The sequence below is a fragment of the Streptomyces sp. NPDC002156 genome (genome assembly GCF_053593675.1).
On sequence record NZ_JBSFDA010000003.1, the window covers coordinates 115,344 to 171,954 of the forward strand.

The 56,611-nt window shown below is 70.1% G+C and carries 47 protein-coding genes and 3 pseudogenes (2 of these 50 only partly in view); 25 read left to right on the top strand and 25 right to left on the bottom strand.

Annotated elements, in window-relative coordinates:
- The 4 genes and pseudogenes from ACWCRB_RS02815 to ACWCRB_RS02830 all read left to right on the top strand — a co-directional run.
- On the top strand, positions 1-898 hold the 3' portion of the coding sequence (locus ACWCRB_RS02815; RefSeq protein ID WP_450994336.1) for a PucR family transcriptional regulator. It extends 374 nt beyond the left edge of the window; 898 of the gene's 1,272 nt are visible here — the last part of the coding sequence; its start codon lies beyond the left edge, outside the window; the stop codon is at positions 896-898.
- Between the two features lie 154 nt (positions 899-1,052).
- Positions 1,053-1,850 (top strand): SGNH/GDSL hydrolase family protein, encoded by a 798-nt coding sequence (locus tag ACWCRB_RS02820; RefSeq protein ID WP_450994289.1) that lies wholly within the window; start codon positions 1,053-1,055, stop codon positions 1,848-1,850.
- Positions 1,851-1,918: 68 nt separating this feature from the next.
- Positions 1,919-2,173, top strand: coding sequence for a hypothetical protein (locus ACWCRB_RS02825; RefSeq protein ID WP_450994290.1), 255 nt, complete (start codon positions 1,919-1,921; stop codon positions 2,171-2,173).
- A gap of 49 nt (positions 2,174-2,222) precedes the next feature.
- Positions 2,223-2,321, top strand: a pseudogene (locus tag ACWCRB_RS02830) (VapC toxin family PIN domain ribonuclease); the annotation flags it as partial.
- A gap of 290 nt (positions 2,322-2,611) precedes the next feature.
- Here ACWCRB_RS02830 and ACWCRB_RS02835 read toward each other — a convergent pair.
- From ACWCRB_RS02835 to ACWCRB_RS02850, 4 genes and pseudogenes are all read right to left on the bottom strand, one after another.
- Positions 2,612-3,052, bottom strand: a pseudogene (locus tag ACWCRB_RS02835) (GtrA family protein); the annotation flags it as partial.
- 218 nt (positions 3,053-3,270) lie between these two features.
- Complete coding sequence (locus ACWCRB_RS02840) at positions 3,271-4,752, bottom strand: MFS transporter (RefSeq protein ID WP_450994291.1); 1,482 nt, start codon at positions 4,750-4,752, stop codon at positions 3,271-3,273.
- A gap of 145 nt (positions 4,753-4,897) precedes the next feature.
- Positions 4,898-6,238: a sensor histidine kinase gene (locus ACWCRB_RS02845; RefSeq protein WP_450994292.1), complete on the bottom strand. Its 1,341-nt coding sequence runs from the start codon at positions 6,236-6,238 to the stop codon at positions 4,898-4,900.
- A gap of 343 nt (positions 6,239-6,581) precedes the next feature.
- Positions 6,582-7,910 (bottom strand): helix-turn-helix domain-containing protein, encoded by a 1,329-nt coding sequence (locus ACWCRB_RS02850; RefSeq protein WP_450994293.1) that lies wholly within the window; start codon positions 7,908-7,910, stop codon positions 6,582-6,584.
- 221 nt (positions 7,911-8,131) lie between these two features.
- Here ACWCRB_RS02850 and ACWCRB_RS02855 point away from each other — a divergent pair, with 221 nt between their 5' ends.
- The gene (locus ACWCRB_RS02855) at positions 8,132-8,911 is read left to right on the top strand and encodes a DUF4232 domain-containing protein (protein WP_450994294.1); all 780 of its coding nucleotides are present in this window, start codon (positions 8,132-8,134) and stop codon (positions 8,909-8,911) included.
- Between the two features lie 8 nt (positions 8,912-8,919).
- Here the strand turns inward: ACWCRB_RS02855 and ACWCRB_RS02860 are convergent, their stop codons facing one another.
- The 3 genes from ACWCRB_RS02860 to ACWCRB_RS02870 form a co-directional block, all read right to left on the bottom strand.
- On the bottom strand, positions 8,920-11,949 hold the full coding sequence (locus ACWCRB_RS02860; protein WP_450994295.1) for an AfsR/SARP family transcriptional regulator: 3,030 nt from the start codon (positions 11,947-11,949) through the stop codon (positions 8,920-8,922).
- A gap of 71 nt (positions 11,950-12,020) precedes the next feature.
- Positions 12,021-12,857 carry an alpha/beta fold hydrolase gene (locus ACWCRB_RS02865; RefSeq protein ID WP_450994296.1) on the bottom strand — a complete coding sequence of 279 codons (837 nt, stop codon included), beginning with the start codon at positions 12,855-12,857 and terminating at the stop codon, positions 12,021-12,023.
- A gap of 168 nt (positions 12,858-13,025) precedes the next feature.
- Positions 13,026-15,776: an AfsR/SARP family transcriptional regulator gene (locus tag ACWCRB_RS02870; RefSeq protein ID WP_450994297.1), complete on the bottom strand. Its 2,751-nt coding sequence runs from the start codon at positions 15,774-15,776 to the stop codon at positions 13,026-13,028.
- A 380-nt stretch (positions 15,777-16,156) separates the two neighbouring features.
- On the opposite strand from ACWCRB_RS02870, the gene ACWCRB_RS02875 reads away from it, so the two are divergent.
- Positions 16,157-16,438 (top strand): hypothetical protein, encoded by a 282-nt coding sequence (locus ACWCRB_RS02875; protein ID WP_450994298.1) that lies wholly within the window; start codon positions 16,157-16,159, stop codon positions 16,436-16,438.
- 144 nt (positions 16,439-16,582) lie between these two features.
- Here the strand turns inward: ACWCRB_RS02875 and ACWCRB_RS02880 are convergent, their stop codons facing one another.
- The 4 genes from ACWCRB_RS02880 to ACWCRB_RS02895 all read right to left on the bottom strand — a co-directional run bounded on the left by ACWCRB_RS02880 (position 16,583) and on the right by ACWCRB_RS02895 (position 19,312).
- On the bottom strand, positions 16,583-17,062 hold the full coding sequence (locus tag ACWCRB_RS02880) for a VOC family protein (protein ID WP_450994299.1): 480 nt from the start codon (positions 17,060-17,062) through the stop codon (positions 16,583-16,585).
- 162 nt (positions 17,063-17,224) lie between these two features.
- Positions 17,225-17,581: an ASCH domain-containing protein gene (locus ACWCRB_RS02885; protein WP_450994300.1), complete on the bottom strand. Its 357-nt coding sequence runs from the start codon at positions 17,579-17,581 to the stop codon at positions 17,225-17,227.
- Positions 17,578-18,693 (bottom strand): hypothetical protein, encoded by a 1,116-nt coding sequence (locus tag ACWCRB_RS02890; protein WP_450994301.1) that lies wholly within the window; start codon positions 18,691-18,693, stop codon positions 17,578-17,580. The genes ACWCRB_RS02885 and ACWCRB_RS02890 overlap by 4 nt, the downstream gene beginning before the upstream one ends.
- 154 nt (positions 18,694-18,847) lie before the next feature.
- Positions 18,848-19,312 (bottom strand): ATP-binding protein, encoded by a 465-nt coding sequence (locus ACWCRB_RS02895; RefSeq protein ID WP_450994302.1) that lies wholly within the window; start codon positions 19,310-19,312, stop codon positions 18,848-18,850.
- Positions 19,313-19,415: 103 nt separating this feature from the next.
- On the opposite strand from ACWCRB_RS02895, the gene ACWCRB_RS02900 reads away from it, so the two are divergent.
- The 7 genes from ACWCRB_RS02900 to ACWCRB_RS02930 all read left to right on the top strand — a co-directional run bounded on the left by ACWCRB_RS02900 (position 19,416) and on the right by ACWCRB_RS02930 (position 29,161).
- Entirely contained in the window at positions 19,416-20,753 is a 1,338-nt protein-coding gene (locus ACWCRB_RS02900; RefSeq protein WP_450994303.1) for a helix-turn-helix domain-containing protein, read from the top strand.
- A complete protein-coding gene (locus ACWCRB_RS02905) occupies positions 20,750-21,574 on the top strand; it encodes a class I SAM-dependent methyltransferase (protein WP_450994304.1) in 825 nt (274 codons plus the stop codon). Before ACWCRB_RS02900 ends, ACWCRB_RS02905 begins: the two co-directional genes overlap by 4 nt.
- 458 nt (positions 21,575-22,032) lie before the next feature.
- Positions 22,033-24,720, top strand: a complete 2,688-nt coding sequence (locus ACWCRB_RS02910) for an NB-ARC domain-containing protein (RefSeq protein WP_450994305.1) — start codon at positions 22,033-22,035, stop codon at positions 24,718-24,720.
- A gap of 338 nt (positions 24,721-25,058) precedes the next feature.
- Positions 25,059-25,331, top strand: coding sequence for a hypothetical protein (locus tag ACWCRB_RS02915; protein WP_450994306.1), 273 nt, complete (start codon positions 25,059-25,061; stop codon positions 25,329-25,331).
- 728 nt (positions 25,332-26,059) lie between these two features.
- A complete protein-coding gene (locus ACWCRB_RS02920; protein ID WP_450994307.1) occupies positions 26,060-26,458 on the top strand; it encodes a hypothetical protein in 399 nt (132 codons plus the stop codon).
- Positions 26,455-28,278: a GMC family oxidoreductase gene (locus tag ACWCRB_RS02925; protein ID WP_450994308.1), complete on the top strand. Its 1,824-nt coding sequence runs from the start codon at positions 26,455-26,457 to the stop codon at positions 28,276-28,278. Before ACWCRB_RS02920 ends, ACWCRB_RS02925 begins: the two co-directional genes overlap by 4 nt.
- Before the next feature lie 28 nt (positions 28,279-28,306).
- Positions 28,307-29,161, top strand: a complete 855-nt coding sequence (locus ACWCRB_RS02930) for a hypothetical protein (protein ID WP_450994309.1) — start codon at positions 28,307-28,309, stop codon at positions 29,159-29,161.
- Positions 29,162-29,200: 39 nt separating this feature from the next.
- Here ACWCRB_RS02930 and ACWCRB_RS02935 read toward each other — a convergent pair whose 3' ends face one another.
- On the bottom strand, positions 29,201-30,529 hold the full coding sequence (locus ACWCRB_RS02935; RefSeq protein ID WP_450994310.1) for a nucleotide disphospho-sugar-binding domain-containing protein: 1,329 nt from the start codon (positions 30,527-30,529) through the stop codon (positions 29,201-29,203).
- Positions 30,530-30,755: 226 nt separating this feature from the next.
- Here ACWCRB_RS02935 and ACWCRB_RS02940 point away from each other — a divergent pair, with 226 nt between their 5' ends.
- From ACWCRB_RS02940 to ACWCRB_RS02950, 3 genes are read left to right on the top strand one after another with little or no spacing between them, the layout of a single operon-like run.
- Positions 30,756-31,358 carry a DUF4956 domain-containing protein gene (locus tag ACWCRB_RS02940; protein ID WP_450994311.1) on the top strand — a complete coding sequence of 201 codons (603 nt, stop codon included), beginning with the start codon at positions 30,756-30,758 and terminating at the stop codon, positions 31,356-31,358.
- Complete coding sequence (locus ACWCRB_RS02945) at positions 31,355-32,179, top strand: polyphosphate polymerase domain-containing protein (RefSeq protein WP_450994312.1); 825 nt, start codon at positions 31,355-31,357, stop codon at positions 32,177-32,179. Before ACWCRB_RS02940 ends, ACWCRB_RS02945 begins: the two co-directional genes overlap by 4 nt.
- A complete protein-coding gene (locus ACWCRB_RS02950; RefSeq protein WP_450994313.1) occupies positions 32,176-34,050 on the top strand; it encodes a carbohydrate-binding domain-containing protein in 1,875 nt (624 codons plus the stop codon). The genes ACWCRB_RS02945 and ACWCRB_RS02950 overlap by 4 nt, the downstream gene beginning before the upstream one ends.
- Before the next feature lie 53 nt (positions 34,051-34,103).
- Here ACWCRB_RS02950 and ACWCRB_RS02955 read toward each other — a convergent pair whose 3' ends face one another.
- Complete coding sequence (locus ACWCRB_RS02955) at positions 34,104-35,018, bottom strand: peptidoglycan-binding protein (protein WP_450994314.1); 915 nt, start codon at positions 35,016-35,018, stop codon at positions 34,104-34,106.
- A gap of 273 nt (positions 35,019-35,291) precedes the next feature.
- On the opposite strand from ACWCRB_RS02955, the gene ACWCRB_RS02960 reads away from it, so the two are divergent.
- A complete protein-coding gene (locus tag ACWCRB_RS02960) occupies positions 35,292-35,852 on the top strand; it encodes an SRPBCC family protein (protein WP_450994315.1) in 561 nt (186 codons plus the stop codon).
- A gap of 678 nt (positions 35,853-36,530) precedes the next feature.
- Here the strand turns inward: ACWCRB_RS02960 and ACWCRB_RS02965 are convergent.
- From ACWCRB_RS02965 to ACWCRB_RS02975, 3 genes are all read right to left on the bottom strand, one after another.
- Entirely contained in the window at positions 36,531-36,776 is a 246-nt protein-coding gene (locus ACWCRB_RS02965) for a CDGSH iron-sulfur domain-containing protein (RefSeq protein ID WP_450994316.1), read from the bottom strand.
- On the bottom strand, positions 36,760-37,437 hold the full coding sequence (locus ACWCRB_RS02970; RefSeq protein ID WP_450994317.1) for a HemK2/MTQ2 family protein methyltransferase: 678 nt from the start codon (positions 37,435-37,437) through the stop codon (positions 36,760-36,762). Before ACWCRB_RS02970 ends, ACWCRB_RS02965 begins: the two co-directional genes overlap by 17 nt.
- A gap of 259 nt (positions 37,438-37,696) precedes the next feature.
- Positions 37,697-38,359, bottom strand: coding sequence for a GAF and ANTAR domain-containing protein (locus tag ACWCRB_RS02975; protein ID WP_450994337.1), 663 nt, complete (start codon positions 38,357-38,359; stop codon positions 37,697-37,699).
- A 302-nt stretch (positions 38,360-38,661) separates the two neighbouring features.
- Here ACWCRB_RS02975 and ACWCRB_RS02980 point away from each other — a divergent pair, with 302 nt between their 5' ends.
- Entirely contained in the window at positions 38,662-39,030 is a 369-nt protein-coding gene (locus ACWCRB_RS02980; RefSeq protein ID WP_450994318.1) for a PRC-barrel domain-containing protein, read from the top strand.
- 127 nt (positions 39,031-39,157) lie between these two features.
- Here ACWCRB_RS02980 and ACWCRB_RS02985 read toward each other — a convergent pair whose 3' ends face one another.
- A complete protein-coding gene (locus tag ACWCRB_RS02985; protein WP_450994319.1) occupies positions 39,158-39,646 on the bottom strand; it encodes a flavin reductase family protein in 489 nt (162 codons plus the stop codon).
- A 94-nt stretch (positions 39,647-39,740) separates the two neighbouring features.
- Here ACWCRB_RS02985 and ACWCRB_RS02990 point away from each other — a divergent pair, with 94 nt between their 5' ends.
- The 3 genes from ACWCRB_RS02990 to ACWCRB_RS03000 all read left to right on the top strand — a co-directional run bounded on the left by ACWCRB_RS02990 (position 39,741) and on the right by ACWCRB_RS03000 (position 42,244).
- A complete protein-coding gene (locus tag ACWCRB_RS02990; RefSeq protein ID WP_450994320.1) occupies positions 39,741-40,742 on the top strand; it encodes an iron-containing redox enzyme family protein in 1,002 nt (333 codons plus the stop codon).
- Between the two features lie 63 nt (positions 40,743-40,805).
- Complete coding sequence (locus tag ACWCRB_RS02995) at positions 40,806-41,213, top strand: hypothetical protein (protein ID WP_450994321.1); 408 nt, start codon at positions 40,806-40,808, stop codon at positions 41,211-41,213.
- A 56-nt stretch (positions 41,214-41,269) separates the two neighbouring features.
- The gene (locus ACWCRB_RS03000) at positions 41,270-42,244 is read left to right on the top strand and encodes an LLM class F420-dependent oxidoreductase (RefSeq protein WP_450994338.1); all 975 of its coding nucleotides are present in this window, start codon (positions 41,270-41,272) and stop codon (positions 42,242-42,244) included.
- Positions 42,245-42,274: 30 nt separating this feature from the next.
- On the opposite strand, the gene ACWCRB_RS03005 is transcribed toward ACWCRB_RS03000, so the two are convergent.
- From ACWCRB_RS03005 to ACWCRB_RS03030, 6 genes are all read right to left on the bottom strand, one after another.
- Positions 42,275-43,252 carry an ABC transporter substrate-binding protein gene (locus ACWCRB_RS03005; protein WP_450994322.1) on the bottom strand — a complete coding sequence of 326 codons (978 nt, stop codon included), beginning with the start codon at positions 43,250-43,252 and terminating at the stop codon, positions 42,275-42,277.
- A 37-nt stretch (positions 43,253-43,289) separates the two neighbouring features.
- The gene (locus ACWCRB_RS03010) at positions 43,290-44,099 is read right to left on the bottom strand and encodes a formylglycine-generating enzyme family protein (RefSeq protein ID WP_450994339.1); all 810 of its coding nucleotides are present in this window, start codon (positions 44,097-44,099) and stop codon (positions 43,290-43,292) included.
- A gap of 89 nt (positions 44,100-44,188) precedes the next feature.
- Positions 44,189-46,558, bottom strand: a complete 2,370-nt coding sequence (locus tag ACWCRB_RS03015) for an arylsulfatase (RefSeq protein ID WP_450994323.1) — start codon at positions 46,556-46,558, stop codon at positions 44,189-44,191.
- Between the two features lie 155 nt (positions 46,559-46,713).
- Positions 46,714-47,586 carry a LysR family transcriptional regulator gene (locus ACWCRB_RS03020; protein WP_450994324.1) on the bottom strand — a complete coding sequence of 291 codons (873 nt, stop codon included), beginning with the start codon at positions 47,584-47,586 and terminating at the stop codon, positions 46,714-46,716.
- A 101-nt stretch (positions 47,587-47,687) separates the two neighbouring features.
- Positions 47,688-48,347, bottom strand: coding sequence for a response regulator transcription factor (locus tag ACWCRB_RS03025; RefSeq protein ID WP_450994340.1), 660 nt, complete (start codon positions 48,345-48,347; stop codon positions 47,688-47,690).
- A 16-nt stretch (positions 48,348-48,363) separates the two neighbouring features.
- The gene (locus ACWCRB_RS03030) at positions 48,364-49,653 is read right to left on the bottom strand and encodes a sensor histidine kinase (RefSeq protein WP_450994325.1); all 1,290 of its coding nucleotides are present in this window, start codon (positions 49,651-49,653) and stop codon (positions 48,364-48,366) included.
- 373 nt (positions 49,654-50,026) lie between these two features.
- On the opposite strand from ACWCRB_RS03030, the gene ACWCRB_RS03035 reads away from it, so the two are divergent.
- From ACWCRB_RS03035 to ACWCRB_RS03050, 4 genes are all read left to right on the top strand, one after another.
- Positions 50,027-50,251 (top strand): hypothetical protein, encoded by a 225-nt coding sequence (locus tag ACWCRB_RS03035; RefSeq protein WP_235476491.1) that lies wholly within the window; start codon positions 50,027-50,029, stop codon positions 50,249-50,251.
- Entirely contained in the window at positions 50,248-51,021 is a 774-nt protein-coding gene (locus ACWCRB_RS03040) for an ABC transporter ATP-binding protein (protein WP_450994326.1), read from the top strand. The genes ACWCRB_RS03035 and ACWCRB_RS03040 overlap by 4 nt, the downstream gene beginning before the upstream one ends.
- A 12-nt stretch (positions 51,022-51,033) precedes the next feature.
- A complete protein-coding gene (locus tag ACWCRB_RS03045) occupies positions 51,034-53,928 on the top strand; it encodes an FtsX-like permease family protein (RefSeq protein WP_450994327.1) in 2,895 nt (964 codons plus the stop codon).
- A 158-nt stretch (positions 53,929-54,086) separates the two neighbouring features.
- Complete coding sequence (locus ACWCRB_RS03050; protein ID WP_450994341.1) at positions 54,087-54,335, top strand: hypothetical protein; 249 nt, start codon at positions 54,087-54,089, stop codon at positions 54,333-54,335.
- 92 nt (positions 54,336-54,427) lie between these two features.
- On the opposite strand, the pseudogene ACWCRB_RS03055 reads toward ACWCRB_RS03050, so the two are convergent.
- A pseudogene (locus ACWCRB_RS03055) lies at positions 54,428-54,544 on the bottom strand (TetR family transcriptional regulator); the annotation flags it as partial.
- Between the two features lie 69 nt (positions 54,545-54,613).
- Positions 54,614-56,611: the 3' portion of an MMPL family transporter gene (locus ACWCRB_RS03060; protein WP_450994328.1), read on the bottom strand. It continues 225 nt past the right edge of the window; 1,998 of the gene's 2,223 nt are visible here — the last part of the coding sequence; its start codon lies off the right edge, out of view — the gene reads right to left on this strand; its stop codon occupies positions 54,614-54,616.

The following is a 56,611-nucleotide window of genomic DNA, read 5'->3' on the forward strand; positions in this document are numbered from 1 at the left end:
GTTCGCCCCCCAGGGCGAGCGCGGCATCGGCGCCTACCGCAGGGGCTTCGTGACGGTGATGCGCCGCCGTACGCCGTACGTCGAACAAGTCGCGCTGCTGGCACGGTCGTTGCTGTCCGAGAACGGGGCGGCCCAGGAGCTGGCCCAGGTCGCCGACATGGAACTGGCCGAGTCCTACACGGTGTTGGTGATCCGGGTGCCGGACCGCTCGCCCGGCGACCGCGAGTTGGACAACGATATCGAGGCGCTGGTGAAGACGTACCAGGTACCGATGACGTGGTACCCGGAGCGCGAAGGGGACGGCACCGTCATCAGTGGTGGTGCCGGCAGAGGCGGCGAACTGGTCGCCCTGGTCCCGGAACCAGCCCCCGACGCGCTGCCGGACCTCCCACCGGACCAGGTGCGACGCCTCGTGCCGGACCTCTTACCGGACGTCGTGCCCGACCTCTTACGGGACTTCGCCGACGCCCTCGGCCGCCCCTGCGCCGCCGGCACCGCCACCGCACCGCTGACCGGCCTCGCCGAGGCGTTCGACCGGGCCCGCCGGATCAGCAGGGCGGCCCCCCTGCGGCGGGCGTCCACCCGGCTGAGACCGCACACCCTGGCGGACGTCTTCGTCGAACTCGCCGTCGGCGAAGTGCCGTTCGTCGACGACTGGCTCCGCACGACCGCCCGGCGCCTGGAATCCGGCCCGGACCTGTTCGTCACCCTCGACGCGTACTACCGCCACGACATGAACCGCGGTCCCGCGGCGGCGGCCCTCAACATCCACCCCCGCACCCTCGACTACCGCCTGCGCCGGGTCCGTGAACTCACCGACACCGACCCCGGCTCGACCCACGGCGTACGGCTGTTCAGCGCGGTCGTCGCCCGTGACCTGTCGGGAGCGTGGCGCTGACCCGCAGTGCAGGAACGGGGGCAGTTCTCGCCGACGGGGGCGCCAATTGCCGGGCATTTTCCCTTACTTGCGACCGGGCGGCCCCGAATTGCCCGAATGGTGCACCACTTTACGATCCTCACGCCCTCCCCCTTCCAGTCTCCAGAAGGAACTCATGCGTAAATTGGCGTCAGTTGTCGTCAGCACTGTGGTGGCATTCGCCGGTATGGCGGCGGTGGCCGGCACCCCCGCCCAGGCGGCGGGCGAAAAGGAGTACGTCGCCCTCGGCGACTCGTACGCCTCCGGGGTCGGCGCGGGGTACTACGACACCGCCAGCGGCGACTGCAAGCGCAGCCAGCTCAACTACCCGGCCCAGTCGGCCGCGGCGCACTCGGAGTACACGCTCAAGGACGTCACCTGCAGCGGCGCCACCATCGCGGACGTGCGCGCCAACCAGCTGTCCGCCGTGACCAGCGGCACCGACCTCGTCACGCTCACGGTGGGCGGCAACGACGCCCAGTTCTCCACCGTCGTCCAGAACTGCCTGCTGGAGTCGGACAGTTACTGCAAGACGGCCACGGACTGGATGTCGTACTACGCCAAGAACCAGCTGGTGACGGAGCTGGCCACGCTGTACAAGGACATCAAGGCCAAGGCGCCGGGCGCCGAGATCGTCGTCGTCGGCTACCCGCAGGCACTGTCCCTCACCGGGACCTGCCCGGTGATCGACCTCAGCACCGCCAAGCGCACCTACATGAACGCCTTCGCCGACGCGCTCGCCGAGGGCGCCAAGGCCGCGACGGCCCAGGAGTCGGTCACGTTCGTCGACGTCCGCGACACGTTCAAGGGCCACGGGGCCTGCGGCACCGACCCGTGGATCAACAACCTGAGCAGCGGCTCCGAGGTCTTCCACCCCAACCTGACGGGCTACATCTACTACGCCGACCAGCTCAACAAGGCCCTGGACTCCTGACTGGCGCCTGCTGGCTCTGACCCGCCCCTGCCTGGGCGGCCCGGGGGCGAGATCGCTCCTGGGCCGCCATGCCGGACGGTTCACGCATCATTGGACCCTTGGAGGCTGCCGAGCGCCCGGGGACGAACGAGACCGGGATCATCCGCCAAGGGATTCGTCTCGCGGCCCTGGCGAACCGTGTCTGGGACGAGCCGCTTTTCTCACGCACCTTCGAGGGGCCGGGCCGTACGCCGTCCAGGGCCGAGGTCCGTGACACGGTTGCCGACGCCGTCCGCCACGAGGCCGGCCCCGACCCTGAGTGCGGGGCCGGGGCCGAGAAGTGATCGTCGTCGTCGCCCGTACGTGCGTCTCCTGGCCGCCGACTAGGCTGCCGACGCGATCCTCACCCTCGATCGACGCGGCTTCCGGGCCGTACGTCCGTTGAGCCGGCACAAGGCGTTCCGGGTGCTGCCCGACGCCCTGCCGATCTGACGCCGGGGGCGAGGCCGTACGGCCGGGACGGCCGGCGGGCACAGCCGGGGCGCCGTGAGTACCGCGGCAGTGCGGCCTCCGTAGCGGGAGCCGACCTGCCCGATGCCACCCGCGCAGACCGGGACGACCGTACCGACAGGGGCCTCCGCGCCGACCGGGACACCCGCGCCGACCGGGTCACCCGCGCCGACCGAAACGACCGCACCGACCGGGACACCCGCGACGACGTACTCCCGCTCCGGCTGAGCAACCTCCCGCACCGCCCCCGTGACGCCACCGCGCTCGCCGCGCCGACCGCCCGCGAAGACGACCAGCCGCAGCACCAGGAAGCGGCCGAGGCCGGCGAGAGCCGAGGCGCCGAGGTAGACGATCTGCTCGGTCAGCGCCGAGGGCGACGACTGGATCAGGTGCAGCAGGAGCATCGCCGCGCAGGTCACCACGTACGCCACCGCCGCCGAACCCGCCGACTGCCAGTGCTCGCGCCGGTCGGCGCGGCGGCCGGCGCCGAAGGTGAAGCGGGCGTGCAGCTCGGTGCACAGGACGGTGGAGGCGACGGTGATGACCGCGTTCGCCAGTCCCCACGGCATCGAGAGGGCCAGCAGGGTCACGGCGAAGCTGGAGAGGACCCCGACCCCGCCGCCGCACACCACGAACCGGACGAAGGAGGCGAACGGACCGGGAGCGGCCGGAGCCGCCGGGGTCCGGTACGTGTTCTCCATGGCCTTCTCCATCCGGTTCGTGGTTCGCGATTCGTGCGAGCGGTCGCGATGCCGTCGTTTAGATTGCTTGACTTACTCAAGTATATGGAATTGCTTGAGTTACGCAAGTAGTCGGGGTGGAGATGGCGCCGGATGTTGCGCGGATCACGCAAGGAGGCCGCCGCCCGCGGGTGCGGACGGCGGCCTCCTTGAGGGGGGTGCCTGTGCAGACGTATGCCTGCGTCTGTTGCCTAGGCCTTGATCGCGGCCGTCTCCGGAGTCCCGGCCGGGCTGTCGGCCACGGCCTCCTGCGCCGGCTCACGGCGGCGCGGGATGAAGGAGGCGAGGAGGAAGGCCAGCAGGGCGGCTCCCGCGCCGATGGCCATGATGACCTTGAAGGCGTTCTCCGCGGGCAGTGCCGTACCGCCGAAGTCCGTGGTCATCTGGGCCAGGATCACACCGGCGAGGGCGCTGGCGAACGAGGTGCCCAGGGACCGCATCAGGGTGTTGAGGCTGTTGGCCGCACCGGTCTGGGTCGGGTCCACGGCGCCCATGATCAGGGCGGGCAGCGCGCCGTAGGTGAAGCCGATGCCGGCGCCGATGACGCAGGAGACCAGGACCAGGTGCCAGACCTCGGACATCAGGAGGAGGTTCAGGCCGTAGCCGCCGGCCACGATCAGCGCACCGATCATGAGGGTGACCTTCGGGCCCTTGGCCTTGGTGACCTTCGCGGACACCGCCGACATCACCATCATCACCAGACCCTGCGGAGCCAGCACCAGGCCGACGGTCAGCATGGACTTGCCCAGGCCGTAGCCGGTCTGCTCGGGCAACTGGAGCAGCTGCGGCAGGACCAGGGACATGGCGAACATCGAGAAGCCGAGCGCGATCGAGGCGAGGTTGGTGAACAGCACCTGCGGACGGACGGTCGTACGCAGGTCCACCAGCGGCTGCGGGCTGCGCAGCTCCCACCAGCCCCAGGCCAGCAGGATCAGGACGGACGCGGTGCCCAGGCCGAGCGTGGTGCCGCTGGTCCAGCCCCAGTCGCCGCCCTTGGAGACGGCCAGCAGCAGGGACATGAGCCCGGCGGAGAGGCCCACCGTGCCGACCAGGTCGAACCGGCCGCCGGTACGCACCTTCGACTCCGGCACGATCAGCAGGACGAGAACGAGGGCGAGGGCGCCCAGGGCGGCGGAGACCCAGAAGAGGATGTGCCAGTCCCAGCGGTCCGCGATGAAGGCGGCCGTGGGCAGACCGAGGGCGCCGCCGACACCGAGCGAGGCGCTCATCAGCGCGGTGGAGCCGGCCAGACGGTCGGCGGGCAGCGCGTCACGCATGATGCTGATGCCGAGCGGGACGACCGCGGCGGACAGGCCCTGGAGGGCGCGGCCGATGATCATCGGGACGAGGGAGTCGGCCATCGCGCAGACCAGCGAGCCGGACACCAGCAGCACGATGCTGACCAGCAGCATCCGGCGCTTGCCGAACATGTCTCCGAGCCGGCCCACCACCGGGGTGGCCACGGAGGCCGCGAGCAGGGTGGCGGTGACCGCCCAGGCGGTGTCGGACGCGGGGGCGTCCAGGAGCTTCGGCAGCTCGGGCACGATCGGGATGACCAGGGTCTGCATCAGCGAGACGACGATCCCGGCCAGGGCCAGCACCGCCACCACGGCGTTCGGCCGCGGCGGGGCGGATGTCCCCGCTCCGGCGGGACGGGTAAGGGCGTCGGACATGGCGTCGGGCCTCCGTTGGAAGAGTCGTGGGGTTGGGCTGAGGGGCAGGGGCTGTGCGAGGAGTCAATTTGCTTGACTTACGCAAGCATAAGAAGGATTGCTTGACTTACGCAAGTTAAATCGAGGGGGTGGGGCGTGGGTTAGATCACAGTGGGCCGCGCTGGGCCTGCTGGGCCTGCTGGGCCTGATCGGCCCGATCGGTCTCCTCGGACCGGAGCGGCAGCTCGGCGACCACCCCGAAGCCGCCCTCGCGTCGAGGCTCGGCACGGAAGTTCCCGCCGACGGAGTGGGCCCGCTCCCGCATCCCGATGAGGCCGTAACCACCGCTCGGGCAGGGGGAGTTGGGTGGAGCGCCGGCGCTGGTGCCGACACCGGCGCGGGGCTGCTTCCCCGGCCCGTCGTCGGTGACGGCCAGGACGACGGACGCCGGGGAGTAGGTGAGCCGCACCTCGGCGGTCCGCGCGGCGGCATGCTTGGTGACGTTGGTCAGGGCCTCCTGCGCTATCCGGTACGCCGTGACGTCCGCGCCGGCCGGCAGCGGCCAAGGTTCCCCCTCGACGGTGACGGCGACCTTGAGTCCCGCGTGCTCGAAGGAGGCGGCGAGTTCCGGCAGCCGGGCGAGTCCGGGGGTGGGTTCCGTGGGCAGGTCCGGCCGGTCCCTGTCGTCGGACTGTCTCAACAGGCCCACGGTGGCCTTGAGTTCACGCAGGGCCGAGGCGGTGGTACCCGTCAGGTCGGCGACGATCCGCGCCGCCTCGTCGGGCCGGTCGGGCAGCCGGCCGGCCACGGCACCGGCCTGGAGATTGGCCAGGACCAGATGGTGGGCGACCACGTCGTGCAGATCACGGGCGATCCGCATCCGCTCCTCGGCGACCCGGCGCAGCGCCTCCTCCTCCCGGGTGCGTTCCGCGTGCTCGGCACGGGCCTGGACCGCCTCCAGCCAGGCCCCGCGCAGCCGGGTCACGGTGCCGAGCGAGGTCGGGAGCAGCAGCCAGGCGGCGGGACCGCCCAGCTTGAGGATCAGCGGTTCACCGGCGGGGCCGACGAAGAGCCCCGCGCCGACCAGCAGGACGATCCCGCCGAGGGTGAAGAGGTTGGCGGTCCTGCGGTCGGTGCGCAGGGCCAGTGAGTGGAGCGCGACCATGAGCGGCCCGAGCAGCAGGACGGAGAGTACGTGGCCGATCCCGGCCATGGCCGTGGCGCACAGGACGGTCACCACCACGGTGGTGCGGGGCAGGCAGCGGTACCACAGCAGCGCCACGCAGGAGACGCCGGTCAGCAGCGCGCCGGGCCCCCAGGGCAGTTCCGGGCCGCCGGGGAGCGTGAAGACACTGCCGGGAAAGGAACAGGCGAAGACCGCGACGGCGACAGCCGCGTCCGTGCGGCCGGGGCGGCGCGCGGGGGCGGGATGCCCGGTTGGGCTCGGGTTGGTGTGCGGATTCGGGCCGGGGCGGCTGCGCAGCTGCCGCTGCAGGCTGCTGATCATGGGGGAGCGGTTCCTGTCCGGTGGCGGGCGGGCTGGCAGCGGTGCGGGGGACATCGGCCTCGTGTGCGCCGAAGAGGGGCGTCGTAGGTGCCGTAGGCGTTGCGGGTGTCACCGGACCGGATGCCGGATGGGGGGTGTTTCCGGATTCCGGTCCGGTGACCGCGCCGTTCCCCGTCCCCACGGGTCGGGCGCGACGGGGCCTCCTCCGCGTTGAGGCGGCCCCGGTCCAGAGGTTTCATTGCTTGACTTAGGCAAACATAATCGAGTTACTTAAGTCAAGCAACCTTTCTCTGGCGTCGCCAGGGAGCGCCCTCCCCGACCGGGGGTGTAGCCGGCTCCACCGTCAGCCGGGAATGTTGGGCTCGTACGGGTGGCGCTCCCAGGCGGAGGAACCGTTCGGATACACGTACGAGGGTCGGCCCACGTTGCCGCTCGTGCGGAAGGGGTTGCCGTTGTCGTCGAGGCGCAGGATTCCGTGCTGCGCGCCGCTGGACCACTCCAGCTCCAGGTACCAGCCCACGTAGTACGCCCGTGCGTCCGCGAAGATGTAGAAGACCTCGGGATCCGACTCGCTCACCTTGTACGGGAAGCCGCGCTGGCCCGACCTGGGGGAGACCAGGGGCCGCCCCTCGTCGAGGTTCACGTCGAAGGCCTTCGTGTCCACGCCGCCGCCACAGCCGTCGTGCATCTGGTAGTCGTTCCAGGCGAGCGGCTCGCCCTTGTCCACCACCCGCACATGCACGTCCTCCAGGACGACCGTGGCCTTCCCGGTGCCCTGGATGGTCAGCGCGATCATCTGCTGCCCGGCGGTGACCCCGCCGAGCGCGGTGTTCCAGCCGCGCGCGTCCGGCTCGTTCGGCGGCGGAGGCACCTGGTCGGGCTCCCGGTCGATCAGGAGGTGCGGGCCGCACGGGTCTGCCCACTTGTACGGATTGACGGTGACGATCGGCGCGGTCGCCCCGTCCTCGACGCCGTCGCTCTGCCCGGCCGCCCCGGCGGCGGTGCTCGGCGAGGCGGAGACGGTGGGGGAGGGGGACCCTGTGCGACTGACGCTGGGTGAGGCGGACGGAGAGGCCGACCCGCTCTTCGTGGCGGTCGGTCCGGAAGTGACGGGACCGCTGTCCGTGGCCCCGGGGGCCGCGACCCCCACGGACCGCTTCCCGCTCTCGTCGTCATCTCCCTTGCCGGGTACGAGATTCACCACGAGCGTGGCGGCGACGACAGCCGCGACCACGGCGGCCCCGGCGAGGACGACGGTACGGCGACGTCGAGCCGGGGGAGCCCCAGTGGCCCCGGTCACGGTCCTGGGTTCCTGGGGTGTCCCGGTGTCCAAGTCCGCTGCCGGCGCCTGCTGTTCCTCCTCGGCGGACGCGGCAGGCGTGGCAGCCACGGGTTCCGCCACCGGAGCCGTGGCGGTGACCGCCTTCTGCTGCCCCCGCATGGCATCCGCGAGGATCCACCGCCGGTGCAGCTCCACCAGTTCCTCGGGAGTCGCCCTGCACAGCCGGGCGAACCGCTCCACGGGTGCGTAGTCCGCCGGTACGGCGTCCCCGTTGACGTACCGGTGAAGCGTGGACGCACTCATGTGCAGCCGCTTCCCGAGCACTCCGTAACTCAGCCCGGACCGCTCCTTCAACCGGCCCAGCAGTTCCGGGAACTCATCCCCCGTCACCGTTCCTCCCTCTTCCCGTGTCCCGGACCGCCGTTCCAGGCGGGTGTTGTTCCCCCAGGTCAGAGGGGGTTTTGGCGTTCCAGCGTCCCGGATGCCCCGGCGTTTGTGGCGGCTGGGACGGATCACCGGACAAGCTCTGGCCATCCAAGCACGCCGCTTCCGGCACCCGGTCAAGTGGCCTGCGTACAAACCCTTCTTGTAGCGAAATCGGGGAACATCACATGTCCGCACGTACCGCCCGCACCCGTCTGCTCGCCGCCGCCGCACTCACGGTCGCCACTCTGACGATGACGGCCTGCAGCAGCGCGGAGGGCACCCGCGACGAGGGCGCCCCGTCCGCCTCCTCCACCGCCACCGAGTCCGCCTCCTCGTCCACGACGAGCGGGGGGACGACCACGGGGGCGGGACAGGCGAACGACAAGGGCACGACGGGCACCACCGGCACCACTGGCTCGACCGGCTCCAGCGGGACGAAGGGCTCCACCGGCACCTCGGGCTCCTCGGGCTCCACGAACTCCTCGGGCACCTCTGGCTCCACGGGTTCGTCAGGCTCCACGGGCTCGGACAGCTCGGACGACTCCGAGTCCAACCTGTCGCCCTGCACCCCCGCCAACACCAGGACGACCGCCACGGTGGTCAACCGCCCGCTGAACCACGTCCTCCTGACCGTCACCAACACCGGCGCCGGGAACTGCGACCTCGCGTACTACCCGGCCGTGCGGTTCGGCGAGGCCCAGTCCGTCCCGCCGGTCATCGAGGACTCCCAGCCGCAGGCCGTGGTCACGCTCGCCCCCGGTGAGTCGGGCTACGCGGGCGTCATCGTCTCGGCGGCGGACGGCAGCGGCAGGGACGGCTACACGGCCAAGACCCTGGAGGTCTACTTCAACTCGGACAGCACGAGCCCCGCCCGCCCGTCCCTGCCCGCCAAGGGCGTGTACGTCGACAGCTCGATCACCGTCACCTACTGGCAGTCGGACATGGCTGACGCCCTCTCCTGGTGACATCCCTGTCAGGGATACGCGGACACGGCGCTGATCCTCGGCGCCGGTACCGCGTCGCCCAGGGCCTGCAGTCTCGTCCGGAGTTCCGAGGCCGCCGTCGGGTCGGTCCGGACGAGGAGGCCCAGGGCGTGTTCCCAGACCGTGCGGGCCGAGCCGGGGTCACCGACGGCGAGGTAGGTGTCGCCGAGGTGGCGCAGGGTGTTGGCCTCGCTGAAGGTGTCGCCGATCTCCCGGTACAGCCGCAGCGCGCACTGGAAGCAGGCGATGGCACGCTGGTGTTCGCCCAGGTGGTGCCGGGCGATGCCGAGGCTGTCCCAGGTGTTGGCCTTGCCGTAGCGGGTGCCGTAGTGCCCTTCGAGCCCGGCCAGGGCCTCCTCCAGATGGACGGTGGCCCGGCGGTGGTCGCCGCGCAGGACGTGGGTCCAGCCCAGGGCGTGCTGCGCGCTGGTCGCCGCGGCGTGGTCGCCGACGGCCCGGTACAGGGTGAGGGCGCGGCCGGCCGCTTCGAGGGCGCCGTCGTAGTCGCCGAGCCGGTCCAGGAGCCAGGCGTGGCTGCGGTGGGCGTGGGCGAGGCCGGGCCGGTCGCCGAGTTCGGTGCACAGGGCGAGGGACCGCCCGATGTGGGCGCGGGCGTCGTCGTACTGTTCCAGCCGGGCCGAGGCACGGGCCAGCCCGCGGTGCAGGTGGGCCTGGGCTGTGCGGTCGCCGTCCCGGACGGCCGCGTCGAGGCCCGCCCGGTGCAGGGCCACGGACTCGTGGCTGTGCCCCTGGCGGTCCATGAAGCGCTCCAGCGTCCAGGCCAGGGACCAGACATGGCCGTCGTACCCCTGTTCGGCGGCTAGGGCGGCGACGGCGTGCAGCACCTGGCGTTCGGCCGTGTACCAGCGCAGCGCCTGTCCGTCGTCGGCGAGCGCCTCGGGGCGTGCGCCCGGTGCGGCGGCGGCCAGGGGACTGGTCCGCCACAGCGGGGAGTAGAGGAGGCCGGCGGCGTGCGCGGTGTGGAGGTAGTGGTCGAGGAGTCGGTGTACGGCGGCCTCGCGGGCCTTTGTCGTCTCGTCCTGGCCGGCGCGTTCCATCGCGTAGGTGCGCAGCAGGTCGTGGCAGATGTAGCGGCCGGGGGCGTGTTCGGTGAGGAGGTGGGAGCGCGTGAGTTCGGCCAACAGGCTGCGCGCCGCCTCCGGTTCGACGTCCGCGACGGCCGCCGCGGACGGCGCGGTGACGTCCGGGCCCGGATGCAGGGACAGCAGCCGCAGCAGCCGGGCCGCGCCGGGGCTCAGCGCACGGTACGACCAGGAGAGCACCGCTCGTACGTCCCCGGCCGGGTCCGTGTCCGTGAAGGCGTCCAGACTGCCCTGGGCGGTGCGGAGTTCGTCCGCGACGGCGGTGAGCGGGAAGTCCGGGTTGGTGGCGGCCCGGGTGGCGACCACGGCCAGGGCCAGCGGAAGCCCCGCGCAGCGGGCGACGATCTCGTCGACGGCGGCGGGGTCGGTCAGGACGCGTTCGGCGCCGAGGCGGCGGGCGAGTGACTCGCGGGCCTCGGCGGCGGGCAGCCGGTCCAGGGCCAGGGGGCGGGCGGCCTCGGCGGTGACCAGGCCGAGGAGCCGGTCGCGGCTGGTGACGACGACCAGGGAGCCGGGGCTGCCCGGCAGCAGCGGGCGGACCTGTTCGGCGTCGCGCGCGTTGTCGAGCAGGATCAGCACCCGGCGCCGCGCCAACAGGCTGCGGTACAGCCCTGTTTGGGCGTTCGCCCCGGCCGGTATGCGCTGCCCGGGCACCCCGAGCGCCTCCAGGAACCCGCGCAGGGCCTGCCCCGGGTCCGTCGCCGCCCCGCCAGGATCGAAGCCGCGCAGATTGACGTACAGCTGCCCGTCCGGGAAGCGGTGGGCGATCCGGTGGGCCCAGCGCACGGCGAGCGTGGTCTTGCCGATGCCGCCCATACCGCTGATCACGGCGATCCGCAGCCCGGGCGCCGGGTCCGCCGACAGCCCGGTCACCTGGGCGAGTTCGGCTCTGCGGCCCGCGAAGGTGGCGAGGTCCGCGGGGAGTTGGGCGGGCCGTACGAAGGGATCGGGGGCGGACTGTACGAGGGGACCGGCGCCGTCGCCCGCCGAGGGCTCCCCGTGCCGGGCGTCGGCCGGTGCGGGGACGGCGGTGAGGTGGCCGGACGCCACGGGCCGCACGCGCTCCGTGCGCGGCGTACGGGCCGTGCCGTTCGTGCGGGCCAGGACCGGCGTGCCCGTCGGGCCCTTTGTGCGGGGGTTGGGCGCGGGTGTGTCCAGCCGCAGTACATCCCGTTGTGCGGCCCGTAGTTCGGGGCCGGGTGCCACGCCCAGCTCGGAGGCGAGCGTGACCCGTACGCGCTGCCAGGTGTCCAGGGCCTCCGCGCGCTGCCCGGTGGCCGCCAACGCCCGTACGAGCCGGGCCTGGAGGGACTCGTCGAGCGGGTGGTCGGCGGCGGTGCGGTGGAGTACGCCGAGCAGCTGACCGGCCGCGCCGGCCGCCCGCATCACGTCGGCGGCCTCCTTCACCACGGCCAGATACTCGCGTTCGAGCGCCTCGATCGCGGGATGCGAGCGGGCCTCGGCCGGAATCCCCGTGGCGACGGCCCCGGTTCGCAGCGCCAGTGCCTCAAGGAACAGTGGAACGGCGGCAGTTGGTGAAGTGCCGTTATTTTCCTGGCCCTTCGCTGCCGCCCGCGCCCGGCGCACCAACTCCCGGAAGCGCAGCAGGTCCAGGGTGTCGGGCGACGCGTTGAGGCGGTAGCCGCCGATGTCCCGGACGAGCCAGTCGCCGGTCGCGCGCATCGCCAACTCCGGTTCCAGCAACCGGCGCAGCACCCCGATGTGCCGGTACACGGCGTTGGCGGGCCGGCCCGGGGGCGACTCGCCCCACAGCGCCCGTACCGTCTCCTCCATGGTCACGGGCTGCCCCGCGTGCGCCATCAGCAGGGCGAGCAACAGCCGTTGCTGTGCGGCCCCCAACCGCACCTCCCCACCGTCGCGCCACACCCGCACCGGTCCCAGCACAGCGAACCGCATAGTCACCGTCGTAACTCCCGCTATAGCCCCGCACGTACGCCCCCCGATTTGCCCCGCAGTCCGTACTGTCCTCAGACGGCGGGAAGTCCCTCTATCCAGCCCAGCACCAGCGAGTTGAACTCGGCCGGCCGCTCCTGGAAGAGCCAGTGGCCGACCCCCTCCAGCACCACCGAGGCGCTGTACGGATGCCCGCTCAGCTTCTCCTCCCAGTCCCCGTCGATCCCCTTGGCCTTCAGCGAGCCGGAGGCCGACAGCGACAGCACCGGGCATGCCCTGCGCGCCAGGAACGTCTCGACGCCGGGCCGGGAGGTCAGCGGGGTCGCCGCCTCGTCGAACAGGCCGTGGAAGACGTCCCGTACGGTCATCGGGTCCATGCCGAGGATCCGCCGGCGGTGCCAGGATCGCAGGGACTCCGCCTCGGGTCCGGACGTGCTGTTGTTCTCCAGCCCGCCGATGACCGCCACGGCGGTGCCGACCGGGTCCGGGACGCGGAAGGCGGCAGCGAGTTGCGGCGCGAAGCCGTCCTCGAAGCCGTAGCCGGGGTCGACGGCGACCACGGCCCGTACCAGCGACGGGTGTTCGACCGCGAGCACCGAGGCGACGACCGCGCCGAGCGAGTGCCCGACCACGACCACCGGGCCGGAGTCGATGCTGTCGAGCAGCTCCGCGAGGTCGGCGGCGAAGTCGCGCGGGCGCTGACCGCCGGTGAGCCCCGAGGAACGGCCGTGCCCCCGCAGGTCCGGCGCGATCACCCGGTGCCGGGCCGAGAACGCGTCGATCTGCGCGGACCAGTCGTGCGAGTCGCAGGTCGCGCCGTGCACCAGCAGCAGCGTCTCGCCGCGCGCGTCGGCGGCGGGCCCCTCGTCGGTGTGGAACAGCCGGTTTCCGTTGATCATGGTGTACGTCATGGAACTTGCTCCCCGTGTACGGGTGTTGGCGATGTCGGCGGGAGCGTAGGCAGGGAGGAGTGGACGAAGTGTGCCTCGCTTGTGAGCGGGGGAGCGGAGCGCGCGGCAGGACTTCAACACCTCAGTGATCACCGCGTCGGCACCTCACGACCTCGCGACCTCGCGACCTCACGCATCGATCTTCCTCCGCACCTCGGCCGCCCAAACGGGGTCGAAGTCCTGCATGGCCTCCTGCGCTGCCCGCCAGGTGCTCAGGGCCGCGGCCCGGTCGCCGGCCGCGAGGTGGGCGTCGCCGAGCCGGTCGAGCACACAGGCCACGTTGAACAGGTCGCCGGACTCACGGAACAGGGCGAGGGCCCGCTGGTGACAGGTCACCGACCGCAGGTGCTCGCCGAGCCGGGTGTGGACATGGCCGAGGGTGTCCCAGGTGTAGCCCTCGGGGAGCCGGGCGCCGAGCTCTTGGAACAGGGCGAGCGCTTGGTGGGCGTGGACGAGGGCGTTGCGGCAGTCGCCGAGACAGGCCTCGCCCCAGGCGGTCGCGACCAGGACGTACGCCTGCCCCCGGCGATGGCCGGACGCCCGGTAGATGCCGAGGGCGGGCGCGAGTTCGTCGAGCCCTTCCTTGAACCGATCCTGCCGGGTCAGCAGCAGCCACAGCGACAACTGGACCTGCGCCAGGCCGTGACCGTCCCCGGCCTCCTCGAACACCCCCTGCGCACACCGCAGTTGGTCCTCCGCCTCGGCGTAGTGCCGCAGCATCACGCAGGCCCGGCCGAGCCCGCGATGGGCATGGCCGAGGGCGACCGGATCGCCCAGGCGGCGGGCGGCGGGCAGGGCGGCGCGTTGCAGGGCGAGGTACTCGTGCCAGTGCCCGAGCCGTTCGTGATACCGCTCCAGACACCAGGCCAGCTGCCAGACATGCCCGTCGAGGCCGTGCTCCACGGCGTGCTCGAACACCCCGAGCAACAGGGGCCGTTCGGACCGGAACCAGGCGCAGGCGGCGGCGTCGTCGCCGAGCGCCTGGGCTTGCACGGACCCTTGGGACGCCTCTTCCGGTTCGGGTGCGACGGGTGTGATGACGGCCGTCGGGGGGTCGTAGAGCAGCGCGGCGGCGTGGGCGGTGTGCAGACAGTGATCGAGCAACCGCCGCACAGCGCCCCGCCGTTCATCGTCGGTCTCGTCCGCGTGGACGAGTTCGGTGGCGTAGGCGTGCAGCAGGTCGTGGAAGACGTACCGGCCGGGGGCCCGCTCGGTGAGGAGGTGTGCGTCGGCGAGTTCGGCGAGCAGCGGCCGGGTCCGTCCGACGGCCAGACCCGCGAGGGCCGCCGCGGTGTGGACGGTGAGATCGGGCCCGGGGTGCAGGGCCAGCAGTCGGAAGAGCCGGGCGGCCTCGGCCCCGAGCGCGTCGTACGACCAGGAGAAGACCGCCCGTACGTCGGTCGCGGTGTCGGCGCCGGCGTCGTGGAAGCCGTCAAGTGCCCTGTGTGCACTCCGGAGTTGGTCGGCGAGTGCCGAGAGCGGGAAGGAGGGGTGGACGACGGCACGGGCGGCGACGACCGCCAGCGCGAGGGGCAGCCGTGCGGTGAGCGCGACGATCTCCGTGACGGCCTCGGGCTCGGCGGCCACCCGGTCGGCGCCGATCCGCGCGGCCAGCGCCGTACGGGCGTCGTCTGACGTGACCAGGCCCAGGGTGAGGGGACGGGCACCGTCGGCGGAGGCGAGCCCGCTGAGCCGATTCCGACTCGTCACAAGGACCAGACACCCGGCCGCACCGGGCAACAGGGGCCGCACCTGCGCGGCGTCACGGGCGTTGTCGAGCACCACCAGCATGCGGCGCCCCGCCAACAGGCTGCGGTACAGGGCGGCCTGCGCGTCCAGCGACTCGGGCACGCGCGCCGCCGGCACACCGAGGGCGTCCAGGAATCCCCGTACGGCGTTCTGCGGCGGCGTGGGCGACACCCCGGCGGCAAAGCCGCGCAGATCGACGTACAACTGCCCGTCCGGGAACCGGTCGGCGACCTTGTGCGCCAGATGCACGGCCAGCGCGGTCTTGCCGACACCGGCTGTGCCGCTGATCGTGCAGATTACGGGGGCGGAGGGGGGACTCGGTCCGTCGAGACCCTCCAGGAGGCCACGCAGCCGCTCCAGTTCGACGTGCCGCCCGACGAAAGCGGGGAGGGCGGAGGGGAGTTGGGCGGGTGGGACGGGTGGGGTGGTGAGGGGAGGGGGAGTTGGGGAAGTCGGGGAAGCCGGGGAACTTACGGCGGAGGGCGTCGGCCTGTCGGTCACCGGTGGCCGGGCGGCGATGAGTTCGGGCCCGGGGTCGACACCCAGCTCGTCAGCGAGCCGGGCGGCGGTAGCGCGGAACACCGCGAGAGCCCGGTCGGGGTGCCCGGTGGCGTCGAGGGCGCGCATGAGCAGGGCCTGTATCCCCTCGTCGAGCGGACCCCGAGCCGCACTGGCGGAGAGGACGGGCAGCACACGGTCGGCCCGCCCACAGCCGAGCGCGAGTTCGGCGGCCTCACGCACGACGGAGTCGTACTCGCGCTCCAGTTCGACAAAGAGAGGATGGGCGGAAGCGGAAGCCGAAGCGGATGCCCCTGCACCGTCCCCATCCCCGTCCCCATCCCCGCCTCGCAAGGAGAGGGCCTCGATGAAGAGGTCGACGGCACCCGCGGAATCACCGAACCCCCTGGCCCGCCCTACCAGTTGACGAAAGACAAGCAGGTCGACGGAGTCGGGCGGCACCGTGAGCCGGTAGCCGCCGCCCCCGCGCAACAGCAGCCCGCCCTCGGCCCGCAGGGGCAGCCCCGGCTCCAACAGCCGCCGCAGCTCGCCCACATGCCGGTGCACCATGTTCACGGCATGCCCGGGCGGCCGGTCCGCCCACAACGCGTCGACGATGTCCGGCAGTTGCACAGGAGAACCGGCACGCGCCAGCAGCAGTGCGAGCAGAGTCCGACGCCCCGGAGGCCCCGGATCGACCTCGACCCCACCCCGCCAGACCCGCACCTCCCCAAGAACCCTGAACCGTAAAGGAACCGGCTCCTCTGGCACCCTCCACCTCCACCACCGACCGAATCCTCATGCTAGGCATCGGGGGGATGGCACTCACGGGGTAGGACATTTCGGGCGCGGCGCAATCGGGAGGACGCTTCCTGCTCTTCCCCGAGGCTTCGCGCTTTCGTAGAGTCCGATCATTCGAGACGGGCTCTGGGGGTCGTGTGGCTGTTCCTGCGGCTCGGAGCCGGGTCCTACGCGTGATCCGTAGTGTGGGCTCGTTCTTGAAGGAACTCCTGGTGGAGCTCGTGGGCGAGGCAGTGCTGACGGTGGTCGCCTGCTTTGCCGCGCTGGGTCTGGCGCTGGCTCTGGCTCTGGCGTTTGTCTGGGGATGGGGGCGCAGTCCGCTCGTCACCGGGGGCGCAGGTGGTGCCTTGCTGGCCTTCCTCGGTTATGGCGGCTGGGAGCTGCTTCGTCCTGCCAAGCCGAGGTGGCGCGGACGACTGGCGGGTGTGGCGGCCACCGCGTTTGCCGTGGCCGCCCTGTTCATCGCCTACGGCTGGTCCTGCAGCTGCTCCTGAACGGCCAGCTGGACAGAGCCTATGCGACCGCCAGACAGATGAGTTCAGAGTCCGTCAGCCGTGGCGGCCTGCCCATCCTCCGGCCGGTCCCCTGCTCGTCATCGATCTTCACATGCAGTGCGGTCAGCTGCCGAGACTGGATTCTCAGGCGGGGAAGAAGTCGGCGCTTTGGACGTACTCCATCGCCTTGGTGAACTCCGGGTCGCCGAGGCGGTGTTCCATTTCCTGCGGGCTCAGGTCCTCCATGCGGGTCTGGATCCAGTACAGGTTGCCCAGGGGATCGCGCACCCGGCCGACCCGGTCTCCGAAGAACAGGTGGGTGACCTCGGTGACCGAGGTGCCGCCGGCCGCGACTGCCTGACGGTGCACGGCGTCGGCGTCCTCGACGTAGAGGCGCAGGAAGCCAGGGGTGGGCGGCCACTCCGGCCGCGCGTCGAACATCATCACCACCGAGTCACCGATCCGTACCTCCGCATGCTCGATGACCCCGTCCTTGCCCGCAAGGCACGCGAGCTCCTCTGCGCCGAAGGCCCTCTTCATGTAGTTGATGAGCTGCACCGTGTCGCGCGAGATGATCCATGGCGTCACGGTGCTGTAGCCCTGGGGTACCGGGTTTACGGGCATCTGACTGCCTCCTGGGTGCGAGTGCCTCAACGCGGTGATGACGCTAGACGCCCTTTAGGTCACTCACCGTCCTAGAAGCTCCCGATAGATAGGGATCTCGCGAGACGAGCCAGCCAGACATAGCACTTGATTGTCTAATGCCCTTTGGACTGTCGATGCGCTTCAGTGAGTGGTGCGTGCGATCTCGATGGCGAGGGCGCCGAGCGCTTCCTTCTCCGGTGGGTAGATGGCGCGGATGTTGGTGAGCTGCTGTTCGCGGGTGGCGGTCGGGTTGACGTTGGCCGGTCCCTCGCCGTCGAGCAGGGCTTCGAAGTCGGGGTACTCGGTGACCCGTTCGACCTTGACATCGCAGGTCTCGTCGGTGCCTTTGATGCAGAAGCGGATGGTGTCGCCTGCGGCGAGGTCGGCGAGGTGCGGGTATTTCACGCGTACCTCGATGGTCTTGGTGCCTGCGGCGACGAGGTCGAAGTACTGGCGGTAGAGGTTGAGTTCGCGGACTCGGACCGGGATGTCGGTCATGGGGCGGGAATGCTCCTGGAGTCGGGTGCGGTCATCATGCGGCCGATTTCGGAGGCCGAGTACGAGCGGAAGAAGTGGCGGGGATCGGACAGCAAGGTATCGGTCATGGCCAGCAGTTGCTCGGCGTACTCGGTGACGGTGCCAGGCCATAGCCGGGTGTCGAGCATCCAGTCCGCCGCACCCGCCGGTAAGGGGAGACGCCCTTCACGAATCAGGGACTTGGAGAGCTTCGCGCCGGTGTCGGTCACGACTTGCGGACAGAACAGACGGGACGGGAGCTGTCCGTGGGTGAGTCCGACGGCCTGGAGGGCTTCGTCGACCAGGTGGGAGCCGAAGACCCAGTCGCCGCCCTTGACCATGACGTGCAGCGTGCCGCGAGGATTGGCCAGGGAGAGTTCCTTGACCATGTTGCGGTACAGGGTGGCCAGGTCCAGGTAGGTATCTCCGGTGGGGGTGATGGTCACCTGGTAGGAGCCGTGATCGAGGCAGACTGCCTCCACTCGTGCGGCCTCGCGGTCGATGAGTTGGACCCGGGTACGTTCGGCGTGTTTCTCGGCCCAACCGCAGTTGGGCTGCGGGCACGGGATGCGCAGGTGCGGTGTGCCGGTGGAGGGGGCGAGCCACCAGCGGGCGGCGTCGAGGCGTGGTTGGAGTCGGAGCCAGGTGCGGCGGAAGCGAGCACCAGCCTGTTGCTGGCTGTAGGTCTCGATCCGGTGCGGGATGCCCACGTGCAAAGAGAGGGCTGTGAACAGGGGCTGGTACAGGGTGTCGACCAGGCCGGTCAGGGCCTGAGCACCCAGGGCTTGGGCGTAGGCGCGCTGGTAACGGTGGCCGGTCTTGGGATCAGTGGTCAGCTCGTACGGAGCGTTGTCGAGGGCACTGAAGAGGACTTCGGCCGGGATGCCGAAGCGGTCGCGCAGACGGGCGGCCATGGCGAAGGCCATGGACTGTACGAGCGAGGTGCCGATGTGTGGGGCGCCGTTGATCTGGGTGCCGACGACGAGCACGATGCGCTCAGGTGGGGTGGCCTGGATGCGCGGCGTCAGGACGTCCTCGGCATGGTGGAGGGCGTTTGCCAGCACTGTGTTCGGCGAGACGAGGTGGGTTGTCATCGGATGTCCCCCTGAGCTGGGTCGGGTTCGCTTGGCTCGGGTGCGGCTGAGGAGGAGGCGCTGTCGGGGGCGTGGCCGATATCTGGCCATGTAGTGGTGGCCAAGGAGGCGATCGTCCCTGCTGATGGCGTGAAGGACTCGGCGCTTGTCGGCGTCAGCATGCGGGCACCACGCTGTGGTGGAAGAAGGCTGCCCAGACGCACTTGCCGGGGCCTTGGCGTCGCGACACGCCCCAGTGGTCGGCGACAGCGGATACGAGCAGCAGGCCACGGCCATCCTCGGCGGTGCTCCGTGCCTCCCGCTTGGCGGGTGTGCCGCTGCCGCTGTCGTGTACCTCGATGCGCAAGACGGTGGCGTGCAGTTCGACTCGTACAAGGATCCGCCCACCCGCAGGGGCTCCGTGCAGGACGGCGTTGGTGGTGAGTTCGGAAGTGCACAGCCGAATGTCGTCGAGTCGTTCGGTCTGTCCCCACTGAGTAAGGGCGTCGGTGACGAAGGCGCGGGCTGCGCCTGGTGTGATCCGTCGCCGGTCGAAGAGCATTGTTTCGTGCTCGACAGCGCCGTCGAGGGTCTGGTCAGGAGTGAGCGTGTCCGGCTCGGCGGGCAGGTTGCTGGGCATGGTCAACAGCCAACCTCTGTCGCTCGTTCGGGTCGGGAGCCAGCAAGGGGGCCATACAGGGGGCCACTATGGGGGCCTGAGTTCGCGTGCTCCGGGGAGAGAGATGGGCGACACGGGGATCGGTGCGCTCCTCGTCCGGCTGCGCACTGCGCGTGGCTGGACCCAGCAGAGAGTGGCCGACGAGTACAACCTGTTGGAGGGGCGTGCCGCCAAGACCGGTAAGGAGATCGGGCGTTACGAGCGTGAAGCGCGTATACCGGTTCCGTACACCCGGAGGTACTTGGCGCAGCTATTCGGCGTGGAAGCCGCAGTGCTCGACCAGGCCGTCGCGTTCAGCAAGAGCCAGCGCGTCGGGGACGGCATGAATGGGGTCTCGCTGGAGTTGTCCGCGCGATCCTCGGTTCGTCCACGCTCCGCGGTGGGCGTCGTGTCGGAGGACGCGGTGGCGTCGGCCGACTTCGCCCGGTTCATCGCGCTGCGCAACGCCGACGAGTTCGTCGTCGAGCAGCTGGAGGCCGATGTCGCCCGGCTTGCCCGTGCCTATGTCAGCCATCCGCTGCTGGAGCTGTACGTCGAGATCAAGCGGCTGCGGGACGGGGTGTTCGAGCTACTGCGGGGGCGTCAGCACCCACGGCAGACCGCCGACCTGTACGTCGCGGCCTCACGTCTGTGCGGGCTGTCCGCACACGTCTGCCTGGACCTGGGCGACTACGACTCTGCGGCCACTCACACCCGTACTGCCCGGGCATGCGCCGAGGTGGCAGGGCATGAAGAGATGCTGGCCTGGGTGCGGGCCGTCGAGTCGCTGATCGCCTACTGGACCGGGCGATATGAGCAGGCAGCGCGGCTGGCGCAAGTCGGCCGTCACCACCGGGCTCGCGGCAGCATCGGAGCCCGGCTGGCGAGCCTGGAGGCGCGGGCACTGGCCATCGCCGGTGACCGGGCCGGCGCCGTGATGGCCATGGTGGACGCGGAGCGCCTACGTGAGGCGATGTCGGCCCACGACGAGATGCCGGGCGTCTTCGCCTTCCCGGCCGCCAAGCAGTTCGCGTACGCCGGGACGACCTGTCTGGCTGTGGGTGGGCGAGAGCACGTCCGGCAGGCCATCGCCAGCGCGGACACCGCGATCCGGCTCTACCGGAGCGCTGAGGACGAGGACCGGTCCGTCGGGGATCTGTTCGCCGCCCACGTTGATATCGCCCGAGGCCACATGCTCTTGGGCAACCTGGACGGTACCGAGACGATGCTCGCCTTCGTCCTGGACTCCCCGCCGGAACGCATGTCGGCCAGTATCGTGCGGCGGCTCACCGCTCTGGGCCGGGAGCTGGGCGGGCCGCAGTACGGTGGAGCCGCCCAGGCCGCACACCTGCGCGCACGACTTCAGCACACGGCCGTCCGTGCGGCCTTACCCGCCGCCCACTCCCGGGAGCTGCCGACGTGACCGAACTGTCCGCCGCACACGATGCTGCCGTCACCGACCGAGGCCGCCTCGCCGGAAGCGCCTACAGCAGCGACCGGGACCTGGCCGCGCGCCAATCTCTCTACCAGTGGCAGACGCCCCGTTACGACCTGCCGGGCATCGTCGTCGAGAAGCTGAGCGACGTGCGTGTACGTGGGAGCGTGGTCGATATCGGCTGCGGCAACGGCAAGTTCATCCAGCGGCTCCGCGAGGACCGGCCCGACCTGTCCCTGCTCGGCCTCGACATCGCCCCTGGCATCCTCGCCGGTGTCCCCGGCCCGGTCGCTGTGGCCGACGCCCTCCGCCTGCCGCTGGCCGCGCAGAGCGTCGACGTCGCCTTGGCGCTGCACATGCTCTACCACGTCCCCGACATCGCCCAGTCGGTACGGGAACTGTCCCGGGTCGTCGCCCGTGACGGGCTGATGATCGCCTCCACCAACAGCGACCGGGACAAGGCCGAACTCGACGACCTCTGGCAGCGCGCTGCAGGCGACGTTCTCGGCATCGGACGCGGCCCGGCCCGCATCTCGCTCAGCGCCCGCTTCTCCCTGGAGAAGGCCCCGAGCTACCTGCGGGAGGCGTTCGGTCGGGTCGAGACGATCGAACTGCCCGGCACCATCACGGTCCGCGATCCCGAGCCGGTGATCGCGCACATGGCCTCCTACCGGGCGTGGGCGGACCAGCACGACGTGCCTTTCGAGGTGACGATCGAGCGGGCCCACGCGATCCTTGTCGATCACATTGCTCTACACGGGGCCTTCGAGGTCACGTGCCTGGGCGGCATCCTCGTCTGCCGCCGCTGAGTGCGGGCTCCCTCGTCGGTGACGCTTGTCCACGAGCTGGGTTTTCGGTTGCCGTCCGAGGCAACGGTCCGCCTTGCGATCGGGATGGTGTCCTCGGCGGGACACCGTCCTCACAGGCCTTCTACACGCTATCGGCTTGTTTCGTCCGGCAGCGGACGGGGCCGGTTGATCCGAGAAGGAAACGCCCTACATGCCGCCTTTATGAAGATGCAGTTTGGGATATTGCGGATATTTATGGGCATTTCAGGGTGTCGATCTGGAAACGGCCGAGGCGCGGCGGGGTAGCCGACTACTCCTGGTAGAGCAGTTGCTTCTGGGGCACGCCTCTGGTGCGGGATCCCGCACCGCCGGCTGCCAGTATCTGCGCGTTTCAGTGACACAAAGCATGGCTACTGGCAGTATCAGACAGGTGGCAGACGGTAGGACCTTTGGGGGACCAAGTGATTCCGCATACTCGTATGACGCGTTCCCGGCTCTACGTCCTGATTGATTCGATCGAAGCGGATATGCGGAACTTGCTGGTCCGCTATGTACTCGATCACTTGGACGAAGAGTCGGCCCTTGGTCCCAACTATGAGAAGTCTAATTTGAAGCGGGAAGCTGACGGGGTCGGCGAATCTGTCAGTGTTGTCCAATATTTGGACATGCGTGAAGCCTATGATGTGCTCAATAGGCATCGCGACGCACTTCCGTCTGATCTCGGCCGAGAGATGCGAGAGAACACGCCGTTAATGGACTCGCTCGTTCCTATCAGGAATCGAGTAATGCATGGTCGACCACTGCAAGCAGGTGACCCAGAGACGGCGGTTAGTGTCTGCAGAAACTTTAGGACGCGTTACTGGAACACGCTCAGAGGCGCACTAGACCATCTGGATGCAGACCCAACTTGGGAACCTGCTTTTGAGGATCAGGGGCGCCGCTCCGACAGAATACTGCACAATCTTCCCTTGCCGGAGTACGATGAAACTGGGCTAATTGGCCGAACCGAGGACTGCAAGAAAATCGTTTCTCATCTTCTCAAGCGCCGTGAGTCAATGCTAACGATCACTGGAGAAGGGGGAATTGGTAAGACAGCTACCGCTCTTGAGGTAGCTTACATGCTTGTTGATAATGTTGATTCGCCATACGAGTGTATTCTGTGGGTATCTCTTAAGACCGAGCGGCTCACTGCCTCAGGCGTGGTTGGAATAGTTAACTCCATACGGGATGTCACGGGGGCTGCAAGGAAGCTCGGGCAAGCATTTGACACTGACTTTCGCGGCGGAATCAACGAGCTTGCTGAAGCTTTGGAAGGAATTGAAACGCTTCTTATCATAGACAACCTTGAGACGGTTGATGGAGAGGAGGTTATCGCACTTTATGAGAGACTTCCGGAAAGTGTGAACTATCTCTTTACAAGTCGAGTTGGCGTCGGCCAGTTTGAGCGCCGCATTCTGATGGGTCCTCTGAAAGAAAAGGACGCTTCAAGCCTGTTCCGGCAATTTGCGCGATCCAGAGAGATTGCTCGACTTGTGCGTCTTGAGCCTGGCACTGTGAGGGAAGTCGTCAAGAGGCTCAGGTATAGCCCTTTGGCTATAAGATGGTACATACTTTCAATTGAGGCAGGCGAGCAGCCGAATCTTGCACTTGAGAACCAAGAGGAACTCTTGGACTTCTGTGTGAGGTCAGTGTACGACAGCGTGACACCTGCGACTCAGGAAGTCCTTCTGATTCTTTACGCTCTTGAAAGGGATGCCACATTTGACGAGTTGGCTATTCTCGGCGATGTCTCAGTGGACGCGCTGCGTAGATCTGTGCATGAACTTTTGAATGGGTCTTTGGTTCGCCTTGAGAATGATCCAGACGGATCACTTGTCTCAAAGGTGAACCTCACGGAGGCTGCAAAATCTTACCTGCGGCGAGTAAATGCGCCGAACGCAATTGCAGTCAACGCAATTCTTGAGAGAGAGCAAGATTTTAGGCGTTCGGCCGAGCGGCGGCGAAACGATGAGAAGGCGCGGAAACTGGCGCCTAACGTAGTTCGCACCCGAACCAACAATGACGAGCCGGTTGCGCACCTTCTGAGGAAGGCACTCTCAGAGTCAAAGGACGGAGCATTTGGCCAGAGTCTCGACCTGGTCGAGAAAGCACGGTCGATGAGTCCTGATTTTTGGGAGGTGGACCGTGTTCAAGGTTTCATTCTTTCGGCCCAAGGAAATATTGAAGGCGCGACTTCCGCGTATCTAGCTGCTTTCCGGAAGGCCAGATCTAGTGACGACAGTCTCGCCGAGGCCGTGGTGTCCTACTTCTTTGCCGGCCACCTGGCTAGAAAAGCTCATGAGGTACAGAAGGCGACCGAATATGCTCGCATTTCGCACAAGTATTTTAATAGTGCCGAGACGGCGCAAACGCTAGGGTCCTATCTAATCTGGATGTACGAGTTTAGCGAGGGGCAAACTCTTCTTGAATGGGCCTTGGAGCGTGCCGGCGGGAAGATCAAGCTAATCACTCTCACAGCTCTAGTAGACTCGTGGCGTCGCTGGTCTGAATATCTCCTAGATCGCGAGCATCGAGGGCTGGAAGCTGCCGATAAGGCGCAAGCTGGCTTCTCTATTGGAGAACAAGAGGTCCGTGGAGGAGTCTCCGATCTGCGCCTTTTCGATGGAGTCCTGGAGAGTTTCTCGCAATATATTCGTTGTATTACTTCACCTGGTATCGACGGTTCCGTAAAGGATGAGCAGACGCTACGCATGGCTCGGCGGGTCAGTACTCAACTTTTCACTTTTGAAGCGTGCCGGGGTTGGCGGCATTTTCCGGGCGACGTGGCTAAGCTTAGGCGCACATCCAACAACCTTGAAATTCAAGATATATGTGACAAGATTCTAGATTATGCTCGGCCGGGTGATTATCAAGAATTGGATATACCCGATCCTCAGCGGAAGGAAGTTACTGAAGGGGTGGTGAAAACCTGGGTCGGTCACTATGGATTTATCGCCCATCCTCGATTTCTTAATAATGTCTTCTTTCATGAGTCATCCGTGGAAAACCGTGAAGAGGAATGTCCGGGCGATCTTACTGGACGGGTCGTTCGCTTCATTCCCAGCACTGACGCGGACGGGCGCGACCGGGCCAATTGGGTACATATTGTTGCGGTCGGCGTAGAGTGACGCCTCACGTGACTGCGTAGGTGACGTCTCGGATGTGGTGCAGGACTTCAACGGGCCAGTGTCCCTGAATGAGTTCGGCGAATTGTGCCGGGTCGGCCTGCTCGGCGGCAGGCTGGTGACCGCGTAGACGGTCTTCGTCTCGGCCTTGCCGGTCTTGCGGTGGGGGCGGTGCCTGTTGACCGGGACGACCAGGCGCGCCCGTAAGAACTGCCGCTGTCGCTCGGCGGCGAGGCTGACAGATGCCCCGCTCTCGTCCCAAGGTGGTGAGCGGGCAGGCGGAAACCCGTAGCCTAGGACCAGTAGCAGTACGCAGCCCGATGCACGCGGAAGGGATGCCGATGACCACAGCCCCGAGCGGTGTGCCTCATCCGCCGCGCCCGTCGTCGCATCCGCTGCGGACCATCCGTGACATTCGGGAGTCTCTGCCTGAGGACCAGCGTCGGCACTTCGACGCGGAGCTCGCCGACACGGAGATCGAGGCTCTGCCCGAGATGCTGCACCGCTGGGTGGCGCTGAGCAACGACGGCTTCGAGGAGTTCCTGCTCTCCCGGCCCTTCGAGGGTCTGGAGATCGGCGCCCGCTCCTACGATGCGCAGACGGACGCCGAGTGATCTACCTGTTCGACACCAATGTCGTCGCCGAACTCACGACCCGGCGAAGCCCGATCCGCGCGTCCTGGCCTGGTTCCGGTCCACGGCCCGCCCCAACCGCTTCCTGAGCGTGATCACCGTCGCCGAGATCGAGGCCGGCGTTGCCGCGACCCCGGACCCCGTAAAGCGGCCGCCTACCTCACCATCCACAAGACGCTCAAGGCCGCCGGCACCAGCATCGACCCACCGGACGCCCTGATCGCCGCCACCGCCCTGGCCAACGGCTGGACGGTGGCCACACGCAATATCAAGCACATGGCCCGAACCGGGGCTCTGGTGGTCAATCCGTGGGAGCAGCAACTGTAGGTGGCCCCGCGGCGTCGGTGCCGTATGTGCGCTGCCACCCCAGAGGCCCTCCCGTTCGCCGAACGGAAGGGCCTCTGACCAGGTGTTTCTCTATGCCCCGGCAGGATTGGAACCTGCGACACCCGCCTTCCAGGCCAGGCAGAAGCGCGTGGTCGGCCGTTGCTCTCGACTCGGCCACGTGGCCGGAGCGTGTCAACGCCCGCGACCTGGGCGGGCTGGGTCCGGCCGTGCGGTCCGCTTCGATGTCCTGCCCTGATCGTCCAACCTGGCGATCCACTAGTCCGAGCCGCGCGCCAGGCGTCAGCGCTCACACCCCCGTACGTTTCCGGCCATACGAGGGCGGCACAGCATGGGCGACGAGCCACAGGGGCACCGATGCCCTCGTGCAGACAACAGACGAGACCGCCGACTTCACGGCGCTGTCGCAGGAGTTGACCGGATTCGACGCGGCGACGCTGCGGGGCACGGGACTCGCCGAGACATACCTGGCAGTGGCCGCCGAGCGACTGGGCCAGGACCGATTAGGGCGGCTCCTGGAGGCGGGCGGAGACCCGCTCGGCGAGCTGGACGACGACCTGCTCGGTGCCGCCCGCGCCCTCACCCACCTGTGGTACACGGGCAGTTGGCCGGAATCGGCACCCTTCGTGGTGTCGGCGCGCGCCTACGCCGAGGGGCTGGTCTGGAAGGCGGCAGGGCTCGCCGCTCCTGGCACGGCACCCGGCGGCTACGGAAGTTGGGCCGCCTCCCCGTCATCCTCCCCGTCCCGGGCGGGCTCCCGGTGAGCGACTACGACGTGATCGTCGTGGGCGCCGGGATCGCGGGCTCGCTCGTGGCGAAGGAACTGAGCCTCCGGGGTCGTCGCGTCCTGGTCCTGGAGGCCGGGGAGCGCGCCACCGACCCCGAGCGAGGCCACCGTGAGGCCCTCGACCGGTACGCCACGGCATCCGCGAAGGTGCCGGGATCCGCTCACCGGCCGAACCCCGCCGCCGACTGGCCCGAGGTCACCGACCTGACCGGCACGGACGGTGACCCGGGATTCCGGGCGGTCGGCCATCTGCTGCAGGACGGCCCGCTCCCGTACGCCAGCGGCTACGTCAGGGCCAACGGCGGCACCGGCAACGTCTGGACCGGACTCGCCCCGCGCATGCTGCCGGAGGACTTCGACACCGAAGCCTTCGGGTACGGGCGCCGCTGGCCGCTCACCTATGACGACCTGGAGCCCCATTACCGGGCGGCGGAAGGGGAGTTGGGGGTAGCCGCCGATACCGACGAGCAGCGCGCGCACGCCGGGCTCGGTTTCCCCGAGGGCTACACCTTCCCCATGCGGGCCCTGCCCGCCAGCCACCTGGACCGCCTCCTCGCGGAGAGCCTCGACGGACGGCGCGTCAAGGACCCGGTGACCCTGGGCGAGGTCGAACTGCGGTTGGTCGGCACCCCGCAGGCCCGCAACAGCGTGCCGGACCCGGGCTATGACGGTGGGCGCGGCTATGTTCCGCGCGGTGCCCAGGGGCGGCCCGATCCAGACAGCCGGTGCGTGGGCAACGCGACGTGCATCCCGCACTGCCCCTCGTACGCGAAGTACACCCCGCTCAAGACGCAAGGACAATGGGGGAGTTCGGTCACGCTCGTGGACCGGGCCGTGGTCAGCCGCGTGCTCGTCGACGGGAACGGGCGCGCCACAGGCGTGGAGTACCTCTCGTACGACGGCCGGGCCACCCGGGTGCACGCCGACGTCGTCGTGCTCGCCGCGCACGCCATCGAGAACGCCCGACTGCTCCTCCTGTCCCGGCTCGCCACCCGCAGCGGCCAGGTCGGCCGCAACCTGATGGACCACCCGGTGCTGCTCACCTGGGGCCTCATGCCGGAAGCGGTCGACCCCTACCGCGGGCCCGGGTCCACCTCGGGCTTCGAGGGGTTCCGCGCCGGACCCGAACGGCGCGCGCGGGCGCCCTTCCGCATCGAGGTCGGCAACTGGGGGTGGGTGTGGGCCAAGGGCTCGGTGGACGGCGATGTAGCCCAACTCCTCCACGACAAGGGCCTGTTCGGAGCCGAGCTGCGGCGCGCCGTCGGGGACCGGGTGCGCCGCCAGTTCGCCCTGCAGTTCGAGATGGAGCAGGGCGCGGACCCCGCCAACCGCGTCACCCTCCACCCGCACGCACGCGACCAGCTCGGTCTGCCCCGCCCCCAGGTCACCTACGACCTGTCGGACCACGTCAAGGAGGGCATGGCCGCCGCCAAGCGCGCGTCCGACCAGATCTTCGCCCTGCTCGGCGCCGAGGACCACACCGACTACGAGCCCGCGGCGGCGTGGCCCGGCCGCTTCGAGCACAAGGGCCGCCTCTACGGCTACCGCGGCGCCGGCCACGCCGCCGGCACTCACATCATGGGCGGCTCCCCGGGCACCTCGGTGGTCGACTCATGGCAGCGGTGCTGGGACCACCCCGGCCTGTACGCCGTGGGCTGCGGCAGCATGCCCTCCGTCGCCACCTCCAACCCGACCCTGACCATGGCCGCCCTCGCCCTGCGCAGCGCCCAGCGCATCGAGGCCGACCTCGCCGACCGGGACCGCCCCGCCGCTCTCACCCCAGACGTTCCCGCATGAGTACCCCACGTACCCCAGGAGTGCCCGCATGAGCCCGCTGCCCCTGCCGCCCGTCGCCGAGCCCTTCCGACTCCCCTTCCACTACGGTGCGTTGCACAACATAGGCATCGACTGGCTCACCGAGGCGGAACCGGTCCGGGACCTGCTCGCCAAGCATCACCCCGCCCTGACCGCCGCCACTTTCGACGGCCGGGCCCTGGTCTCGCTCAACTACCAGCTCTACTTCGCGCAGTACGCGTTCGGCGGGGGCGTCACCCAGGAGATCGAGTACAACGTCATCGCCTTCCCCACCGCCCAGACGGACCGCGTCCCCGAGCTGACCTACGCGCAGTACGCGCAGGGCTGGGACCAGACGAAACTCCTCGGCATCGCCCGCATCCACGTCGTGTGCGACAACCCGTACGCCATCACGGCCGGACGCGAGCTGTACGCCGAGCCGAAGTTCCCGGGCTGGTTCGAGGTCGACCTGCCGTCCCTGAACGGTCCGGCGGGCGAGACCTGGACCGTGCACTGCAAGGCGGCCGAGGTGGCGCCGGACGACACCCTGGTGCGTGAGGAAACACAACTGGTCTCCCTCAGTGCCGAGTTGGACGGCCTGACGCCCGCTCCCACCAACAACACCCCCATCACCGGCTACGGCACCGACACCGACGGCCGGGCCCTCGCGGGACCCATGAACGTCTACCAGCCCTACCGCTGGTTCGACCTGAGCGCCCCGCACCACGCCGACCGCGTACGCCTGACCGTTCATGCCCACGACAGCGACCTCGGCCGCGACATCCACCAACTGCTCGGTGACACCAGCGCCGTCGGCGCCTGGACCTACCAGTCACCCCCGGTGGCCGCCCACAACCGGCCCTACTACCTGAGCCCCCAGGGCTGACGGACTCCTTTCGGGCGCCGCACCCGGGAGCCCGGCGAGTCACGACACCGATGCTGCCGCCCCCGCCGACTCCACCACCTTCGCAACAGCCCCCAACGCGTCCCGCCCCCCGAACTCCGCCCGCAACTCCCCCGCCCGCCTCAAATACCCCGTCTCCCCCAGCACCGTAAGCACCGCCTTCCGCACATCCGCCGCCGAAGGGTCCCCGCTCCGCAGGTCGATGCCGACCCCGCTCCACTCCACCCGCGCCGCGATCTCCGGCTTGTCCTCGCCGTCGCCGCCCACGACGAGGGGGACGCCGTGCTGGAGGGCCTGGTGGACGCCGCCGTAGCCGCCGTTGGTGACCAGGGCGGAGGCGTGGGGGAGGAGGAGGTCGAAGGGGACGTAGCCGGCCAGGCGGGCGTTGGGTGGGACGGGGCCCGCGGACTCGAGCTCGGCGGGGCCGTCGGGGCGGCCGGTCGCGGCCACGACGAGGACGTCCTCGTCGGCCAGAGCCTCCAGGGTGGGGCGGATCAGACGGCCGAGGTCGCGGTTGGCGAGCGTGCCCTGGGTGACCACTACGACCGGCCGCCCCGCGTTCCGTACGTCGGCCCACCACTCCGGCAGTTCCTCCGGGCGTTCCTCCGCGGTGCGGGGTGTGGAGGTCAGAGGTCCTACGAAGCGGAAGGACGACGGGGCGTTGCCGCGCGGGTACTCGAAGCCCGGGACGGTCAGTTGGAGGTAGTGGTCCGGCACGGTGATCAGGCAGTCGAGGAAGAACCCGGGGAGTTGGACGCCGCTCTCGCCGAAGTTTTCCTCGATGTGCTGCTGGGTGCCGGCCATCATCTGTTTGACCTGCTCGTTCATCTCCCTGTGCCGTTCCCTCGCGTCCTCCCCCGTCAGCGGCTGCATACCGAGTCCGACGGGCGGGGCGTCGTCGCTGAGCAGGGTCGGCATCGTGAGGCCGAGGCTGATCGTGACCGGGCGGTGGCCGGGGGGTGCCGAGAGGGCCAGTGCCGACGTGCCCAGGAACAAGGGGTCGCTGATGACCACCGACGCCGGGAAGCGGCGGTCCAGGAGGTTCTTCAACGCGCCGTACTGGGCCGCGGTCGGGTCGCCGAAGATGTACTTCATGTCGTAGTCGATCTGCGCCGGGCCCACCGGGACCGCTGCGCGCTCGGGGAAGTACAGCTCCAGTTTCCGGTCGTCGAAGTCCGCGGCGGACGGCAGCGACACATGGAGGGCTCCCACGGCCCGCACCTGCTCGGCGAAACGGCTCCCCGTCAGTACGACGACCTCGTGCCCCCGCCGCACCAGGTCGGCGGCGACGGTGAGGACGGGCTGGACATGGCCGTGGAAGGGCGTTGCGGTGGCGATGACGAGTGTCATGGTCGGCTCCCTGCTCGCTCGGTGGACGGTCGGGTCGGTCGGTTCCACGGGAGCGTAGGGATCTTGTGTGCAGAAGCAGTGCGTCGTGCGTTGCCCGCCCAGCCCGCCCTGCCCACGTCGTGATTCTCAAAGTTCCTTAAGAAACGGCCCAGTTGATTCACAGGCAGGTTGACCATGGTTAAACAATGAGCCAAGTCACCGTAAAGACTGGGTCGGGGAGCGCGTCGTGAACCAGTCGCTGTTCGTCGCCGTCGATCTCGTCGCCATCGCCGCCCTCACCTTCGGGGTCTACTTCCCGCGCCACCATCGCCGGGACCTGATCGCCGCCTTCCTCGGTGTGAACGTCGGGGTTCTTTCGGTTGCGATGACCCTCAGCTCCGCTTCGGTGGGGATCGGGCTGGGGATGGGGCTGTTCGGGGTTCTGTCGATCATTCGGCTGCGGTCGTACGAGATCGCCCAGCACGAGATCGCCTATTACTTCTCCGCTCTCGCTCTCGGTCTGCTCGCCGGGCTTCCTACGAGCCTGAACGTGTTGACGGTCGCCCTGATGGGGCTGATCGTCCTCACGATGTACGTCGGCGACCACCCCCGGCTCTTCGGCCGGCACCGCCAGCTCAGCCTGCGGCTCGACTCCGCGTACACCGACGACGAGGCCCTGCGGGCGCATCTGGAGGTGCTGCTCGGCGGGCGCGTGGTGAACATGTCGGTCAAGGGTGTCGACCTTGTCAACGACACGACCCAGGTTGATGTCCGTTACCTCGTCACCGGGGGATCGCAGGCACCCCGGGAGGCCGGAACCTCCCCCGCACGGCAGGGAGTCGGGGCGTGACCGCACCCGCCTCCTCCCTCGACCTCGGCCCGATGGTCGGCGCCCTGCGTCCGATCGGCCTCGACGAACTCGTCGAGCGGGCCTCGCTGTTGACCCGTCTGGACCGGAAGTACATGCTCCCGATCCGTGAACTCCCGCTGTTTATCAGTGGGGTGGGTGTGGACGCACAAGTTCTGGAGATGGGTGGGGCGCGGGACTTCGGGTATCGGTCGGTCTACTTCGACACCCCGGAGCTGGACGGCTATCTGCGGACCGCGCGCCGCCGCCGACGCCGGTACAAGCTGCGCGTCCGTACGTATCTCGACTCCGGCGACCACTACTTCGAGGTCAAGACGAGCGGCCCGCGCGGTACGACCGTCAAGGAGCGCATCCCGTACGACGGTGATCTGTGGCGTCTGTCCCCGGAGGCGCGGGCGTACGCCGAAGACGTGCTCGCCGGGGCCGGGATCGACTCCGGCGGGTTCCGGTTCGTGCCCACGCTGGTCACCTCGTACCGGCGTACGACGCTGTTCCTGCCCGCGAGCGACAGCAGGGTGACCGTCGACACCGGGCTGACCTGGACGCTTCCCGACGGGACCGGGCTGCGTACGCCGGAACGGGCCATCGTCGAGACCAAGTCGGGGCGGGCCGGGTCGGAGGCGGACCGGCTGCTGTGGTCGCTGAAGCACCGGCCCGTTCCGCTCTCCAAGTACGGCACCGGGCTTGCCGCGCTGCGGCCCGGACTGCCCGCACATCGGTGGCTGCCCGTTCTGCGGCGTCACTTTCCCAACTTTCCGACCGATCCGACCGATCCGACCGCACTTCACGGGAGCGCAGCATGAGCGCCTACAACAGGAGCGCGTACACCAGGAGCGCGTACAAACTGGCGGGTCTTCTTGCCTCGGTGGGACTCGTCGGCGCCGCGCTCGTCGGGTGCTCGTCGGCGTCCGGTGACAACTCCGGTTCCTCCGAGGCCAGTTCGGGGTCGGGATCCGGTTCGTCTGCCGCCGCTGCCGTCGACGGGTCCCAGAAGGCCGCCGCCGTGCTCGCCGACAACCAGGACGTCCACGCGGAGTCGGACGACACGGATGTGGATGTCGACGGGGCCGGGGTCGTGGGCGTCGAGTTGAAGGGTGACTCCGCCTCCTCCGACGGGGCCGGCGTGAAGGTCGACGGGGCCACCGTCACCATCACCGCCGAGGGCACCTACCGGCTCAGCGGGAGTCTCGACGACGGGCAGGTCGTGGTCACCGCCCCCGAGGCCAAGGTCACGCTGATCCTCGACAACGCGAAGATCGCCAACTCCAAGGGCGCCGCGATCGACGTCACCGACGCCGACGAGGTCGTGGTCGTCCTCGCCGACGGCAGCGCCAACACGCTGAGCGACACGGATACGTACGCTGAGGACGCCGAGGCCAACGCCGCCCTGCACAGTGCCGCCGACCTGACCATCGGCGGCAGCGGCTCGCTCACCGTCAAGGGCAACGGCAACGACGGGATCACCAGCACCGACGGTCTGGTGATCCAGGGCGGCACCCTCACCGTCGACGCCGCCGACGACGGTATCCGCGGCAAGGACTACGTGGTGGTGAACGGCGGCACGGTCACCGTCACCGCCAAGGGCGACGGGCTCAAGGCCGACAACACCGAGGACGCCGACCGGGGTTACATCGCCGTCGGCGGCGGGACCGTCAAGGTGACCAGCGCGGGCGACGGCGTCGACGCGGCCACCGACCTCGTCACCACCGGCGGGAAGGTCACCGTCACCAGCGAGGCCTCCGACGACTCCTCGGCGCACGGGCTGAAGTCGGGCGTGATCACGGTCCTGGAGGGCGGCACCGTCGACGTCACGTCCTCCGCCGACGCCCTGCACGGCGATGGCGCCGTCCACCTCGGCGGCGCCGGCACCACCCTCGCCGCCGGTGACGACGGAGTGCACGCGGAGGGCGATCTCGTCATCAGCGCGGGCACCGTGAAGGTCACGCGGGCGAACGAGGGCCTGGAGGGCAAGGACATCCTCGTCAGCGGCGGTTCGACCGACGTCACGTCGAGTGACGACGGCGTCAACGCGTCGGGCAGCGAGGCCACTTCGAGCGAAGAGGGCGATCAAGGTGGCTTCGGGGGCGGCGGTCCCGGTGGCGGCGGCGGCGAGGGCGTCGGTGACTTCATCGTCAAGGTGACCGGCGGCAGCCTGGTCATCGACTCCGAGGGCGACGGCTTCGACTCCAACGGCACCGCCGAGATCACCGGCGGAACGGTCGTCGTCAACGGGCCCGAGCGCAACGGCAACGGCGCGCTCGACGTCAATGGCAGCTTCACCGTGAGCGGCGGCACACTGCTCGCCGCCGGCAGCGCGGGCATGGTCGTCGCCCCGGACAGCGAGTCCGAGCAGGGCTGGCTCTCGGCGACGCTCGACTCGGCCGTAGAGGCGGGCACGACCGTGCACATCGTCGACTCCGACGGCAAGGTCGTGGCGTCGTACGTCACTTCGAAGGCCGCCCAGAACATCGTGTACTCCGGAGCGGGCATCAAGAGCGGCGAGGAGTACACGGTCCACGCCGGTGGCAGTGCCTCGGGCACGGGCACCGGCGGTCTGGCCGAGTCGGGTGAGCTGGGTTCCGCCGAGAAGATCGCCACGGTCACGGCGGGGGAGGCCCCGGAGGGTGGCGGAGGCTTCGGCGGAGGGGGTGGAGGCGGGGGCGGCCGCCCCTGACGCTGACGGCCGTTCCGCACACACCGCCCGAAGGGCGCCCGCCGGGAGAACCGTCAGGAGAACAGCAGACGCCAGGTGAGCGGCCCGGGCGTGCCGTCGGCGTCGCCGCGCAGCTGCTTCTGGGACTTCTGGAAGTCCCGTACGTTCAGCCGGTCCGACTCGCCCCAGGACTTGCTCGGGCCGACCTTGTAGTGGTCGCCGAAGCCGCGCTTGACCAGCTGCTTGCCGAGCTGGAGGACGTACGCGTTCGAGGCCCCGGCCACGAAGTACTTGCGTCCCGGGAACGCGGGGACCGCCGGCTTGGCCGGGGTGCTCGTCGCCGGGGTGTCGTCGTCCAGGTCCAGTTCGGCCTTGGCGTACTTGACGATCCTGGCGAAGTCGATCGCGCCGGGGTCGCCATGGACGTTCTCGGGCACGTGCATGTGCCCGCAGACGCCCTTGAAGGCGTTCCACTGCGCGGCGGTCAGCCGCTGGCCGCCCGCGCCGTACGAACCGGGGTACGCGGGCCACGACTTGGGGCCGGACAGCGGTACGCCGTGCTCCTCGTGCATCCACGCCAGGAAGCGGGCGACGCCCTGGAGGGCCCAGTCGGGCGCGTCGGGCCAGTAGATGTGCGCCGTACCGGACTTCTGCCACTTCGCGTGGGTCTTCGGGTCGCAGGTGCCGACCAGCTCGACCTGGCACACGTTCAGGGTGTTCGTCTCGACGCCGCCGCGCAGGTTGACCAGCGCTCTGGAGGACGTCTCTATGTCGAAGTGCTGGTACCACTTCAGCTTCTTGGCGGCCAGGTCGGGGACCGCGGTCAGGTTCGGCGCGGAGGAGCCGCCGTCGTACCCGGGCAGGGTGGGACCCTCAGTGGTGTGCAGGACGACGACGTCGACCTGCATCGGGTCGCCGCCGAAGTCGTCCTGGTACCAGTTCGCACGGCTCGCGCCGGGGAAGCGCTGGGGTCCCGTCTTGGTGCTCATCACAGACTCCTGAGTCGGTTGTCTCCTTGATCGGCCCGATCATTCTTGAAGAACGGACTCCGCGGGACATCGACTCACCGTGTGATCCCAACATTGGTGTCTACAACCGGGGTTAGAGGCCGGACTACGACCCCGGCCGGACTACGACCCCGGCCGGACTACGACCCCGGCCGCGGCCGGCCGCGCCCGTTCCGGATGTCTTCAATCCGCCCAGGTGGGTACCCGGCGTCGTACGGAAGAAAAACCGCGAATGGCGTGAATGAGGAGGAAACCATGAGCACGGTCAAGGAAGCGGTGGACGTGGAGGTTCCCGTCCACACCGCCTACAACCAGTGGACACAGTTCGAGGAGTTCCCGCGGTTCATGGAGGGCGTCGAGGAGGTGCGGCAGCTCGACGACCGGCACAACCACTGGACCACCAAGATCGGCGGGGTGCGGCGCGAGTTCGACACCGAGATCGTCGACCAGCTGCCGGACGACCGGATCACCTGGCGGTCCGTCGGTGGTGACACAGAGCAGCGCGGCTCGGTCCGATTCGAACGCCTGGACGATACGCATACCCGTGTCGAGCTGACCATGGACGTCGAGCCCAGCGGCATGGCCGAGAAGGGCGCGGACGCGCTCGGCATCATCGACCGCCGGGTCAAGGGGGACATGCGCCGCTTCAAGGACTACATCGAGGAGCGCGGCGGCGAGACGGGCGCCTGGCGAGGCCGCATCCGGCCCGGAGAGCCCGGCGACCCCGGTACGCCTGGTACGCCCGGCCCCTCCGGCAGCCCCGGCGGTATGCCCGGTGCCCCTGGTACCCCCGGCGGCCCGGGTCCGATCCTCTGACACCTGACCCTTGACCCCTGACCCCTGACAGCCGACATCTGGACGGCTGTGTCCGAGGCAGGCCTACCCCTCCACGCCGGTGGCGTCGTGCGCGGCGCCACCGGTGTGGACTCGGTGGAACCCCGCTGGCGGAGGCAGACCGACAGCACCGCCATCGAGGCGACGGCGAGCAACTCGGACTGAGCGGCAGGGAGTGCGAGTGCACCGCGCGCCGCCGGCCGCCGGCTCTGGCCCACCTGGGCGAGTCCGCCCTGGAGTATTCGCCGACCAGCTGTTCCTCGTCGGACCCGGCGACCGCCTCCCCGACCAGGGCCAGGGCCAGGACGGACGTGACCAGGAAGAACAGCCCGAGCCCGTTGTCGTGCAAGAAGCCCCGCAAACGGTCCCGCACACCCGCGCGCGGACGCCGTGGGTGCCGTGGCCGACGCCGTCCGCCGTCCGCCGTCCGCCGTCCGCCGTTCGGTCTGCCGGGCGTCGACGCCGGTGCGCGGGGCGAGTCGAAGCGGGCGGTTCGCCCATGGCAACGCTCGCCGGAGGGCTTGGCGGCTCCGGTGGGAGCGCCCGTCGGGGCCGCTCCGATGTCGCCCTGCCGCCCCTGGTTGCAGCCGGGGCCGCCGCCCCCGAAGGGCAGCGGCGAGGGCGGGGTGAGCGACGAGTTCCGCCGGGGAGCCGCGGAAGTTACTGGGAGGCCGCCTTGCCTTCCTTGTCCTCGCCCGGGTCGGGCGGTGTGCGGCGGCGGTGGCTGGTGTCGCACCAGGGGAAGGCGCGGCTGCGGCGGCAGGTGCAGACCGCCACCGTGAAGCGGTCCGAGACCGTCGACTCGCCGTCCTCGTCCACCACTTCGACCGGCCCCTCGATGAGCAGGGGCCCGTCACGCTGCACGCGGACGCGGACACGGCGGGGGTGTTCAGGTGTGTTCGGCACGGATCACCACCAGCTCCTCCGTCGTCCCGTCGGCCGTCAGGCCCTGCTCACGCAGCCAGGCGAGCCGTGAACGCAGCACCCGGCCGAAGGGCAGCTCGGTCCGGTCGACGACCTTCGCGCGGAGCCCGGCCCGCTCCAGGCGGGTCAGTGTCGCGTCGATGCCGCACAGGTGGGAGTGCACGATCAGGAGCGCCCCCGTCGGCCGCAGGACCGCCGGCGCGGTGTCGCAGATACGGTCGATCAGCAGGCGGCCGTCCCGTCCGGCGTCCCAGGCCCTGGCGGGGCCCCGGGCCGGCGTGGTGCCCGGAGCGGGTACGTAGGGCGGGTTGGTGAGCACCAGGTCGAAGCGGCGGCCGGGTACGGCTGTCGCCAGGTCGCCGCGGCGCACCCGCAGGGTCTGCCCGTTCAGCAGGGCGTTCAGCCGGGTGGTGGCCAGCGCCCGCCAGGAGATGTCGACGGCCGTGACCCGGCCGCCGAGCCGGGCCGCCTCCACCGCGAGCATCCCGCTTCCGGTGGCCAGATCCAGTACGTCCGTCTCCGCCGTGATGCGCTCGCGGCCCATCGCCCGCCGGAGCAGCCGGGTGTCGGTCTGCGGGGCGTACACGCCCGGGGGGACCCAGCAGCGGAGGCCGGGGGCGGCGGTGAGGGCTTCGGTCGTCATGGTGTCGTCCTCAGCCATGTGAGCCACGTACCCGCGACGGCGACACGACCACCACGGCGGCCGGCGCCTGGGTGGGAGGGCTCGGGGATTTCCTGGGTGTGCGGTCGACGACGAGTGCTCGCACGTTCGCTCCGGTGTCGGGGGACGGGTGGCCCGCTGCACGGACACGAGCCGTGGCGGCACCTCCCGAGTACCCCCTGGCCGCAGGCGTAACGAGAGAAGGGTCACCGGCGCCCGGGTGGTGGCGGGCCGGCCGGGGTCACGGGAGGCCGCCCTCTTCGCACACCCGGTGGGCGACCTCGCGGAGCTTGACGTTGTTCACCTGTGAGGAGTGGCGCAGCATGTCGAACGCCTCCTTCTCGGTGACGTGGTCGCGGCCCATGAGAATGCCCATGGCCTCGCCGATGACGTGGCGGGTGGCGACGGCCTGTTCCAGCTGGGCGTGGGTGCGGGCGCTGGAGAAGGCGACCGCGGCGTGCGAGGCCAGCAGCCATCCGACCAGCTCACTGGTCTCGGTGAACGCGCCGGGTACGCGGGAGTAGAGGTTGAGAGCGCCCAGGTTCTCGTCCTCGGTGAACAGCAGGAAGCCCATCATGCTGCCCACGCCGAGCGCGCGGGCCTGCGGGGCGTAGGCGGGCCAGCGCTGGTGCTCGCCGGTGAGGTCGGAGATGCGGAAGACCCGCTCCCCCTGCGAAGTACGGGCGGCGTCGAAGCACGGCCCTTCGCTCAGCCGCTGTTGCAGCAGGTCACTGTCCACGACCAGCCGGTGCGTGGGAGCGAGGGTCTCCACCTTCGCGTCGCGCAGCACGAGAATGCCGGCCGCGTCGCATCCGTCCACCAGCTCGGTGGCCGACGCGGTGATCCGCTCGAGCGTGGCCTCCACCGATTCCTGTGCCAGGAGGTCCCGTGCCATCGACGCCATCTGCTGCGCGAACCGGCCCCAGTCCACGTCCACTGCGTCCTCCCGCGTTCCGCGCCACCTGGACACGTCTCCTACCCAGCTTTTCACGCGACGTGCACAACCGCGTCGGTGACTCGGCTCACCGCCCCGCCGCCATTTCCCGTGTGTGGAACCCCGGACGTAGGGCACTCGCAAAAAAGGCGGTCACGAAAACCGCCGTGCACGACGTACGGAAAAAGGATGCACGGAAAAAGGACGTACGGAAAAAGGAGGAGCGGCGGGAATTCCCGCTGTCCTCTGTTTACCGGAGGAGTTGTTTTCGCGTGACCGGGAATATGTGGAACTACGGTGCGACCGCGGGCCATCAGGCGGGTGTCGACCTCATCGGATTCAAGGTCGAGGCCACGGACGGCAGCATCGGCAAGGTCGACAAGCACTCCGACGACGCCGATGCCGCGTACCTGGTGGTGGACACCGGTGTGTGGATCTTCGGCAAGGAGGTCCTGCTCCCGGCGAGCACGGTCGTGGGCATCGACCCGAACGAGCGGAAGATCTTCGTCGGTCTCACCAAGCAGGAGATCAAGGACGCTCCGGAGTTCGACCGCGAAAAGCATCTCGGCAACCAGGGGTACCACGACGAGCTGGGCACCCACTACGGCACGGGCACCCCGTTCGGCGGCCCGCACGCCTGACCCGGAGCCTGCTCCGAGCATCGCGGCCCCGGGACTCGTCAGGAGTCCCGGGGCTCTCGCGTGCCTGGCGTCCTGGTCGTGTCCGAAGCGGGGAAGCGGGGTGGCGGGGTGGCGGTGGCGGTGGCGGTCAGTCCACCGGATGACCTGGGGTGATGCCGTGCGCGTCCTTGAGTGACAGCAGAGTGGTCCGGCCGCCCACGACGTTCTCCGCCGCCTCCGGAGCCAGGAGGAAACCGACGTGGTCACCGCCGTCGATCCGGCTCTCCACGCGGCCGACGAACCAGACGGGGGCCTCGTCGAGGACCGGCGATCCGGCCGGTCCCGGATGCCATGCGACGCCGGTGAACTTGTCGGTGCGGTCGCCGGTCTCGCCGCCGAAGAGCCGGGCAAGCCGGTCCTGGTCGCGGCGGAGCCCATGCACCGTGAGCCGCTCGGCGCGCACGGCCACCCGGTACGTCCGGTTGGCCTTGGACAGCCAGACCATGAACCGGGCCGGCCGAATCGAACACTGGGAGGCGAAGCCGACGAGGCAGCCCGCCCGCTCACCGCCGGCCTCCACGGTCACGACATACAAGGGACAGTCGATCAGGTCGGTGAACGGATCGATATCGGTCACGCCCGCCGGGTTCCCTGAAAGAGCCTGCTCATGTCAGCGCCCGGCCCTCCGTGACAGCGCAGGTGAGAGGTCTGATCGTGGGTACTCGGTGCGCATGCGCCTCCCACCGAAAGAGCCGCCCCTGCCGTCCGCCCGCGGCCCTGTCTCGGCGGCGGTCGGCGAATACGTACGGGACAGGGGGCCGCTCCCGGACGAAAAGACGGTTTTCGACGCCGCCCCTTTCGGAGACGATCTGCAGCTGGCCCTTTATCTGTGCTACGAGCTGCATTACCGGGGATTCGCGGACGTCGATGCCGACCGTGAATGGGACCCCGACCTGCTCAGAATCCGAGCCGTTGCCGAACGGCTTTTTCTCGGGGCCCTGCGCGACGCGGTGCCCGCGCGCGAACACGCCGACGAGGCTTTGGCCGAACTGCTCGTCGAGCCCGTCGACGGCAGCGGCGTCAGCCACTTCCTGCAGCGTGAGGGCGAACTGTGGCAGGTGCGCGAGTACGCCGCCCAGCGGTCGCTCTACCACCTCAAGGAGGCCGACCCGCATGCCTGGGTGTTGCCCCGGCTGTGGGGGAGGGCGAAGGCGGGAATGGCGGCCGTGGAGTTCGACGAGTTCGGCGGAGGCCGCGCGGATCGCGTGCACGCCCGCCTGTTCGCCGACCTCATGGCCGGCCTCGGCCTGGACACCTCGTACGGGCACTATCTCGACGCGACGGGCGCCCAAGCCCTCGCCACCGTGAACGTGATGTCTCTCTTCGGCCTGCACCGCGCCCTGCGAGGCGCCCTGGTGGGACATTTCGCCGCCGTCGAGATCACCTCGTCCCCGGGGTCACGGCGCCTCGCCGAGGCCATGCGGCGCACCGGCGCCGGACCGGCCGCCGAGCACTTCTACGACGAGCACGTCGAGGCCGACGCCGTGCACGAACAGGTCGTCCGCCACGAAGTCGTCGCGGGTCTCCTGGAGGAGGAACCCCACCTGGACGCCGACGTCGCCTTCGGGGCGGACGCCACCACGTACCTCGAGGACCGCCTGGCCGAGCGACTCCTCGGTGCGTGGCGGACCGGGGAGTCGTCGCTGCGCGTACCCGTCCACGAAGCCTCATGACGGGAACCCCGCACGGCGCCGATCCGGCCGCGCGGTGTTTGTCCGGGCCCCAGATGTGTACGCGTGGGAGACGACCGAGTCCGTCCCTCGGTGAACAACTGCCAACTGCCCAAGGAGAGTGATCCCGTGGTCACCGTGTCCCTCACCGGGGCGTCCAAGGAGGACGCCGCCACCGTGTTCGGCGTCCTGCGGACGGCGTTCCCCACCGACCGGCCCTCCGGCGACGTGCCCCAGGAGCAGCCGGGCGACCAACCCGCCGTGTGGACCGCGCAGTTCGAGCCGACGCAGGAGTGGATCCCGACCGGCCCGCTCCCGCTGGCGGGCCAGGTCACCGCCACGCTGCAGGGCGGCTACGTCGCCGTGGACCAGCTCCGCGAGGCCCTGAGCGCCGCGTTCGCCGTACAGGAGCGGGGCACGGCGTCGGGAGACCAGGAGAAGGAGGTCGACCTGCGACTCGGGACGAAGCGGTGAAGCGTACGAGGACGGCACACAAGAACACGGCGCACAAGAACAAGGAGCAGAGCGGCATGGTGAAGATCGGGTACACGATGATGACCGAGCAGGCCGGACCGCGGGAGCTGGTCGGGCATGTGGTCGGCGCCGAGCGCGCCGGCTTCGACTTCTCCGTCACGTCCGACCACTACTTCCCCTGGCTGGAGTCCCAGGGACATGCCCCGTACGCCTGGAGCGTGCTCGGGGCCGCCGCGCAGGCCACCGAACGCATTCCCCTGATGACGTACGTGACCTGCCCGACGACTCGCTACCACCCGGCGGTCGTCGCCCAGAAGGCCGCCACCCTGCAACTCCTCTCCCAGGGCCGCTTCCGCCTGGGACTCGGGTCCGGGGAGAACCTCAACGAGCATGTGGTGGGCGGAGGTTGGCCCGCCGCACACGTCCGCCTTGAGCGGCTGGAGGAGGCCGTGGAGATCATCCGCTCGCTCCTCGCGGGGGAGAACGTCAACCACCACGGCGTCCACTTCGACGTCGAGAACGCCAAGTTGTGGGATCTGCCGGACACCGCTCCGCCGATCGGTGTCGCCGTCTCCGGTGACCGCTCGTGCGAACTCGCCGGTCACGCCGCCGACTTGCTGATCGCCACCGAGCCCAGGCCGGAACTGGTCGCCGCGTTCGACCGGCACGGCGGCGCGGGCAAGCCCAAGGTCGGCCAGCTGCCGATCAGTTACGACACCGACCGCGACGCCGCGATCGCCCGCGCCCACGACCAGTTCCGCTGGTTCGGCGGCGGCTGGCCGGTCAACTCCGAACTGCCCGGGCCCGCCTCGTTCGCGGGCGCCACCCAGTTCGTACGGCCCGAGGACGTGGCCGGGTCGATTCCCTGCGGCGACGACGTGGAGGCGGTCGTGGAGGCCGTACGCCCGTACGTCGACGCGGGGTTCACCGAGGTCGCGCTCGTCCAGATCGGCGGCGACCACCAGGAGCCGTACCTGGAATGGGCCGAGCGGAAGCTGCTGCCCGCCCTGCGCGAACTGCCCACACCCTGACCGGGATCGGGACCGGGATCGGGCTCGGGATCAGCCGAGCCAGGCCTTCACCTTGTCAGGATTTGCGTCGATCCACTTCTTCGCCGCCGCCTCCGGGGTCATCTTGTCCAGCGCGATGTACTTGGCGACGGTGTTCTGGTCGTCGTTCGTCCACGTGAAGTTCTTCACCAGGTCGTACGCCGGGCTGCCCGACTTCGCGAAGCGGGTGCTGACGATCTTGTCGAGGTCGAAGGGCCGGTAGTCGCAGGCCACCTTCGCCGGGTCCTTGTCGCAACCCGCCGTGTACGCGGGCAACTTGATGTGGACCAGCGGGACCTCCGACAGGAACCACTGGGGCTCGTAGAAGTAGCCGATCACCCACTTCTTGTTCTTCTCGGCCTCCCGGAAGCTCTGGATCAGCGCGGTCTCGCTGCCCGCGTACACCACCTTGAAGTCCAGCTTCAGGTTCTTCACCAGGGCCTCGTCGTTGGTCTGGTACGACGGGTCGCCGTCGAGGAGCTGGCCCTTGCCGCCCGACTCGGACGTCCTGAACTTCGCGGCGTACTTGTTGAGGTTCTTCCAGTCGGTGATGTCCGGGTACTTCTTCGCGATCCACGGCGGGATGTACCAGCCGATGATCCCCTTGTTGCCGGTCGCGCCGAGGTTCACGGCGGTCTTCTGCTCGTCGATGTACTTCTTCTTCAGGTCGTCGTGGCCCCAGTTCTCCAGGATGGCGTCGACCTCGCCCGTCTCGAACCCCTGCCAGCCGATCTCCGCCTTCAGGTCCTTGGTCTCCACCTCGCAGCCGAGTTCGTGCTCCGCGACATAGCCGACGACCGCCGCGTCCGCCTCGTAGCCCACCCACGGGTTGACCGCGATGTTGAACGTGCCGCACTTGCCCGATGCGGCGCCCGCCGCCGCGGGTTCGTCGCCCACCTTCGCCCCGCCGCACGCGCTCAGGGTGAGACCGAGTACGGCCATCCCCGCCGCGCCGGAACGCCACCGTCCTGCTCGCTCTCGCTGTGCCATGGGTCCTGCTCCTTAGCGTGAAGTCATGAGCGTGAAGTCATGAAGTGATGTCGTCCAGGGCGCACCGGAAACCCACGTTGCCGGTCGCCGAGTCCGGGAACAGGCCCTGCCGTGCCGCGACCCGGTAGCGGCGGCAGTAGGAGGCGTGGCAGAGGTAGGAGCCGCCCTTGGTGACGCGCTCCTGCCCGCCGGGGACAGGGGAGAACGGATCCTCACACCACTCCCACACGTTGCCCGTGGCGTTGTAGAGGCCGAAGCCGCCGGGGGCGAACGCGTCGACGGGACAGGTGCCGTACCAGCCGTCGGCCGTCGGGTGGCGGTGCGGGAAGTCGCCCTGCCACACGTTCATCCGGGGGAGACCGCCCGGCTCCAGTTCGTCGCCCCAGGGGAACACCTTCGCGTGCAGGCCCCCTCGGGCGGCGCGTTCCCACTCCGCCTCGGTGGGCAGGCGTTTGCCGGCCCAGGCGCAGTAGGCCTGGGCGTCGTCCCAGTCGATGTGGACGACCGGGTGATCGGCCCGGTCCTCCCAGGTGGAGTGCGGTCCGTCGGGCCGCCGCCAGTCGGCGCCCTCGACCTGACGCCACCAGGGGGCGCCCACCACACCCCGGGTCGGCGGGAAGTCGTCCGGGAGCAGCCCGGCGAAGACGAACGACCAGCCGATCCGCTCGGCGGAGGTGCGGTACCCGGTGTCTGCGGCGAACCGCGCGAACCGCGCGTTGGACACCGTGCAGGCGTCCATCCAGAACGCGTCGACGTGCACGGTCCGTACCGGGCCCTCCCCGTCGGCCGGACAGGCGAGCCGGTCCTCGCTGCCCATGAGGAACTCACCGGCGGGGACGGCCACCATGCCCTCGGTGACAGCGGGGGGCACGGCGGATCGCTGTGGCTCCGCTGCCCGCTCCACGGCCCGGCCGCCGCCGGACGGCGTACAGCAGCTCACTGCGCCCCCATCACGCGTCGGTGCAGTCCGCCGTCGTACTCGGACGACTCGGTGTCCTGGACGTCCCCCAGGTCGATGCGCACGGTGTGGATGGTCCCGGTGAACTCGTTGTCGAGGACGGGATAGTCGTCGGTCACCGGGGTGCTCAGGTCCACCCCGACGTCGAGGGTCTCGTCGAAGGAGAAGTAGTACGGGATGGTCCGCTCGACCCGCCCGGCCGCGTGCTGCTCGCCGTCCACCAGGAGTACGGCGGTGCCGCCCTTGCCGAGTCCGCCGCCGTCGTAGGCGAAGTCGAGCCGGATCTCGTGCCGCCCGGGGGAGAGGGGCTCACCGCCTCGTACGGTGTACACGCTCATGCCGAAGTGGTTGTAGGCGTACGCCGGTCTGCCCCCGGCGAAGTACAGGGACCAGCCGCCGAACCGCCCGCCCTGGGCGATCACCACCCCCTCGGCCACTGCCCCCTCCGGCAGATCCACGTCGGCCGTGATGCTGTGCGAGCGGTTCTTGACGTTGAGGGTGGTCTCCTCGGTGAACCGGCGCATGCCCGCGCGGTAGGTGATGGACGTCCGGTCGCCCATCAGGTCGATACGGCCGGCCAAGACGGGGTTCTCCCGCTCGGTGACCCGGTCGTCCAGCGGGAAGACCTGGTGCTTCGCCGCCTCGATCAGGAACAGGTCCTGCAACTGGCGGAGTTTGTCAGGGTGTTGGGCGGCGAGGTCGTCGGCCTGACTCCAGTCGCTGGTGATGTCGTACAGCTCCCAGACGTCGTCGGCGAACCTCCGGTCCTTGCCGTCGGGCACCATCTCCCAGGGGATGCCGTGCCGGGTGACCGCCATCCAGCCGTCGTGGTAGATGCCCCGGTTGCCGCACATCTCGAAGTACTGGGTACGGCGATGCTCCGGCGCCTGTGGCTCGGTGAGCGTCCGCCGCATGCTCGCCCCCTCGATGGGCTGCTGCGGCACCCCGTCCACACTGAATGGCGCCGGGACGCCCGCGCACTCCAGGATCGTCGGCAGTACGTCGATGACGTGCGCGAACTGGTGCCGCAGCCCGCCGGGTTCGGGAACCCCGCGCGGCCAGTGCAGGACCATGCCGTCGCGGGTGCCGCCGAAGTGCGAGGCGACCTGCTTGGTCCACTGGTACGGGGTGTTGAGGGCCAGGGCCCAGCCCGCCGGGGCGATCGGGTAGCTGAGCGGGCCGCCGATCTCGTCGAGGTGGCCGATCATCTCGTCCGGGTCGTCCACGATGCCGTGTCCCAGGCGGTGTTCGACGATCGTGCCCTCGATGCCGCCCTCGCCCGAGGCGCCGTTGTCGCCCAGGACGTAGAGGACGATCGTGTCGTCCAGGACGCCGAGTTCGTCCAGGGCGTCGACGAATCTGCCGACCTGGGTGTCGGCGTGCTCGGTGAAGGCGGCGAACGTCTCCATGAAGCGGGCGGCCAACCGCCGCTGGTTGTCGGTGAGTTCGTCCCAGTGGGGAACTCCCTCGGCCCAGGGCGCGAGTTGGGCGTCCTCGGGTACGACGCCGAGCTTCTTCTGCCGTTCCAGGGTGAGTTCGCGCTGCCGGTCCCAGCCGTGGTCGAACCGGCCCCGGTACTTCTCCTGCCACTCGGGGCCGACGTGGAGGGGAGCGTGCGCGGCGCCCAGCGCGAGGTAGGTGAAGAACGGGCGGTCCGGGGTCAGGGTGCGCTGGGTGCGTACCCAGTCGATCGCGTGGTCGACGAGGTCCTCGGAGAGGTGGTAGCCGTCCTCGGGGCGGCGGTCCGGCTCGACGGGGGTGGTGCCCTCGTACAGCAGCGGGTACCAGTGGTTCATCTCGGCGCCCATGAAGCCGTAGAACGTGTCGAAGCCCTCGCCGGTCGGCCAGCGGTCGAACGGGCCGACCGCGCTGATCTCCCGGGGCGGGGTCTGGTGCCACTTCCCGAAGGCGGCCGTGCTGTAGCCGTTGCCCTGGAGGATCTGCGCCATGGTCGCCGCGCTGCGCGGCCGGAAGCCGTTGTAGCCGGGGGCCGCCGTGGTCATCTCGGTGGTGCCGCCCATGCCGACCGAGTGGTGGTTGCGGCCGGTCAGCAGGGCCTGGCGGGTCGGTGAGCACAGGGCGGTGACGTGGAAGCGGGTGTAGCGCAGGCCGTTGTCCGCGAGCCGCTCGGCGGCCGGCATCTCGCACGGGCCGCCGAAGGCGCTGGAGGTGCCGAAGCCGAGGTCGTCGACGAGGACGACCACCACGTTCGGCGCGCCCTCGGGCGGCGGGACCGGGCCGATGGGCGTGAACGGGGTCTCCTGGTCGTGGATGTCCATCGCGGTCGTCAGGGGCCGACGGGTATCGGGGCGCGGAAGTACATGCCGTCCGGCATCGAACTCAGTCATTCGTTTCTCCGATTCGCTGCCCCGGAAAAGTCTCAGTTCCCGCCGAGGCCGGTCAATGACGGACCTTGAATTCCCGCGAACCGGTTTTGAATGAGGGGCATAGAAAACTTCTATGCCTACTGGACATGCTTCCTGGGCGCGCCTGTTGGAGATTTCTACGATGCGGACGCGAGGTCCACGAATGCCTGCGCGGCCGGGGACAGCGGGCCCGATCGCCACACCAGCCGGCCGTGGCGGATCAGGCGGGGCCGGTGGGACAGCATCCTGGCGCCGCGCAGGGCGGCGTCCCGGGCCATGGAGGCGGGCAGCAGGGCGGCACCGACGCCGGAGAGGACCAGCGGCACGATCATCGCGCGGTGCGCGGTCTCCACCGCGATCCGCGGTGCGACGCCGAGGGCGGTGCACACGTCGTCGACCGCCGCCCGGGTCTCGGTGCCCGGCGGGGTCACGATCAGGTCCAGAGCGACCAGTTCGCGCGAGGTGATGGTGTCGCCGGGCGGATGCGGGTGGTCGGCGGGCAGTACGACGTGCATCTCCTGCTCGGGCAGGTCGATGCCGCGCAGGTCGGTCGTGGGCACCGAGGCGTCCACCAGGCCGAGTTCGCACTGTCCGGCGGCGACCATCTGCGCCACGGCGGGGCCGCGCTCCGGGTCGACGACGCGTACGGAGACCTTCGGATGGGCGCGGTGGAAGCGCCCCAGCATCTCGGCGAGGGGGTCCACCGAGAGGGTCGTCTGCGAGACGATGTCCAGCCGGCCGCCGCTGAGCCCCAGCACCTCCCGGACCAGGGAACCGGCCGTGGACAGGTCCCGCAGGACCTGCTGGGCCGGCCGTACCAGCGCCTCGCCTGCGGCGGTCAGGGCGACGCCCTGCGGCAGCCGGTGGAACAACTGCCCGCCGAATTCCCGCTCCAGGGACCGGATCGCGTGCGACAGCGAGGGCTGGGCGACATGGAGCGCGACGGCCGCGGCGGTGAATCCGCCGTGCTCGACGACGGCGATGAAATATTCGAGCTGACGTCGTTCCATCGCGTCTCCGTTGTTTCTCTGCTGTTTCTTCGGTGATTCTCCATGGGGTCGTCGGAAATGCGCGAATGGAGAACGCCCGGTCGCGCCACTGACGGCAGCGGTCACGCCAGTCGGCGCAGATCCTCCAGGTAGCGCAGGACGGCCGCCACCCGCCGGTCCACCTGGTCGGTGGGGGACAGGTCGAGCTTGGCGAAGATGCTGCGGATGTGCTTGTGGACGGCGCCCTCGGTGACGACGAGCCGTTCCGCGATGGCGGTGTTGCCGAGTCCCTCGGCCATCAGGGCGAGTACGTCCCGTTCGCGCGGGCTGAGCCGGTCGAGGCGGGTGTCCTGGCGGGAGCGGGTGAACAGTTGGGCGACGACCTCGGGGTCGATGGCGGTGCCGCCGGACGCCACCCGGTGCAGGGCGTCGAGGAACTCCTCGACCCGGCCCACGCGTTCCTTGAGCAGATAGCCGAGCCCGCCCACGCCACCGCCCAACAGCTCGGTGGCGAAGCTCTGTTCGACGTACGCGGACAGCACGAGGACGGCCAGGTCGGGCCGTCGGCGCCGGGCCTCGACCGCCGCGACGATCCCCTCGTCGGTGTGGGTCGGCGGCATCCGTACGTCGAGGATGGCGACGTCCGGCTTGTGCGCGTCGATGGCGGCCAGCGCCTCGTCGGGGGTGCCCGCGGTGGCCACCACGTCGAGACCCTCGGCGCGCAGCAGCAGGGCGAGGCCCTCGCGCAACAGGGCGTCGTCCTCGGCGATCACGATCCGCATACCGGCATCCGTACGGTCATGCTCCACAGGGAAGTTCCACCTTCAGGGTCGTCGGGCCGCCGGGCGGGCTGGCCAGGGAGAGGGTGCCGTCGTGCGCGGCGATCCGGCCGCGGATGCCGGTGAGTCCGGAGCCGCCGTCCTCGTCCGCGCCGCCCCGGCCGTCGTCCTCGACGCACAGCAGGAGCCGGCCGCCACTGCTGCGTGCGGTGACGGTGGCGTGGGTGGCGCCGCTGTGCTTGGCGATGTTGGTCAGGGCCTCGGCGACGACGAAGTAGGCGGTGGCCTCGACGGAGGCGGCGCACCGTGCGGGCACGTCGACGTCGACCCGGCAGGGCACCGCGCAGTTCGCGGCGAGCCCGGAGAGCGCCCCGGCGAGACCACGGTCGGCGAGCACCGGCGGCAGGATGCTCCGGGAGACGGTACGCAGCTCCGCCAGGGCCTGTTCGGCGGCGGACTGGGCACGTTCGAGGAGTTCGTCGGCGCCGGCCGGATCGCGGGCGACCATGCGGCGGGCGGCGCCGAGCAGGACGGTCACGGAGACGATCCGGTTCTGGGTGCCGTCGTGCAACGACCGCTCGATACGGCGCAGTTCGGTGGCGTGGGCGTCGAGCGCGGCGGCGCGGGTGGCGGTGAGTTCGACGATACGGAGGGACAGATCCGTCTCCGGCCCGGCGGCGAGGAGTTCCCGCCCGGGCCGGGCCTGCAGCCGGGCCATACCCGGCCCGAGCCCGAGGATGATGAAGACCCACCCCAGACCCAGCATGGCCACGGCGAGGGCGTCGGGCCAGGAGTGCGCGTTGCCGTAACCGACGGACGTGGCCGTGGCGTTGCCGGGCATGAACGTCCAGTACAGCGGGAAGAGGGTGTCGCGCACGGCGACGACCGGCAACAGCACGCCGAGCACCCCAAGTCCCAGCCCCAGACTGGCGTGCCGCACCAGCCAGCGCAGCTCCCGCCGGGTGGTGGGGTCGACGAGGGCGGCCCGCAGCCGCGTAGGCGGGGCCTCGGGCGCGACGACCTCGGGCCCGCGCCGCCCCAGCCGCGCACGCTCCCGCCCGGCGAGCCCGTGCAGGGCGCGCAGCAGCGCGGGCACCATGAGCAGCCCGAGGCCGACGACGCTGGTCACGGCGGTGACGGCGAGCCAGAGCAGCAGAAGCAGGGCGGGGAGAGCGGTACGGAGCCCGGAGACAAGCTCCCCGATGGCGGCCCGCGCGGCACGCAGACTCCGTACGACGGTCTCCTTGAGCCCTGAGTCCTTGAACTCCGAGCTCCGGTCACCGGCGAGGCCCTCTCGATGGCTGACCATGCGCCCTCCTCTGTCGCCAAGGACCTTATGGCGTAGGGACGTTCGCTGTCCGGCCGGGGGCAAGGTGGGCCGGGGGCCGGTACGCCGGAAGTCGGGGGCTGGGAGCCGGGGGTCGGGAGCCGGAAGCCTGGGTCGGGTAGCCGCGAGCCGGGAGTCGGCAAGTGGGGCCTCGGTAACCGGGGGCTCGGTGGCCGGTGGCCTGAAGCCGCCCGCCCGCCTGGAACCGGAACCGGGCGCGCGGGGCCCGGGCGCCGGGCGGTCCCGGGTCGGGGGTACAGCCTGCTGTACCCCGAACCGGGCGGGCTGCGGGATCGGCCCGAGGGGGGTCCGGTCCATAGCGTCGGTGACGACAGACGACCTCGGGAGGAACCCCATGACGAACACCGACCCCTACCCCCTTCACCAGCGGCGCGACACCGCTCCCACCCGTGCGGACATCGCCCGCAGCCTGCTCTGGATCCTGGTGGTGCTCAGTGCGGTCGCCAACATGGCGGCCTCGTTCAGTGGTGCGCACACCTGGGTGAACCTGTCCTGCGGTGCGGTCACCGTGCTCGCCGGCGGCACCCTCGTCGTGCGCAGCCTGCGGGGCCGTCGATGAGCCCCGTGTTCGCCCGGACCCGCCGCCCCGCGGCCACCGGGTACGACGCGTCGGCGCCGGCCATCGTCCTGGACCGGGTCGGCAAGGAGTACACGGGTGGCGTACGTGCCCTCGACGAGGTGTCGCTGACCGTGCGGCGTGGCACGTTCCTCGCGGTGATGGGCCCCTCGGGCTCCGGCAAGAGCACGCTGATGCACTGCGCCGCCGGGCTCGACTCCCCGACCTCGGGCAGCGTCCGGATCGACGGTCATGAGATCGCCGGTCTGAACGAGACCCGCCGTACCGAACTGCGCCGGGAGCGCGTCGGGTTCGTGTTCCAGGCGTACAACCTGATCCCCTCGCTCAGCATCGAGGACAACATCACGCTGCCGCTGCGCCTGGCGGGCCGTACGCCGGACCGGGACTGGCTGCGGACGCTGGTGGAGCGGGTCGGGCTCGGCGACCGGCTCGCCCATCGCCCGGCCGAGCTGTCCGGCGGGCAGCAGCAACGGGCCGCCGTCGTACGGGCGTTGGTGGCCAGGCCGGCCGTCGTGTTCGCCGACGAGCCGACCGGTGCGCTGGATCTGCGTAGCGCGCACGAGGTGCTCGACCTGCTGCGGGACCTCGTCGACGACCTGCACCAGACGGTCGTGATGGTCACCCACGACCCGGCCGCCGCGGCCCGCGCACACCGCGTGCTGGTGATGGCCGACGGCCGGGTGGTCGAGGCCCTCGACTCGCCGACCGCCCCCGAACTGGCCCGCCGTCTCGTCGAGTTGGGAGAGGTCTGACCCATGACTGCCATGACTACCAAGACTGCCGTGCTTGGTCTCGCCGTACAGATGGTCCGGCACCGTATCTCCGCGCTGATCGCCGTGGCGTGCGCGGTTCTCGGCGGCGCGGCCCTGATCACCGGCACCGGCGTCCTCGCCGAGTCCGGCCTGCGCTCCCACCTCCCCGCCGGTCGGCTCGCCGGTGCGGACGTGATCGTCGCCGCCGACCAGGAGTTCCATCCGCCCGGCGACCTGCCCCTGGCGCTCCCGGAACGCCGTACCGTCCCGGCCCAACTGGTCCGTGAGCTGGCGGAGTTGCCGGGCGTCACCGACGCCGTCGGCGACCTCGGTTTTCCCGCCGCGCTCGTCGACGCCCAGGGTCGGGTCGTACCGGCCGGGGATCCCCGGGCCGCCGGGCACGGCTGGTCCTCGGTGAAGCTGCTGGGCGGTGCGAGGGTCGAGGGCAGCGGGCCGACCGGCGCCGACGAGATCGCCGTCGACAGCGCCACGGCCACGGCGGCGGGCGTCGAGCTGGGAGACAGGATCCAGGTGATGGCGAACGCCCGCCCGGCCACCGCTTACCGAGTCTCGGCGATCGTCGACGCACCGGACACCGGCGTCTTCTTCGCGGACGCGACGGCCGTGCGACTGGCGGGGCGGGGGAGTGGGGGCAGCGGGGGTAGTGGGGGTAGTGGCGAGACCGGCAGCGGCGCAGGCAGCACTGGCGCCGGCCCCACCGGCGCCAGCGCCAGCGGCGAGGGCATCGGCAGTAGCGGTGACATCACCAGCGCCACCGTCGCCTCCGCCACCGCCGTCACCGCCACCGGCACCGCAGTCACCGTCACCGGCACCGAGGGCGGCATCACGGGCGCCGGCAGCGACCGCGCCGACGCCATCGGCGGCAGCCGTAGCGACGCAGGTGGCACCGGCACCACCAGCGGCGTAGGCAGCACCGGCGACGGCACCAGCACCGCCCCCACCGCCGGCACCAGCACCACCGACCCCCGTGCCGGAACCGTCGACCTGATCGCCCTCCGCACCGCCCCCGGCGCCGAAGAGAAAGTCGCCGCCGAAGTCCGAACGAAGTTGAAAGGCACCGGACTTGAGGTCGTCACCGGTGCCGATCGCGGGGATCTCGTGTCCCCCGGCGCGGGCGCCTCCCGCTCCCTCCTGATCCTGCTCGCCGGGTCGCTCTCCGGGATCGTCCTGCTGATCACCGGGTTCGTGATGGCGAGTGCGCTGGCCGTGTCGATCGGCGGGCAGCGCCGGGAGCTGGCGCTGATGCGGGCCGTGGGAGCAACTCCCCGGCAGATACGGCGACTTGCCGCCGCGCAGTCGAGCGTCGTCGCGGCCGTGGCCCTCGTACCCGGTGTGGCGCTCGGCTATCTGCTGGCCGGGCAGTTCCGTGGGCTGCTGACGGATCGGGGCTTCATCCCCGCCGAACTCCCGCTCACCTTCAGCCCGTTGCCCGCCCTCGCGACGGTTCTCCTGCTGGGCCTGGTCGTGCAGGTCTCGGCCCGGGGATCGGCGTGGCGCACCTCGCGGATGCCGGCCACCGAGGCCGTCGCCGAGTCGCGCAGCGAGCCGCGTGAGCCCTCGCGGATCCGGACGCGCGTCGGCGTACTCGTCATCGTCGGCGCGACCGCCATGTCGGTCCTGCCGCTCTTCTCCCGTACGGTCATCGGCGCCACCGCCACCTCCCTTGCGGGCATTTTCGGCGCGATCGGTCTGGCCTTGGCCGGTCCGGCGCTCGTGCGGGGCATCGGCGGTACGGCGGCCCGGCTGACACGCTCCGGCGCCTCCGCGCCGACCTGGCTGGCGATGGCCAACGTCCGCGCCTACGCCCTGCGCAACGCGGGGATCGTCAGCACGCTGGCCATGGCGGTCGTGTTCGTGCTGACGTACACCCTCACCCAGACCACCGTGCTGGCCGCCACCGCCGACGACACCCGCACCGGCACCCTCGCCCAACAGCGCCTGAGCGCACCGGGACTGGGCGGACTGCCCGGCGGCACGCTCGCCGACGTACGCGGGACCAGCGGTGTGCGTGCGGCGGCTCCCGTGAGCGACACCGGTGTCGTGTGGACGTACGAGCAGTTCGGCGAGCCGCAGGCCGAGTCCGGCTCGGCGATGATCCTTACGCCGGACGCGGCGGACGTCCTGGACCTCGGTGTGCGGGACGGCAGTCTGAGCCGGCTCACCGGTGCGACCGTCGCCGTCAGCAGCGATGCCGCCCGCTCGCGGGACGCGGCGGTGGGGCGTCGGGTGAGTCTCGTGCTCGGCGACGGCGCGAAGGCCGACGCCGAGGTGGTCGCCGTCTACGACCGGGGCCTCGGCTTCGGCGACGTGGTCCTCTCGCACGACCTGGCCGCCGGTCACACCACGACCGGCCTCGACCAGAGCATCCTGGTCCGTACGGACGGCACGGCGAACGCCCGGCAGGCCCTCACCGCCTTCGCCGCGTCCCGCCCGGGGCTCGCGGTCGAGGACACCGACCCGGCCTCCTCCGGCGAGGGGCTGGCGGACGCGCCGCCGGAGGTGTGGATCAATCTGGCCATGATCATCGTCCTGCTCGTCTACCTGCTGCTCAGCATCGCCAACAAGCTCGTCGCCGCGACCGCCCAGCGCCGGGTCGAACTGGGCGCCCTGCGTCTCAACGGCACGACGCCCCGCCAGATCCGCGCGATGATGCGCCGTGAGGCGGCGGTGACCGCGGCCACCGCGCTCACCACGGCCCTGCTGCTGTCCGCCGTACCCCTCGCCCTCGTGGGCCAGGGCTTCCTCGGCCGCCCCTGGCCGGCGGGCCCGGTCTGGCTGCTGCCCGCCCTCGCCCTGACGGTCACCGCCACGGCGTTCCTCACCATCGAACTCCCCACCCGCCAGGCCCTCCGCACCCCGCCCGCGGACGCCCTCCGCGCACAGTGAGCGGGTCAGGGTCACTGTCGGCCTGCGGGCCAGGCATGGTGGAGCCTGCTGCACCATGCGTTCGGGAGTACGCGCCCTCGTGGGGGAGGGGCGGGAAGCGGGATCGTTGCTTCAAGCAACAGAGGCCCCGCTCTGAAGGCCCGAAGGGAAGTCCCGTCATGAACTCGAAGTCGCCGAAGTCGCCGAAGTCGCCGAAGTCGTCGCAGTCGTCGAGGCGCTCGACCCCGGTCCTGTGGTCGCTGTTCCTCGCCGGTGTGGCCGCCGTGCCCGTCGTCTCCTACTCCGTCGACGCGGGCCAGGGCGTCGCCGTCGTCCTCGTCGCCGGGCTGGTCGCGCTCCAGGCGCGCGTCGCGATCGTCGAAATGGAACGGCGACGCGACCGCGGGCCCGAGCGGATCACCGCGTGACGGGCGCGGACCACGGGCCGACCGGCGCGTCGCTCACGCCGGTCGCCACATCGTCCCGGCGGGCCCACCCGACGGCAGTGTCGTCGCCCTGCCCGGCGGTCGGACACGGCGTGCACACCTCGCCCGGCGAACAGCCGCTCCGCCACCGTGAGGATCAACTCCCGCGTCGCACCGGCCTGTTCGGGCGTTCTCCCCGCCATGAGCACCACCGTCCTCGCTCGCGCGGTTCGTCGGCGCCGACATGGTGATCGGCGCCGACCCGCACAGCCGAACGGCGTTCAGCCGGGGACCGGGGTCTCCTCGCGGTTCTCGGGCTCGTCGTCCTGCTGTTTCCGGGGTACGGGGTGGGCGCGGCTGAGCGACTCGCCCTCCACGTCGAGGTGCGGCAGGATGCGGTCGAGCCACTTCGGCAGCCAGGCCACCTTGTCGCCGAGCAGGGCGAGGACACCCGGGACGAAGGCCATACGGACCACGAACGCGTCGAACAGGACGGCGATCGCGAGACCGAAGCCGATCATCTTGATCATGGATTCGTCGGCGGTGACGAAGCCCGCGAACACGGCGATCATGATGAGCGCGGCGGCGGCCACCACCCGGGCGCTGTAGCGGAACCCGGTGGTGATGGACTGGCCGGCCCCCTCCCCGTGGACGTACGCCTCGCGGATCCGGGACACCAGGAAGACCTCGTAGTCCATCGCCAGACCGAAGACGATGCCCACCAGGAAGATCGGCATCATGCTCATGATCGGACCGGTGGACTCGACCCCGATGAGGCTCGCACCCCAGCCCCACTGGAAGACCGCGACCACGCAGCCGAGCGCGGCGAGCACCGACAGCAGGAAGCCCATGGCCGCCTTGAGCGGGATGAAGATCGACCGGAAGACCATCAGCAGCAGTACGACGGCCAGACCGACCACGACGACCAGATACGGGATCAGGGCCCGCTGGACCTTCTGGGCGACGTCGATGTTCAGCGCCGTGGAGCCGGTGACCTCGAAGGTCGCCCCCGTCCCGGCCACGGTCGCGGCGCGCTCGTCGCGGATGGTGTGGACGAGGTCCTCGGTCTTCTTGTCGGTCGGCGCGTCGGCCGGTACGGCGGAGAAGACCGCGGTGTCGCCGGCGGCGTTGAAGCGGGGCGTGCTGACCGAGACGACTCCCGGCGTGGCCCCGATCCGCTTCTCGACCGCGGCCACGGCGGCCTTCGGGTCGTCGGCGTCCTGCGCGTCGACGACGATGGTCAGCGGGCCGTTGAAGCCGGGCCCGAAGCCCTGGGCGAGGTCGTCGTAGGCGCGGCGCTCGGTGCTGGAGGTGGGCTTGGTCTCGTCGCCCGGCATGCCCAGCTGGAGGCCGAGAACGGGGAGCGCGAGCACGATCAGAGCACACATCGCGGTGAACCGTACGGGGAAGGGGTGGCGCTGTACGAACTCCGCCCAGCGGCTGCCGAAGTTGCCCAGCACGCCCTGGACGCGTCGCCCGGTCCTGCGGTAGCGGCGGGACAGGACGGCACGCGGCCAGAACCCGATCAGGGCCGGGACCAGGGTCAGGCACACGAGGACGGCGATGGCGACCGCGCCCGCCGCGGCCAGGCCCATCTTGGTGAGCATCGGGATGCCGACCACCGAGAGACCCGCGAGCGCGATGACCACGGTGAGCCCCGCGAAGACCACCGCCGAGCCCGCCGTGCCGACGGCCAGTCCGGCCGCCACGTCCTCGCTGTGCCCGTTGGCCCGCTCCTCGCGGAAGCGGGAGACCACGAACAGGGCGTAGTCGATTCCGCAGGCCAGCCCCAGCATCATGGCCAGCGTGCCGGTCGTCGAGGACAGCCCGAACGGATCGGACAGGACGGTGATCGCGGTCATGCTGATGCCGACGCCGAGCACCGCGGTCAGCAGCGGCAGCCCCGAGGCGGCCAGCGAACCGAAGGTGAACAGCAGCACCACCGCCGCGACGAGGATGCCGATCACCTCGCCGGCGCCGCCCGCCGAGGGAGTGGTCGCCAGCGCGGTGCCGCCCATCTCGACGGTCAGTCCCGCGTCACGGGCCGACTGGGCGGCGCCGCGCAGGGTGTCCTTGGCGGCGTCGGTGAGGTCGTCGGCCGCCACCGTGTAGGTGACGGTCGCGTACGCCGTCGAACCGTCCTCGCTCACCGCCCGGGCCTGGAACGGCCCCACGGCGGAGACGACCTGCTGCCCGTCGGCCGCTCGGGTCACGGCCCGGTCGATGGCCGCCCGGTTGGCGGGCGCCGTGACCTGCTGCCCGGCCGGGGCGACGAACAC

What these genes read in the sequence shown, in the direction of transcription:
- ACWCRB_RS02970 (WP_450994317.1), bottom strand. Translation starts at nt 37,437, where the DNA reads ATGACGACCGAAGCCCTCACCGCCGCCCCCGGCCTCCGCTGCTGGGTC.
- ACWCRB_RS02935 (WP_450994310.1), bottom strand. Translation starts at nt 30,529, where the DNA reads ATGACACTCGTCATCGCCACCGCAACGCCCTTCCACGGCCATGTCCAG.
- ACWCRB_RS02950 (WP_450994313.1), top strand. Translation starts at nt 32,176, where the DNA reads ATGAGCGCCTACAACAGGAGCGCGTACACCAGGAGCGCGTACAAACTG.
- ACWCRB_RS02895 (WP_450994302.1), bottom strand. Translation starts at nt 19,312, where the DNA reads ATGCCCAGCAACCTGCCCGCCGAGCCGGACACGCTCACTCCTGACCAG.
- ACWCRB_RS02820 (WP_450994289.1), top strand. Translation starts at nt 1,053, where the DNA reads ATGCGTAAATTGGCGTCAGTTGTCGTCAGCACTGTGGTGGCATTCGCC.
- ACWCRB_RS02960 (WP_450994315.1), top strand. Translation starts at nt 35,292, where the DNA reads ATGAGCACGGTCAAGGAAGCGGTGGACGTGGAGGTTCCCGTCCACACC.
- ACWCRB_RS02880 (WP_450994299.1), bottom strand. Translation starts at nt 17,062, where the DNA reads ATGCCCGTAAACCCGGTACCCCAGGGCTACAGCACCGTGACGCCATGG.
- ACWCRB_RS03020 (WP_450994324.1), bottom strand. Translation starts at nt 47,586, where the DNA reads ATGGAACGACGTCAGCTCGAATATTTCATCGCCGTCGTCGAGCACGGC.
- ACWCRB_RS03015 (WP_450994323.1), bottom strand. Translation starts at nt 46,558, where the DNA reads ATGACTGAGTTCGATGCCGGACGGCATGTACTTCCGCGCCCCGATACC.
- ACWCRB_RS02885 (WP_450994300.1), bottom strand. Translation starts at nt 17,581, where the DNA reads ATGACCGACATCCCGGTCCGAGTCCGCGAACTCAACCTCTACCGCCAG.
- ACWCRB_RS03035 (WP_235476491.1), top strand. Translation starts at nt 50,027, where the DNA reads ATGACGAACACCGACCCCTACCCCCTTCACCAGCGGCGCGACACCGCT.
- ACWCRB_RS02955 (WP_450994314.1), bottom strand. Translation starts at nt 35,018, where the DNA reads ATGAGCACCAAGACGGGACCCCAGCGCTTCCCCGGCGCGAGCCGTGCG.
- ACWCRB_RS03030 (WP_450994325.1), bottom strand. Translation starts at nt 49,653, where the DNA reads ATGGTCAGCCATCGAGAGGGCCTCGCCGGTGACCGGAGCTCGGAGTTC.
- ACWCRB_RS02930 (WP_450994309.1), top strand. Translation starts at nt 28,307, where the DNA reads ATGAGCCCGCTGCCCCTGCCGCCCGTCGCCGAGCCCTTCCGACTCCCC.
- ACWCRB_RS02915 (WP_450994306.1), top strand. Translation starts at nt 25,059, where the DNA reads ATGACCACAGCCCCGAGCGGTGTGCCTCATCCGCCGCGCCCGTCGTCG.
- ACWCRB_RS02855 (WP_450994294.1), top strand. Translation starts at nt 8,132, where the DNA reads ATGTCCGCACGTACCGCCCGCACCCGTCTGCTCGCCGCCGCCGCACTC.
- ACWCRB_RS02910 (WP_450994305.1), top strand. Translation starts at nt 22,033, where the DNA reads ATGACGCGTTCCCGGCTCTACGTCCTGATTGATTCGATCGAAGCGGAT.
- ACWCRB_RS03025 (WP_450994340.1), bottom strand. Translation starts at nt 48,347, where the DNA reads ATGCGGATCGTGATCGCCGAGGACGACGCCCTGTTGCGCGAGGGCCTC.
- ACWCRB_RS02840 (WP_450994291.1), bottom strand. Translation starts at nt 4,752, where the DNA reads ATGTCCGACGCCCTTACCCGTCCCGCCGGAGCGGGGACATCCGCCCCG.
- ACWCRB_RS02825 (WP_450994290.1), top strand. Translation starts at nt 1,919, where the DNA reads ATGCCGGACGGTTCACGCATCATTGGACCCTTGGAGGCTGCCGAGCGC.
- ACWCRB_RS02845 (WP_450994292.1), bottom strand. Translation starts at nt 6,238, where the DNA reads ATGATCAGCAGCCTGCAGCGGCAGCTGCGCAGCCGCCCCGGCCCGAAT.
- ACWCRB_RS03040 (WP_450994326.1), top strand. Translation starts at nt 50,248, where the DNA reads ATGAGCCCCGTGTTCGCCCGGACCCGCCGCCCCGCGGCCACCGGGTAC.
- ACWCRB_RS03045 (WP_450994327.1), top strand. Translation starts at nt 51,034, where the DNA reads ATGACTACCAAGACTGCCGTGCTTGGTCTCGCCGTACAGATGGTCCGG.
- ACWCRB_RS02900 (WP_450994303.1), top strand. Translation starts at nt 19,416, where the DNA reads ATGGGCGACACGGGGATCGGTGCGCTCCTCGTCCGGCTGCGCACTGCG.
- ACWCRB_RS02975 (WP_450994337.1), bottom strand. Translation starts at nt 38,359, where the DNA reads ATGGCGTCGATGGCACGGGACCTCCTGGCACAGGAATCGGTGGAGGCC.
- ACWCRB_RS02890 (WP_450994301.1), bottom strand. Translation starts at nt 18,693, where the DNA reads ATGACAACCCACCTCGTCTCGCCGAACACAGTGCTGGCAAACGCCCTC.
- ACWCRB_RS03010 (WP_450994339.1), bottom strand. Translation starts at nt 44,099, where the DNA reads ATGGTGGCCGTCCCCGCCGGTGAGTTCCTCATGGGCAGCGAGGACCGG.
- ACWCRB_RS03000 (WP_450994338.1), top strand. Translation starts at nt 41,270, where the DNA reads ATGGTGAAGATCGGGTACACGATGATGACCGAGCAGGCCGGACCGCGG.
- ACWCRB_RS02860 (WP_450994295.1), bottom strand. Translation starts at nt 11,949, where the DNA reads ATGCGGTTCGCTGTGCTGGGACCGGTGCGGGTGTGGCGCGACGGTGGG.
- ACWCRB_RS03050 (WP_450994341.1), top strand. Translation starts at nt 54,087, where the DNA reads ATGAACTCGAAGTCGCCGAAGTCGCCGAAGTCGCCGAAGTCGTCGCAG.
- ACWCRB_RS02865 (WP_450994296.1), bottom strand. Translation starts at nt 12,857, where the DNA reads ATGACGTACACCATGATCAACGGAAACCGGCTGTTCCACACCGACGAG.
- ACWCRB_RS02990 (WP_450994320.1), top strand. Translation starts at nt 39,741, where the DNA reads ATGCGCCTCCCACCGAAAGAGCCGCCCCTGCCGTCCGCCCGCGGCCCT.
- ACWCRB_RS03005 (WP_450994322.1), bottom strand. Translation starts at nt 43,252, where the DNA reads ATGGCACAGCGAGAGCGAGCAGGACGGTGGCGTTCCGGCGCGGCGGGG.